Annotated in this window: 43 protein-coding genes and 2 pseudogenes (2 of these 45 cut by a window edge); 22 read left to right on the top strand and 23 right to left on the bottom strand. The window is 64.8% G+C overall.

Going from position 1 to position 57,671, the window contains the following annotated elements; genetic code table 11:
• Positions 1-4,617, bottom strand: partial view of a negative regulator of septation ring formation gene (locus tag V1280_RS14085; protein WP_334524655.1) — the 5' portion only. Its footprint begins 1,230 nt before the window's first position; the window shows 4,617 of its 5,847 coding nt (coding positions 1-4,617); its start codon is at positions 4,615-4,617; the stop codon falls past the left edge of the window.
• A 392-nt stretch (positions 4,618-5,009) separates the two neighbouring features.
• Between V1280_RS14085 and V1280_RS14080 the strand changes: the two genes are divergently transcribed.
• Together V1280_RS14080 and V1280_RS14075 are read left to right on the top strand one after the other, a co-directional pair.
• Complete coding sequence (locus tag V1280_RS14080) at positions 5,010-5,384, top strand: Hpt domain-containing protein (protein WP_334538299.1); 375 nt, start codon at positions 5,010-5,012, stop codon at positions 5,382-5,384.
• Positions 5,385-5,561: 177 nt separating this feature from the next.
• On the top strand, positions 5,562-5,882 hold the full coding sequence (locus V1280_RS14075) for a 2Fe-2S iron-sulfur cluster-binding protein (protein WP_237864982.1): 321 nt from the start codon (positions 5,562-5,564) through the stop codon (positions 5,880-5,882).
• A gap of 11 nt (positions 5,883-5,893) precedes the next feature.
• Here the strand turns inward: V1280_RS14075 and V1280_RS14070 are convergent, their stop codons facing one another.
• Positions 5,894-6,361, bottom strand: a complete 468-nt coding sequence (locus V1280_RS14070) for an acyl-CoA thioesterase (protein WP_334524650.1) — start codon at positions 6,359-6,361, stop codon at positions 5,894-5,896.
• A gap of 182 nt (positions 6,362-6,543) precedes the next feature.
• Here V1280_RS14070 and V1280_RS14065 point away from each other — a divergent pair, with 182 nt between their 5' ends.
• Together V1280_RS14065 and V1280_RS14060 are read left to right on the top strand one after the other, a co-directional pair.
• On the top strand, positions 6,544-7,572 hold the full coding sequence (locus V1280_RS14065; RefSeq protein WP_334524647.1) for an NAD(P)/FAD-dependent oxidoreductase: 1,029 nt from the start codon (positions 6,544-6,546) through the stop codon (positions 7,570-7,572).
• Positions 7,573-7,680: 108 nt separating this feature from the next.
• The gene (locus tag V1280_RS14060; RefSeq protein ID WP_334524644.1) at positions 7,681-8,298 is read left to right on the top strand and encodes a DUF2147 domain-containing protein; all 618 of its coding nucleotides are present in this window, start codon (positions 7,681-7,683) and stop codon (positions 8,296-8,298) included.
• 30 nt (positions 8,299-8,328) lie between these two features.
• Here V1280_RS14060 and V1280_RS14055 read toward each other — a convergent pair whose 3' ends face one another.
• Positions 8,329-9,471: a hypothetical protein gene (locus tag V1280_RS14055; RefSeq protein WP_334524641.1), complete on the bottom strand. Its 1,143-nt coding sequence runs from the start codon at positions 9,469-9,471 to the stop codon at positions 8,329-8,331.
• Positions 9,472-9,824: 353 nt separating this feature from the next.
• Between V1280_RS14055 and V1280_RS14050 the strand changes: the two genes are divergently transcribed.
• Positions 9,825-10,181 carry a hypothetical protein gene (locus tag V1280_RS14050; RefSeq protein ID WP_334524638.1) on the top strand — a complete coding sequence of 119 codons (357 nt, stop codon included), beginning with the start codon at positions 9,825-9,827 and terminating at the stop codon, positions 10,179-10,181.
• Between the two features lie 53 nt (positions 10,182-10,234).
• Here V1280_RS14050 and V1280_RS14045 read toward each other — a convergent pair whose 3' ends face one another.
• The 14 genes and pseudogenes from V1280_RS14045 to V1280_RS13980 form a co-directional block, all read right to left on the bottom strand.
• A complete protein-coding gene (locus V1280_RS14045; protein ID WP_334524633.1) occupies positions 10,235-10,504 on the bottom strand; it encodes a hypothetical protein in 270 nt (89 codons plus the stop codon).
• A 193-nt stretch (positions 10,505-10,697) separates the two neighbouring features.
• Positions 10,698-11,903, bottom strand: coding sequence for a mandelate racemase/muconate lactonizing enzyme family protein (locus tag V1280_RS14040; protein WP_334524630.1), 1,206 nt, complete (start codon positions 11,901-11,903; stop codon positions 10,698-10,700).
• Positions 11,904-11,932: 29 nt separating this feature from the next.
• Entirely contained in the window at positions 11,933-13,474 is a 1,542-nt protein-coding gene (gene garD, locus V1280_RS14035; protein WP_334524627.1) for a galactarate dehydratase, read from the bottom strand.
• 130 nt (positions 13,475-13,604) lie between these two features.
• Complete coding sequence (locus V1280_RS14030; protein WP_334524624.1) at positions 13,605-15,053, bottom strand: aldehyde dehydrogenase family protein; 1,449 nt, start codon at positions 15,051-15,053, stop codon at positions 13,605-13,607.
• A 19-nt stretch (positions 15,054-15,072) separates the two neighbouring features.
• Positions 15,073-16,432, bottom strand: a pseudogene (gene gudD, locus V1280_RS14025) (glucarate dehydratase).
• 26 nt (positions 16,433-16,458) lie between these two features.
• Positions 16,459-17,403: a 5-dehydro-4-deoxyglucarate dehydratase gene (gene kdgD / locus V1280_RS14020; protein WP_334524621.1), complete on the bottom strand. Its 945-nt coding sequence runs from the start codon at positions 17,401-17,403 to the stop codon at positions 16,459-16,461.
• A 125-nt stretch (positions 17,404-17,528) separates the two neighbouring features.
• Positions 17,529-18,434, bottom strand: coding sequence for a LysR substrate-binding domain-containing protein (locus V1280_RS14015; RefSeq protein WP_334524617.1), 906 nt, complete (start codon positions 18,432-18,434; stop codon positions 17,529-17,531).
• 127 nt (positions 18,435-18,561) lie between these two features.
• A complete protein-coding gene (locus V1280_RS14010) occupies positions 18,562-19,902 on the bottom strand; it encodes an MFS transporter (RefSeq protein WP_334524614.1) in 1,341 nt (446 codons plus the stop codon).
• Between the two features lie 259 nt (positions 19,903-20,161).
• A complete protein-coding gene (locus V1280_RS14005) occupies positions 20,162-21,754 on the bottom strand; it encodes an alkaline phosphatase family protein (protein WP_334524611.1) in 1,593 nt (530 codons plus the stop codon).
• A 190-nt stretch (positions 21,755-21,944) separates the two neighbouring features.
• Positions 21,945-23,138 carry a DUF1501 domain-containing protein gene (locus V1280_RS14000; protein WP_334524608.1) on the bottom strand — a complete coding sequence of 398 codons (1,194 nt, stop codon included), beginning with the start codon at positions 23,136-23,138 and terminating at the stop codon, positions 21,945-21,947.
• Positions 23,139-23,153: 15 nt separating this feature from the next.
• Positions 23,154-23,504: a DUF1800 family protein gene (locus V1280_RS13995; RefSeq protein ID WP_334524606.1), complete on the bottom strand. Its 351-nt coding sequence runs from the start codon at positions 23,502-23,504 to the stop codon at positions 23,154-23,156.
• Positions 23,505-23,565: 61 nt separating this feature from the next.
• Positions 23,566-24,516, bottom strand: a pseudogene (locus tag V1280_RS13990) (DUF1800 domain-containing protein); the annotation flags it as partial.
• Positions 24,517-24,868: 352 nt separating this feature from the next.
• A complete protein-coding gene (locus V1280_RS13985) occupies positions 24,869-26,821 on the bottom strand; it encodes a hypothetical protein (protein ID WP_334524604.1) in 1,953 nt (650 codons plus the stop codon).
• 111 nt (positions 26,822-26,932) lie between these two features.
• Complete coding sequence (locus V1280_RS13980) at positions 26,933-28,015, bottom strand: lysylphosphatidylglycerol synthase transmembrane domain-containing protein (RefSeq protein WP_334524601.1); 1,083 nt, start codon at positions 28,013-28,015, stop codon at positions 26,933-26,935.
• Between the two features lie 428 nt (positions 28,016-28,443).
• On the opposite strand from V1280_RS13980, the gene V1280_RS13975 reads away from it, so the two are divergent.
• From V1280_RS13975 to V1280_RS13965, 3 genes are all read left to right on the top strand, one after another.
• Positions 28,444-28,950, top strand: coding sequence for a YciE/YciF ferroxidase family protein (locus V1280_RS13975; RefSeq protein WP_334524598.1), 507 nt, complete (start codon positions 28,444-28,446; stop codon positions 28,948-28,950).
• 142 nt (positions 28,951-29,092) lie between these two features.
• Positions 29,093-30,508: an MFS transporter gene (locus V1280_RS13970; RefSeq protein ID WP_334524595.1), complete on the top strand. Its 1,416-nt coding sequence runs from the start codon at positions 29,093-29,095 to the stop codon at positions 30,506-30,508.
• 105 nt (positions 30,509-30,613) lie between these two features.
• On the top strand, positions 30,614-33,013 hold the full coding sequence (locus V1280_RS13965; RefSeq protein WP_334524592.1) for a bifunctional diguanylate cyclase/phosphodiesterase: 2,400 nt from the start codon (positions 30,614-30,616) through the stop codon (positions 33,011-33,013).
• A gap of 6 nt (positions 33,014-33,019) precedes the next feature.
• Here V1280_RS13965 and V1280_RS13960 read toward each other — a convergent pair whose 3' ends face one another.
• Positions 33,020-33,454, bottom strand: a complete 435-nt coding sequence (locus tag V1280_RS13960) for a hypothetical protein (protein ID WP_334524590.1) — start codon at positions 33,452-33,454, stop codon at positions 33,020-33,022.
• Positions 33,455-33,514: 60 nt separating this feature from the next.
• Here V1280_RS13960 and V1280_RS13955 point away from each other — a divergent pair, with 60 nt between their 5' ends.
• Positions 33,515-34,102 (top strand): hypothetical protein, encoded by a 588-nt coding sequence (locus V1280_RS13955; protein WP_334524587.1) that lies wholly within the window; start codon positions 33,515-33,517, stop codon positions 34,100-34,102.
• 65 nt (positions 34,103-34,167) lie between these two features.
• Positions 34,168-34,767, top strand: a complete 600-nt coding sequence (locus V1280_RS13950; RefSeq protein ID WP_334524584.1) for a YdcF family protein — start codon at positions 34,168-34,170, stop codon at positions 34,765-34,767.
• Between the two features lie 11 nt (positions 34,768-34,778).
• Here V1280_RS13950 and V1280_RS13945 read toward each other — a convergent pair whose 3' ends face one another.
• Positions 34,779-36,122: an aminotransferase-like domain-containing protein gene (locus V1280_RS13945; RefSeq protein WP_334524580.1), complete on the bottom strand. Its 1,344-nt coding sequence runs from the start codon at positions 36,120-36,122 to the stop codon at positions 34,779-34,781.
• A gap of 186 nt (positions 36,123-36,308) precedes the next feature.
• Here V1280_RS13945 and V1280_RS13940 point away from each other — a divergent pair, with 186 nt between their 5' ends.
• Positions 36,309-36,545 carry a DUF1127 domain-containing protein gene (locus tag V1280_RS13940; protein ID WP_128958298.1) on the top strand — a complete coding sequence of 79 codons (237 nt, stop codon included), beginning with the start codon at positions 36,309-36,311 and terminating at the stop codon, positions 36,543-36,545.
• 799 nt (positions 36,546-37,344) lie between these two features.
• On the opposite strand, the gene V1280_RS13935 is transcribed toward V1280_RS13940, so the two are convergent.
• The 3 genes from V1280_RS13935 to V1280_RS13925 all read right to left on the bottom strand — a co-directional run bounded on the left by V1280_RS13935 (position 37,345) and on the right by V1280_RS13925 (position 38,983).
• On the bottom strand, positions 37,345-37,806 hold the full coding sequence (locus V1280_RS13935; protein WP_334524574.1) for a hypothetical protein: 462 nt from the start codon (positions 37,804-37,806) through the stop codon (positions 37,345-37,347).
• Between the two features lie 158 nt (positions 37,807-37,964).
• Complete coding sequence (locus V1280_RS13930) at positions 37,965-38,390, bottom strand: universal stress protein (protein ID WP_148775195.1); 426 nt, start codon at positions 38,388-38,390, stop codon at positions 37,965-37,967.
• Between the two features lie 56 nt (positions 38,391-38,446).
• Positions 38,447-38,983: a SixA phosphatase family protein gene (locus tag V1280_RS13925; protein ID WP_334524569.1), complete on the bottom strand. Its 537-nt coding sequence runs from the start codon at positions 38,981-38,983 to the stop codon at positions 38,447-38,449.
• Between the two features lie 110 nt (positions 38,984-39,093).
• Between V1280_RS13925 and V1280_RS13920 the strand changes: the two genes are divergently transcribed.
• From V1280_RS13920 to V1280_RS13880, 9 genes are all read left to right on the top strand, one after another.
• Positions 39,094-40,551, top strand: coding sequence for an NAD(P)/FAD-dependent oxidoreductase (locus V1280_RS13920; protein ID WP_334524566.1), 1,458 nt, complete (start codon positions 39,094-39,096; stop codon positions 40,549-40,551).
• Positions 40,552-40,637: 86 nt separating this feature from the next.
• The gene (msrB, locus tag V1280_RS13915) at positions 40,638-41,138 is read left to right on the top strand and encodes a peptide-methionine (R)-S-oxide reductase MsrB (RefSeq protein ID WP_334524564.1); all 501 of its coding nucleotides are present in this window, start codon (positions 40,638-40,640) and stop codon (positions 41,136-41,138) included.
• 191 nt (positions 41,139-41,329) lie between these two features.
• A complete protein-coding gene (locus V1280_RS13910) occupies positions 41,330-43,594 on the top strand; it encodes a flagellar hook-basal body complex protein (protein ID WP_334524561.1) in 2,265 nt (754 codons plus the stop codon).
• Between the two features lie 35 nt (positions 43,595-43,629).
• Positions 43,630-45,510 (top strand): flagellar hook-associated protein FlgK, encoded by a 1,881-nt coding sequence (flgK, locus tag V1280_RS13905; protein ID WP_334524558.1) that lies wholly within the window; start codon positions 43,630-43,632, stop codon positions 45,508-45,510.
• Positions 45,511-45,528: 18 nt separating this feature from the next.
• Positions 45,529-47,448, top strand: a complete 1,920-nt coding sequence (locus tag V1280_RS13900) for a flagellar protein (RefSeq protein WP_334524555.1) — start codon at positions 45,529-45,531, stop codon at positions 47,446-47,448.
• Between the two features lie 72 nt (positions 47,449-47,520).
• Positions 47,521-48,303: a hypothetical protein gene (locus tag V1280_RS13895; protein ID WP_334524552.1), complete on the top strand. Its 783-nt coding sequence runs from the start codon at positions 47,521-47,523 to the stop codon at positions 48,301-48,303.
• A gap of 10 nt (positions 48,304-48,313) precedes the next feature.
• Complete coding sequence (locus tag V1280_RS13890; protein WP_334524550.1) at positions 48,314-49,918, top strand: hypothetical protein; 1,605 nt, start codon at positions 48,314-48,316, stop codon at positions 49,916-49,918.
• Between the two features lie 16 nt (positions 49,919-49,934).
• Entirely contained in the window at positions 49,935-51,170 is a 1,236-nt protein-coding gene (locus V1280_RS13885) for an ATP-grasp domain-containing protein (protein WP_148775186.1), read from the top strand.
• Complete coding sequence (locus V1280_RS13880) at positions 51,167-52,663, top strand: pyridoxal phosphate-dependent decarboxylase family protein (RefSeq protein WP_334524540.1); 1,497 nt, start codon at positions 51,167-51,169, stop codon at positions 52,661-52,663. The genes V1280_RS13885 and V1280_RS13880 overlap by 4 nt, the downstream gene beginning before the upstream one ends.
• A 90-nt stretch (positions 52,664-52,753) precedes the next feature.
• Here V1280_RS13880 and flbT read toward each other — a convergent pair whose 3' ends face one another.
• Positions 52,754-53,179: a flagellar biosynthesis repressor FlbT gene (gene flbT, locus V1280_RS13875; RefSeq protein WP_334524537.1), complete on the bottom strand. Its 426-nt coding sequence runs from the start codon at positions 53,177-53,179 to the stop codon at positions 52,754-52,756.
• Positions 53,180-53,499: 320 nt separating this feature from the next.
• On the opposite strand from flbT, the gene V1280_RS13870 reads away from it, so the two are divergent.
• Positions 53,500-55,791, top strand: a complete 2,292-nt coding sequence (locus tag V1280_RS13870; RefSeq protein WP_334524534.1) for a DUF1522 domain-containing protein — start codon at positions 53,500-53,502, stop codon at positions 55,789-55,791.
• 359 nt (positions 55,792-56,150) lie between these two features.
• Positions 56,151-57,671, top strand: the 5' portion of a protein-coding gene (locus tag V1280_RS13865; RefSeq protein WP_334524531.1) for a DUF1522 domain-containing protein. Its footprint extends 771 nt past the window's final position; 1,521 of the gene's 2,292 nt are visible here — the first part of the coding sequence; it begins with the start codon at positions 56,151-56,153; its stop codon lies beyond the right edge, outside the window.

Raw genomic sequence — 57,671 nt, 5'->3', positions numbered from 1 at the left:
TGCGGCATCGACCAGCGCCTTGCCGTGCGCGTCGAACTGCGTCGACAGCTCGCCGAGATCCTGCAGTGCCCGCGTGGTCTTCGTGTTGAAGACGTTGAGCTGGTCTTCCAGGTTCTGCGTCGCAGCGCCGTTGCGCGAGGTGACGTCGTTCATCGCCGAGACGAAGTCGGCGACGCGCGTCACCAGCGCGCGCTCGAGCGAGTTGAGGTTGTCGTGCGCACCAGTCAGCACCTCCTGGAGGAGGATGTTGCCTTCGCGCAGACGCTCGAACAGGGCGACGGTGTCGGTGCGCAGGATCTTGCTGGTCTCCTGCATCTCGGTGACGGCCGCGATCGAGACCTGGCGCGACTGGTCGATCGCCGCACGCGAGGCCGTCTCGAGGTCCTTGAGCGACCTGCCGACCGCGCTGGTCGCGATCTCGCTCGCCGAATTGATGGTGCGGGCGACTTCGTTGCCGTTGCCCATCATGGTCTGCGAGAACGCGGTGCCGCGCGTCTCGATCGACTTCAGCGCGTCGGAGGTGACGCGGTCGATATCGAGCGTGAGCTGGCTGGTCTTCGAGCCGATCGCATCCACGAGCGAGCCGCGCTTGGCGTCGATCATGTTCGAGAGGCGGTCAGCCTGCTGCTGCACATAGGTGACGATCTCGTCGGTCTTGCCGGTCATGGCCTGGCCGAAGCTGCTCGAGGCGGAGAGCACCGAGCGCTCGACGTCGGCCGAGCTCGACTTGACCCGCGAGCTCGCCTCGTTGGAGGCGTTGATCAGCGCGTTCTGGGCGTTGAGCGCACTGGTCTGGATGTCGTTGGTCGCGTTCGCCGTGGCCGTGCTCAGCGCGCGCTCGATCTCGGTCGAGATCGTGCGGATCTGGCTTGCGGCATCCGCTGAGGTCGAGGTCAGCGAGGTCTGGGCCTCGCGTGCGCTGCTGAGGATGGTCGAGGCGGTGTCGGCGCCGACCGAGGTCAGCGTGCGCTCGATATCGGTCGTCAGCGACTTGATCTGGCTCGCCGCAGCGGTCGATGCGGTGATCAGCGTGCCCTGGGCCTCGCGCACGCCGCTGGTGAGCGCCTCGATGGTGGCGCCGCCGGCGGTCGCCAGCGCGCGCTGCATCTCGGCCGCGAGCGAACGGACCTGGCCGGTTTGTTCTGCGGAGACAGCAAGAAGGGTGCTCTGGGCGTCGCGGGCGCTTGTCGTGATCGTCTCGGCAGTGGTCTGGCCGACCTGCGACAGCGAGCGATGCACTTCGGCCGCGAGCGACTTGACCTGGCTCGCCGCATCCGAGGACGCGTTGACCAGCGTGCTCTGGGCCTCGCGCGCGCCGGTCAGAATGCTCTCTGCCGTCGAAGTCCCAGCCATGGAGAGCGACCGCTGCACGTCGGCTGTAAGAGCTTTAACTTGGTTTGCTGCATCCGCAGATCCGGCGACGAGCGTGTTCTGGGCCTCGCGCGCGCCGGTCATGATGGTCTCGGCGGTCGAGGTTCCCGCCATCGAGAGCGAGCGCTGGACGTCGGAGGACAGCGCCTTGATCTGGTTGGCAGTCTCGGTCGAGGCCGCGATCAGTGTGCCCTGCGCATCGCGGGCGCCGGCGGTGATCGATTCCGCCGTGCTGGTGCCTGCCATCGACAGCGAGCGCTGCACGTCGGCGGTGAGCGTCTTGACGTGGTTGGCAGCATCCGACGAGGCGGTGACGAGCGTGGTCTGCACCTCGCGGGCGCCGGCCAGGATCGAGGCCGCGGTGGCAGAGCCGGCCGCGGACAGCGTGCGTTCGACGTCGGCCGCGAGCCCCTTGATCTGGTTGGAGGCATCGCCCGATGCCGCGACCAGGGACGACTGCGCCTCGCGGGCGCTGGTCAGGATCGAGTTCGCCGCACCGGTGCCGACCGCGGTCAGCGCGCGCTCGACCTCGGCGGAGGTCATCTTGAGCTGGGCGTTGACGTCGGAGGAGACCGTCATCAGCGACTGCTGCGCAGTGCGCGCACCGGTCTGGATCGTCTCGCTGGTGTTGACGACGAGGTTGGTGAGCGAGCGCTCGGCGTCCTCGACATGCGAGCGGATCGCGGTCGAGATCATCTCGGCGCGGGACATCATGTCCTCGCTGGCCTGGCGGCCGCTGCTCTCGATGCGGCCGGCGACGGCCTCGACACGCGAGCCGAGCAGGTCTTCGAACTGCGCCACGCGCACGTCGATGTCGTTGGCAACCGAACCGACCTTGGTCTCGATCGCCTGGTGGATGTCCTGGAAGCGCGCCGTGACGGTATCGGTCAGGTGCATGCTGCGGCCGTCGATGAGGTCGGCGACGCCGGTGATGCGGCGGTCGACCGCCTCGATCGCCTGTGCGGTGCCGTCCGTAAGCGTCGAGGTCAGCAGGGTAAGGCGGGTGTCGATCGACTGCACTGCCTGCTGGGCGCCGTTGGTCAAAGCGGTCGTCAGATAGGTGAGGCGGCTGTCGACGGACTCCAGCGCCTGCGATGCGCCGCCGTTGAACGTCGTCGTGAGATGCGTCAGCCGCGTATCGATCGCCTGGATCGTCTGCGAGGCGCCGTCGGTCAGCGTCGACGTGAGGTGGGTGAGGCGGGAGTCAATGGACTCGAGCGCCTGCGCCGCGCCACCGGTGAGTGTCGTCGTGAGGTGCGTCAAGCGCGTGTCGACCGACTGGATCGCCTGGGCGGCACCATCGGTCAGCGACATCGCGAGCGTGTTGAGACGCCCGTCGATGGTTTCGGTGACGGATTTGGCGCGGGTGTCGAACGACTCTTCGAGCGCGGCGACGCGGCCGACGAGCTGCTCGTCGAAGGTCTTGATGTGGCCTTCGATCGTGCCGTCGAGGCTTGCGATCTTGCCGTTCAGCGAGGTGTCGAGATTGGTGACGCGTTCGCCGATCGTGGTCTCGAACTGCACCAGGCGCTGGTCGAGCACGGCCGTGATCGCACCGCCGTTGGAGGTGAAGCGGGTGTCGAAATTGTCGACATAGGTCTTCAGCGACTCATGGATGTCGTGGGTGCGCTGGCCCATGCGCTCGACGATCTCGCCGCCGAACGTCTTCACGGTGCGGTCGAACTCGGAGATGTGGCGCGTGATCAGGGCACCCAGCGTGCCGGAATCGCGGGCGAACTTCTCGACCAGCTCGGAACCCTGGTTCTTCACCAGCTCGTCGAACGCGCTCATCTGCAGCGACAGCGAGTCGTGTGCGGTCTCGGTCTGGCTGACGACCTTGGCGACGAGGGTGTTGACCGTGGCGTCGAGCGCTTCGCTCGCCTTGTCGCCGGAGGTCATGATCTGGCCGGCGAGGCGGTTGCCGGCGTCGTCGATCTTGGCGGAGAGGTCGTTGGAGCGCAGCTCGAGCTCGAGCAGCAGCGAGTCCGACGAGTTCTTCAGGCTGTCATGCACCTGCTCGGTGCGCTCGGAGATGCCGTCGACGATCGCGGCGGAACGCTGCTCGAACTCGCCGGTGATGCGGTCGATGCGCTCGTTCAGCATTTCATGGACGCGGTCGGCGAGGTCGACGAACTCGTCGTGGACGTGGCCGGTCTTGAAGTTGAGGCTGGTGGTCAACCGCTCGCTGGCGTCGAGCACCGCGCGGGTGGTCTCGGCGCTAGCCTCCTCGAGGCGGTCGAGCAGGTCGCCGCCGCGCTCGCCGAGCGCCAGGATCATGTTGTCGCCGGCGTGGCTCAGCGCGCCGGTGATGTGGGCGCCGCGCTCTTCCAGCGCGCCGGTGATGGATTTCGCGACCTCGTCGACGCGCGAGGCGATCGCGTCCGAGATCAGCGCGATGTCGTGGCGGAGGTCGATCTGCACGCCGGAAATGGCGCTGCGGACCTGCTCGGCCTGACCAACCAGATTGTCGCGCTGATGCGCGATGTCCTGGAGCAGGGCGCGGATGCGGACTTCGTTGTCGGAATAGGCGCGCTCAAGTGCGGCGACCTCGTTGGCCACCAGCGTCTCGAGCTCGCCGGCGCGCGCGATGGCGCGTTCGATGCCGTCGCCCATTGCCGCGACCTCGCGGCGGATGGCCTGGCCGACGGTGACCATGGAATCGGAGGCCGAGCCTTCCGGTTCGGAGAAGCGGATCGCGACCTGCGCCATCGCCTGCGCGACCTGGCTCATCTGCTGGCCGCGCCAGACCAGGCTCGCGAGGAAGTAGAACAGCATGATCGGCGCGAAGAACATCGTGGCGAGGCCGGCGATCGCCAGCACGCCGCCGCTCTCGCCCATGGCGGCCCGGATCGAGGGCAGGAAGCCGACCGTCAGCGCGGCGCAGGCCGCAAGCCAGACGACCGTGAAGATGGTTGCGCCGGTGTAGATGTTGCGGGCAGGGCGGCCCGTCTGCAGCGACTGGAGCAACTGACCGATGGTCTCGCGGTCGTCATTGGCGGCGCGGCGCGAGGTGCGCGGTTCCTCGATCGGATCGAACACGGCGCGCTCGTTGGCGGCAGCGCGAGGCTCGAACGTCGGCTCGTCGAACACGGGAGGCATCGGCGGCGCGACCGAAGGCGCCGTTTCGTCGCGCATCGATGCGTTGCGGCTGGTATCGGCAGCCGTGTCGCTGATGTTGAGGGCTTCCTGGATCGCAGAAAGCGCATCTTCTGTGGGATCTTTGACCTTTTTGGGAGTGTTGGCCATGTTCAGTCGAGCCCTCGTTACTTGTACGCGTCCCCCCGCGAGCCCTGCGCGCTACGCAAGCCCACAGTCCGGATCATGCCGCTTGCGCGGATCTCCGAGCCGTCCACACCCGAACGGCTTGTCCGCCAATTTCCGCAACATCCTATTGGCAGAGCGTCGCGAATGAAATGGCTGCGATTAAGACAATCTTAATCATCGTTAACAGGATCGAGCCGTAACGCCTTAGCCTGACATGAAATTCTCCACCGAACTTGGCCGATTGCGGCAACTTTTCGTCAATAAACGGGCGGATTTGCGTAAAACGGCCCAAACACTTCGTTAACCATTTCCATGCTTCGGTGGGGGCGAACCGCCGGACCGGCGGACCGTCGTGCGATGCCGGGGCCTGCGCCATGATGCCTGAACTGCAACGGATGGACTGGATGCCCTCGCCCCCGCTTGCGCCCATCGACAGCCCCCTCGACCTCGACCACCTCTCGCGCATGACGCTCGGCGATGCCGAACTGGAGCAGGAAGTGCTTGCGATGTTCGCGGAGCAGGCGGTTCGGCTGATCGCGGCGATGACGGCGCTGCCGGCCGAAACCGGTGCGCTCGCGCATAAGCTTAAAGGCTCGGCGCGCGGGATCGGTGCCTTTGCGGTCGCGGATGCCGCCGGCAGCCTGGAAACCGCGATCCGGATCGGCCACAACCAGCCCCACGCCTTCGCCGCGCTGAAAGAGGCGGTCGCCGAGGTTCGCGCGGCCATTGCGGCGATTCTGAAGCACTAGGCCGGGGTCCCCAAATGCGGGTGGACTGTGCACTAGTCTTTTGTTTGTTTTGACGCGTTTTCTTCCCGCGAACCGGTATCCACTTCGCTTGAAAACGCTATGGCGCTGCCCGGACCGACCCGTTATAGGACAGCCCGGACCCTCCTTTTTCCCCAGATCGCGGCAGCACGAGCACCCATGGCCAAAATTCACTTTGTCGACCACAAGGGCGAAACCCGCACGGTGGATGTCGAGAACGGCGCGACCGTGATGGAAGCCGCCATCCGCAACAGCATTCCCGGTATCGAAGCCGAATGCGGCGGCGCCTGCGCCTGCGCAACCTGCCATGTCTATGTCGACGAAGCCTGGCGCGAGAAGGTCGGCAGCCCGACGCCGATGGAAGAGGACATGCTCGACTTCGGCTTCGACGTGCGCCCGAACTCGCGCCTGTCCTGCCAGATCAAGGTCTCCGACGAGCTCGACGGGCTCGTGGTGTCGACGCCGGAACGTCAGGCCTAAGCACGTCTCGTTTAAGCGCTCGGCGGCGCGACCTCGATGCCGCGCTTGTGCCAGGGTTTGAATTTCTCGATCACCTCTGCGGTCAGCGGTGCCGGCCGGCGTGTCGCCTCGTCGAGCAAGACGCCGACGGATGTCGCTGACGCGATGCAGGTCCCGTTCGAAAACACGACCTGCTCGAAGGTCACCGACGTGCGTCCAAGCTTGACCACGCCGAGGCCGAGCTCGATCGTGTTCGGCCAGTGCAGCTCGGCGCGGAAATAGATGTCGAGCCGCACCATGATCCAGGCGAGCCCCGGCGGTGTCAGCCCGTATTCCGGGCTCTTCATCAGCGTGACGCGGCCGGTCTCGAAATAGGTGGCGTAGACCGCGTTGTTGACGTGCTGGTTCGGGTCGAGATCGCCGAAGCGGACGTTGTCACTGAGGCGAAAAGGGAAGTCCTCCAGGCGCGGCGTCGTATCGAGGCGGCTTGGTGCGTTCACCGATTGATCTCCGTCATATCCAACCTCGTTACAGCCCAGTTATTTTGAGCCGGCAAGTGGGCGCGGCTGCGGGGCGCTCCCGCTTTTATGCCTTCCCTGATCCATCCCCGTTGGCTAGACAGGCAGGGTCACCTCTGCCCGCCGGGCGCCGTCCAACCGATAACGACCGATAAAGAGACGACATGAGCGACGTGATCAAAACCGATGTGCTGATTATTGGCGCAGGCCCTTGCGGTCTGTTCGCCGCCTTCGAGCTTGGCCTTCTCGACATGAAGGCGCATTTCGTCGACATCCTCGACAAGGTCGGCGGCCAGTGCGCCGAGCTTTATCCGGAAAAGCCGATCTACGACATTCCCGGCATTCCGCAGGTGTCGGGGCAGGGCCTCACCGAGGCGCTGATGGAGCAGATCAAGCCGTTCCATCCGACCTTCCATCTCGGCGAGATGATCGAGACCGTGGAGAAGATCGGCGATCCCCTGTTCCGTTGCACCACCGATGCCGGCAAGGTGTTCGAATGCAAGGTGGTGGTGATTGCGGCCGGCGGCGGCTCGTTCCAGCCGAAGCGCCCGCCGGTGCCGGGCATCGAAGCCTACGAAGGCACTTCGGTGCACTACGCCGTGCGCAAGATGGAAAATTTCCGCGACAAGAACGTGCTGGTCGTCGGCGGCGGCGATTCCGCGCTCGACTGGACGCTCAACCTGCATCCGATCGCCAAGCGCGTCACGCTGCTGCACCGTCGCGACGATTTTCGTGCCGCGCCCCACAGCGTCGAGCAGATGCGCGCGCTTGTGGCTAACGGCAAGATGGATCTGCGGCTCGGCCAGGTCACCGCGCTCTTAGGCGCGGATGGCCAACTGACCGGCGCCACCGTCAAGGGCAACGACAACAATGTCGGCGATATTGCCTGCGACACCATGCTGCCGTTCTTCGGCCTGACCATGAAGCTCGGTCCGGTCGCGAACTGGGGCATCGCGCTGGAGAACAATCTGGTGCCGGTCGAGACCTCCGCGTTCGAGACCAACGTGCCCGGCATCTTCGCCATCGGTGACATCAACACCTATCCCGGCAAGATCAAGCTGATCCTGTGCGGCTTCCACGAGGGCGCACTGATGTCGCAAAAAGCCCACCGTTACGTCTATCCGGAGAAGCGGCTCGTGTTCCAGTACACGACCTCGTCCTCCAGCCTGCAGAAGAAGCTGGGTGTCAACTGATCGCAACGGGAGCGGACGGGCGATGCCCCATGTTTCTGGTGCTGGAATCGTTCGCGAAATCGCCGTAGTCTGCGGCCATTGCAGTGGCGGCTCAGCAAGGTGATCATAATGCGGAATCTCTTTACCGGCTTTCGGCTGCTCCCGTTTCTCGCGCTCGCGTTGACGCTCGGCGCGGTGAGCCCGGCTGGGGCGCAAGTCTCGGCTGCGGCGCCGGCTCAGCCAACCGCCGCAGGTCTCTGGCAGAAGGTCGAGGACGGCAAGACGGTGGGCTGGTTCCTCTTCATCGACCACAACGGCATCTTCGAAGGCGTCATCGCCAAGACCTTCCCGCGTCCGGGCGACGATCCGAACGAGGCCTGCACGAAATGCGCGGACGATCGCAAGAACCAGCCGGTGCTCGGGCTCTCCTTCATCCGCGACATGAAGCGTGACGGGTTGAAGTATGAGGGTGGCAACGTCGTCAATCCGCGCGACGGCAACATCTGGAAGGCCAAGATGACGGTGAGCCCGGACGGTCAGGTCCTGACCATGCGCGGCTTCCTCGGCATTTCCCTGTTCGGCAAGGACGAGACCTGGCAGCGTTTGCCGGATGCAAGTATCGCCGAAGTCGATCCCGCCATCGTCGCCAAATATCTCCCCGCGCAGGCCGTTGCGACCAAGCAGCCGCCCGCGCCCGCGACCAAAAAAGGTGGCGCGATGATGATGGCGCCAGCAGCGAAGAAGTAGGCTGCTTTCACGCCGCCCGGGCTATGGGCGTCAATACGTCCGGGCCTTCTTGCAAGGCGCATAGAACGTGCCGTTACCGGCAACGACCCGCTCCAGGCATTGCCGGGGATCGGTGATGTCGCCGTCGACCTGAAAATAATAGGCCTGCGGTCCCAGGCTCAGGACGTAATGTCCCGGCGAAAGCTCGAGCTCTACGTCGCTGGCGTGGAGCTCGTACATTTCGGCTTTCCCCGGAATCGGCGAGATCCGGAACGGATAGGAGACGTTGCGGATCACGCCGACGTCGTCTCCGCCACTCGTCGTCTTGCCTGCAGCATCGGTCGAAAATTCTTTGACCTTCGCGACAACACGGACCTCGACGCGCTCGGGGATCACATTTGCAATGTCCCGGCGGAACACGATGAACTTGACGCGGCCGTTCGGCAGGTGCGGCCGGTCGGGCTTCTTGAATTCCGGTGAAATCGCAATGCGCATGTCCGGCGCCATCACGCCGGTCGCGTTCAACTCAGCCAGCGACTTGTCGTCGATCAAGGCATAGATGCCGTAATCGGTGGGCAGTACGCGTGCGGGCGGAGGCGGAGCAGAGGGCACCATTTCCGGCTTGGCGACCGTGATCGTCGTCTCCGGCTTGGGCGCTACTTGCGCGATCTCCGGCGTCTGCGACGACATCAGCCGGCGCAGCGCGGCGATCCGGTCTCGCTGCGAGACGATCACGATGGTTGCGCCAACGACAAGCAGGATGGCCGCCGTACGCTTGATCACAGGCCAGAGCGGACCAGAGACCGCTGGCAGCTTGCTGCGGGACTTGATCGCCGAAGGCAAAACGGTCGCATCGCTGGACACCAGAAGAGTGCCTGCGTCGGTCACCCTGGACGATGTGAGTTGCTGCGGTGGCAAGCGCTCCAGCGGTGCCTGTTCGCGCGAAAACTTCTCGACCTCATCGATCGCGATCTCGAGGGCCTGCTTCATCTGGTCGATGTTTTTTGCGTCGGCGTAGGTAAACTGCTCCTGGAGCTTGTAGCGGGCGAGATCGTAGACCATCTGCCGCTGGGCTTCGGCGTCGTCTTTCACCGCCTCGAGCATGCGCGAAATCACCAGCGCAAACTGCACCTGGTTTGCGGGCAAATCCGTCGGGTCCTGTTGACCGGGAAGCAGGTCCCTCGAGTCGCTCATTGCGTTGACGGTCCAAAACCAGTCACGCCGATACCCAATTCTTCCATTCGAAACAGTCGGTTAAGCGGTTAGCGGTCGCGTCCGCGCCAGCTTCGTACACGTCCTGACACAACAAGGAAAGCCTCCGGAGCGAGGCGCGGCGGAGCGTCGGCATATCACACATGCGGGACGTCCAGGCAGATCGAGCAAGGCTGCCGCGCCAGTAGTTCCCCGGAATGCGCGCTGGCGCTGGATTTGCATAGCTGTCGGCAAATCTGCCGGAGGAGTGAGTCGCCGCTGCCGCGCCTGTTCAAGGGCGTGAGTGACGTCGCCTGTTCCTCGCGGCGCGTGACTTCGATCGATGAGATGACGCTATGAGACTTGCAAGATTGTGTGCAGCGACGTTGGCGGGGCTGATGCTGCCACTGGCGACATCGGCGATGGCGCGTGACGACGGACGCTATGCCAACTCGCCGCTCAAACCCTGGTTCGAGAGTCTGCGCAGCGAGTACGGACAGTGCTGTTCGGATGCCGACGGCTATGTCGTCGCCGATGTCGACTGGGAGTCCGACAAGGGACACTACCGCGTGCATCTCGACGACGAATGGGTCGTCGTGCCCGACGGCGCCGTGATCAACGAGCCGAACAAGATCGGCCGCACCATGGTGTGGAAGCACTATATTGACGGCCACCCGCGCGTGCGGTGCTTCATGCCGGGCAGCATGACCTGAGAATGCTTGCAGCGCCTGCACTGAATGCGGGCGCTGCAGGTGACGCGGGACGGTTAGCGCGCTTCGCTGTCGGAGTTCGCGCTGGCAAACCGCTTCACGCGCGGTGACAGCACCGAGATCTGCGCAGGCGAGGCCGGCATACCGGCGACGATCATCGCGGGCGCAGTCGACTGCTCCTGAACGCCGGCACCGCCGAGCACCTGCACTTGCATTGCCGAGATTGGAAACGAATTCACTTCGTAAGAGGGGAGCTCGCCGGCAAATGCGCTGGCTGTGCTTGCAATCATTGCGCCGGCAACGGCAATCATCAAGAGAATACGCATTTCAAAATCTCCGTTGAAGATATCAATCGGAGGTTAGGTCGCGGCAGTGCCACAACAGGTTCGCTTGTGTGCGAACATTCGTCTCCCGTGCGCGGGCAAATATGGTTGCGCGAGACGACAGGCGCGAAACGAGGAAGAAATTTTCCGCCTCAATATTTCCGGACGGTTTCGCGAAAGCCGAGCCGATCGTGCTTTACGCGCCGAGTTTGGTCTCTCGCACCACTGCATCGGCGCGGCGGCGCAGCTCCGGATTGAGCGCGAGCCCGAGGCCCGGTGCCGTCGGTGCCGACACGATGCCGTTGTTCACGACGGGCAGCGCGGTGACGAGGTCGCGGTACCAGGTCGACAGCGTCGCGCGAACGACCTCCTGGAAGATCGCGGTCGGCGCATGCAGCGCCAGATGCAGGCCCGCCATCAGCGCGACGGGTCCGGTGCAGTCATGCGGAGCAAGCGGCTTGTTGTGGGCCTCGCTCAGCGCTGCGATCTTGCGCGCCTCGCTCAGGCCGCCGCACCAGGCGATGTCGAGCATCACGACGTCGACGGCATCGGCCGCGAGCAGATTGCGGAAGCTCGCGGCGCCCGCCAGCGTCTCGCTGCCGCAGATCGGCGTCTTCACGCGCCGCCTGAGATCGGCGAGGCCTTGTACGTCGTCCATCTTGTTGAGGGGATCCTCGACCCAGAACACGCCGTAATCTTCCAGTGCGCGGCAGATGCGCTCGGCGGTGTGCATGCCCCACAGGCTGTGCAGCTCACACATGATCTCGATGCGGTCGCCGACGGCGTCACGGATTTTGCGGAACGGCTCCAGTCCGGTCTTGAGGTCGGTGAGCGAGATCGCATGGCCGCCATTGGCGGCAAAAGGATCGAACGGCCAGATCTTCATGGCGCTGTAGCCTTCGCTCAGAAGGCTTTCGGCAAGCGTCCCGGCATCGCGCATGAAGGCGATCTGGTCGTCATAGGGGCCGAGCGCGGCATCGTCAGCGCCGATCTCGCGGCGCCTGGAGCTCTTGGTGTTGTAGGCATAGCCGGCGCAGGTGTTGTAGGCGCGGATCTCGAGCCGGCTCGCGCCGCCGAGCGCCTCGTGCACGGGAATGCCGTGACGCTGGCCCTTGAGGTCCCACAGCGCGATGTCGATCGCGCTGGCCGCGCGCACCTCGGCGCTGACGCTGTGAAAGCCGAGATAGGGCGTCAGCAACTGGCGCGAGATCGCCTCGATGCGGCGGGAGTTCTGGCCGAGCACCAGCGGCGCGGCGAGCTCGTGCACCGCGGCTTCCACAGCCTGGGCGCCGCGAAAGCTTTCGCCGAGGCCGGTCAGTCCCTCGTCGGTTTCGATCTCGACCCAGATCAGGTTCGGTCGCTCGTCGATGCGGATCGTGCGCAGGGTCGTGACGCGGGACATCGAGGTCCTCTTGGACGAGTTGCCGGCGCTCAGGTCACCGGTGCCGGATTGAACAGCGTGAGGTCGTTGTGAATGCCCCAGCGATCCGACCACGGCTTGGTGCGGCCGGAGGCGACGTCGAGGATCAGGCGGAACAGATCCCAGCCGGTTTCCTCGATCGTCTTGTCGCCGGTGGCGATGCCGCCCGCGTCGAAATCGATCAGATCCTTCCAGCGCCGCGCCAGCTCGGTGCGGGTCGCGACCTTGATCACGGGGGCCGCTGCGAGGCCGTAAGGCGTACCGCGGCCGGTGGTGAACACCTGCAAGGTCATGCCGGAGGCAAGCTGGAGCGTGCCGCAGATGAAGTCGGACGCCGGCGTCGCCGCGAACAGCATGCCCTTCTGCGTCGCCTTCTGGCCGGGCGAGAGCACGCCGGTGATGGCGCTCGAGCCGGACTTGACGATCGAGCCGAGAGATTTTTCGACGATGTTGGCGAGGCCGCCCTTCTTGTTGCCGGGCGTGGTGTTGGCGCTGCGATCGGCGCCGCCGCGGGCCAGATAAGAATCATACCAGGCCATCTCGCGCACCAGCGCGCGGCCGACGTCCTCGTTGATGGCGCGGCGGGTGAGGAGCTGGATGGCGTCGCGCACCTCGGTCACTTCCGAGAACATCACGGTGGCGCCGGCGCGCACCAGAAGGTCGGCGGCGAAGCCGAGGGCGGGGTTCGCAGTGACGCCGGAGAAGGCGTCGCTGCCGCCGCATTGCAGGCCGATGACGAGATCGGCAGCCGGGCAGGTCTCGCGGGTGCGCTTGTTGAGGATCTTCAGGCGCGCTTCGGCCTGGGTCATGATCGCGTCGACGATCGCGCCAAAGCCATCGAAGGCTTCGTCCTGCATGCGCACGATGGCATCATTGACGCCCTCGGGCACCAGCCGCTCGGGCGCAAGCTTCTCGCAGCCGAGACTGATGACCAGGATCTCGCCGCCGAAATTCGGGTTCAGCGCGAGATTTTGCAGCGTGCGGATCGGTATCACTGCGTCGGGCGCGGTGATGGCGACGCCGCAGCCATAGGCATGGGTCAGCGGCACGACGTCGTCGACGTTCGGATATTTCGGCAGCAGCTCGGTGCGAATGCGCTTCACCGCATATTCCATCGTGCCTTTGACGCATTGCACGGAGGAGGAGATGCCGAGGATGTTTTTCGTGCCGACCGAGCCGTCGGGATTGCGAAAGCCTTCGAAGGTGAAACCTTCGAGGGGCGGCAGCGGCGCAGGCACGGCGGTCGATATTTCCAGCTTGTCGAGGTCAGGGGCCTCCGGCATGCGGATGCGCGCCTCATCCACCCATTCGCCGGCCAGGATCGGCGCGAGCGCGTAACCGATCACCTCACCATAGCGGATGATCGGCTGATCTTGCGCGATGTCGACCAGCGCCGTCTTGTGCCCCTGTGGCACGAAGGCGCGCAGCGTCAACCCGCAGGCAAAGCGGGAGCCGGCTGGAAGCCCGAAATCATTGACCACGATCGCGACGTTGTCGCGCGCGTTGAGCTTGATGTAGCGGGGCCGCTCTTTCGCTGCGACGTCCTGGTCCATGCGCTTTTGCCTCAGAAGCTGAAGTCGTAGGGTGGGCAAAGGCGCAACGCGCCGTGCCCACCATGCTTCACACCGAACGTAAGCGGTGGGCACGCTTCGCTTTGCCCACCCTACGATCTCTTCCCCGTGGTTAGCCCGGATAGGTATAGGCGGTCTTCACCGTTGTGTAGAACTCGCGCGCATAGGAGCCCTGCTCGCGGGCTCCATAGCTCGAGCCCTTCCGGCCACCGAATGGCACGTGGTAGTCGACACCGGCGGTCGGCAGATTGACCATCACCATGCCGGACTCGCTGTTGCGCTTGTAGTGCGAGGCGTATTTCAGGCTGGTGGTGCAGATGCCCGAAGCGAGACCGAACTCGGTATCGTTGGAGATCGCCAGCGCTTCCTCGTAGTTCTTGGCGCGGATCACGGCTGCAACGGGGCCAAAGATTTCCTCACGCGCGATGCGCATGTTGTTGTTGGCCTCAGTGAACAGCGCCGGTTGGAGGTAATGGCCGGGCGTCTCGCGCTTGAGCAGCTCGCCGCCGAAAGCGAGTTTCGCGCCCTCGTCCTGGCCGATCTTGATGTAGCGGAGATCCTGGTCGAGCTGGCTCTGATCGACCACCGGGCCGATATGGACGCCGGCCTTGAGCGCATCGTCGACCGACAGGCCGTTCAGGCGCTCGGCCACGGCCGCGACAAAGCGGTCGTGGATGCCTTCGGTGACAATCAGGCGGGAGGACGCCGTGCAGCGCTGGCCAGTCGAGAAATAGGCGCCGTTGACGGCGACTTCGACGGCAGTCTTGAGGTCGGCGTCGTCGAGCACGACCAGCGGATTCTTGCCGCCCATCTCGAGCTGGAACTTTTTCATCGGATTCGACAGCACGCAGGCCTGCGCGATCTTGCGGCCGGTCTGCACCGAGCCGGTGAAGGAGATCGCAGCGACATCCGGGTGCTCAAGCAGCGTCTGGCCGACGACGGAACCGGAGCCGACCACGAGGTTGAACACGCCAGCCGGAATGCCGGAGCGAGCAATGATCTCGGAGAGCGCATGTCCGGAGCCCGGCACCAGTTCAGCCGGCTTGAACACGACGGTGTTGCCGTAGCAGAGCGCCGGCGCGATCTTCCAGGCCGGGATCGCGATCGGGAAGTTCCACGGCGTGATCATGCCGATGACACCGACCGGCTCGCGGGTGAGCTCGACGTCGAGGCCGGGACGGACGGACGCGCCTTTCTCGCCGATCAGGCGCAGCGCCTCGCCGGCAAAGAACGCAAAGATCTGGCCGGCGCGGGCGACCTCGCCGATGCCCTCGGGCAGCGTCTTGCCTTCCTCGCGGGCAAGCAGGCGGCCGAGCTCGTCCTTGCGGGCAATAATTTCAAGAGAAATCTTGTTGAGCGCGTCGTAGCGCACCTGCGGGGTCGACTGCGCCCAGGCGGGGAAGGCGGCTTTCGCGGCCGCGATCGCCTTCTCGGTCTGCGCCTTGTCGGCCTTGGCGTATTCGCCGACCAGATCGTTGGTGTTGGAGGGGTTGATGTTCTTGGTGACGCCGGAGCCGTCGACCCATTCACCGCCGATGAAGTTCTTCAGGATCGCAGTCATATCTCTTCCTCCGAATTTTCTAACGCACGAGGCAGGGACGCTTGTCGTCAAAGGTCCAGCCGGGGATCAGGTCCTGCATGGCTGTAGCGTCATCGCGGGCACCGAGTCCATGCTGCTTGTAGAGTTCATGCGCGGCCTCGATGGCCGCGCGGTCGATCTCGATGCCGAGGCCCGGACGATCCGGGACCGCGATCTTGCCGCCCTTGATCTGGAGCGGCTCCTTGGTGAGCGCCTGGCCATCCTGCCAGATCCAGTGCGTGTCGATCGCGGTGACCTTGCCGGGGGCGGCGGCGCCGACATGGGTGAACATGGCGAGCGAAATGTCAAAATGATTGTTGGAGTGCGAGCCCCAGGTCAGGCCGTTGTCACGACAAGTCTGGGCGACGCGCACCGAGCCTTGCATGGTCCAGAAGTGGGGATCGGCCAGCGGAATGTCCACCGCACCGAGGCGCAGAGCGTGGCTAAGCTGGCGCCAGTCGGTCGCGATCATGTTGGTTGCGGTCGGCAAGCCCGTGGCGCGGCGGAACTCGGCCATGATCTCGCGGCCGGAGAAACCGGCTTCGGCGCCGCAAGGGTCTTCGGCATAGGCGAGGATGCCGTGCATGTTCTTGCAGAGGCTGATGGCCTCTTCGAGCGACCAGGCGCCGTTCGGGTCGAGCGTGACGCGGGCGCTGGGGAATCGCTTGGCGATCGCCGTGACGGCCTCGATCTCCTGCTCGCCGCGGAGCACCCCGCCCTTGAGCTTGAAGTCGGCGAATCCGTAATGGTCCTGCGTGGCTTCCGCGAGCCGCACCACCGTCTCAGGCGTCATCGCCTCCTGATGGCGCAGGTTGAACCAGTCGGGCTTGCCGGTCTCGCCCTTGACGTAGTCGAGCTTGGATTTGCGCCGGTCGCCGACGAAGAAGAGGTAGCCGAGCGTTTCGACGCTCTTGCGCTGCTGGCCTTCGCCGAGCAACGCGGCGACGGGCAAATTGAGATGCTGGCCGAGCAGGTCGAGCAGGGCGGATTCGATTGCGGTGACAGCGTGAATCATCACGCGAAGATCGAACGTCTGCTTGCCGCGGCCACCGGCGTCGCGGTCGGCGAAGGCCGTGCGAACGTCGGCGAGGATGTTGTTCATCGCGCCGACGGTCTTGCCGATCACGAGATCGCGGGCATCCTGGAGCGTCTGCCAGATCTTTTGCCCGCCCGGCACCTCGCCGACGCCGGTGTGACCTGCATTGTCGGTGAGGATGACGATGTTGCGCGGTGAAGAACGGCGCATGCGCGCCGCTCAGATTGAGGAGCATACTGTCGCGGCCCGCGACCGGGATCACCTGCATCGTTGTGACGACCGGTGCGCCGGCGACTGGCGCGCCGGAGATATCAGCCTGGGCCATCGCACGCTCCTCCCTGTTGTCTTGCTTTATTCTGCCGCCTGTTGTGTCGATCCTGCGGCCGGCAGATTCTTCACCAGCGCGGTCAGTTCCGCAATCTCCTGCTCGGTGAGATCGGTCAGCGGCGGGCGGACCGGGCCGGAATCGCGGCCGATCACCTTCATGCCGGCCTTGATGATCGAGACCGCATAGCCCTTCTTGCGGTTGCGGATCGCGATCAGCGGCAGGATGAAATCCTTCAGGCCGGCGTGGATCGTCGCATGGTCGCGCTTGCGCACGGCGGCGTAGAAATTGGTGGCGAATTCCGGCACGAAGTTGAACACGGCCGACGAGTAGGTCGTCACGCCCATGTCGAGATAGGGCAGCGCAAACGTCTCGGCGGTCGGCAGGCCGCCGACATAGGTCAGGCGGTCGCCGAGCTTGGTGTAGACGCGGGTCATCAGTTCGATGTCGCCGATGCCGTCCTTGTAGCCGACGAGGTTCGGGCAGCGCTCGGCGAGGCGGGCGACCGTGTCGGGCTGGAGGATGGCGTTGTCGCGGTTATAGACGATGACGCCGATTTTCACGGCGGCGCAGACGGCCTCGACGTGGGCGGCAAGGCCTTCCTGCTCGGAATGGGTGAGGTAGGGCGGCAGCAGCAGCAGGCCGTCAGCGCCGGCCTTCTCGGCACCGATCGCGATCTCGCGGGCGATGGCGGTGCCATAGCCGGTGCCGGCGAGCACGGGCACGCGGCCCTTGGTCTCCTCGACGGCGACCTTGACGACTTCAGGGACTTCGGTTGGGGTCAGCGAGAAGAACTCGCCGGTGCCGCCGGCGGCGAACAGACCTGCGACATCATAGCCGCACAGCCAATCCATGTTGGCGCGGTAAGTCGCCTCGTCGAAGGAATAGTCCGCCTTGAACGGCGTGACGGGGAAGGACAGGAGGCCGGATCCGATCTTCTGGGCCATTTCCTGCGGGGTCATCTTGCTCATGGGCGCTGCTCCCTGCTCTCGTGTTGTCTGGGACGCAACGCGACGCGCGTCCATGCGCTGCTGTTTAGGAGACGGTTCGATGCGCGTCCAAGCCAAAGCCTATATCGACCGATGCGGATTGAGCATCAATCTTCCATCACCTCCGCCGAGGACAATTCGCTGGCGATTTTGACCAGTGCGGACAGCAGCGGATTCTCGTCGTCGCGGCGCCAGACCATGAAGAGTTCGACCGGAACGCGGTTGCGCAGCTTGAGGGGACGCAGCCGAACGTCGGAGATTTTCAGGCCGGCGGCCGCGGCCGGCACGATCGCGAGGCCAAGGCCGGCGCGCACCATCGCCAGGATCGAATGGATCTGGCTCAGATGCTGGACATAGCGCGGCAGGATGTCGGCGCGGGTGAACAGCGCCACCAGGAGATCGTGGAAGTAGCGGCTCTCATAGGGCGAATACATCACGAAGGGCTGGCCGTCGAAATCCTTGATGGTGATGCTGTCGGCATTGGCCAGCGGATGCTTCTTCGGGATCGCGGCGAGCAGGGGCTCGGCGACGACGCGGCGGCTGGTCAGCTCGGGCCGCGCGATCGGCGGCCGCAGCAGGCCGGCATCGATCTGGCCCGAGGTCAGCGCCTCGAACTGGTCGCCTGAGACCATCTCCTTCAGCGAGAAATCGACCTCCGGCAGCTTGGCGCGGCAGGCCGCGACCAGCTCGGGCAGGAAACCGTAGGCGGCCGCGGCCGTAAAGCCGATCTTCAGCGAGCCGGTCTTGCCGAGCGCGATGCGGCGGGCGACCTGAGAGGCGCTTTCCGCGAGCTTCAGGATGCGGCGGGCCTCGGGGAGGAAGCTGCGCCCGGCGGGCGTCAGGCGCACCGAGCGGCTGGTGCGCTCCAGCAGCGGCGCGTCGATGATGTGCTCCAGCACCTGGATCTGCCGGGACAGCGGCGGCTGGGTCATGTTGAGCCGCGCTGCGGCACGGCCGAAGTGCAGTTCTTCGGCCACCGTAACGAAACAGCGGAGCTGGTTGAGGTCGAACATCGATACATGCCTTAGATGAATAAGGCGTTTCCCCGGCACTTCTAGCATCGATCATCCCCAAAACAAAGACGGCGGCTTTTTAGGGCCGCCGTTGAGTTGCCTGTCCCGCTCCGATCACTCGGAGCGCTCAGGAGGAACGTTTGAGCACCACCCGCTCGATCTTGCCGACCACGACGAGGTAGGCGACCGCGGCCACCAGCGCGTTGATGCCGACGAACACCAGGGCGCCGTTGAAGGAGCCGGTCGCGGCCACGATGTAGCCGATCACGATGGGCGTGGTGATCGAGGAGAGGTTGCCGAAGGAGTTGAACAGGCCGCCGGAGACGCCGCCGGCCTCCTTGGGAGAGGTGTCGGAGACGACTGCCCAGCCGAGCGCGCCAATGCCCTTGCCGAAGAAGGCGAGCGCCATGAAGCCGACCACCAGCGCCTGGCCGTCGACATAGTTGCAGGCGATGATCGACATCGACAGCAGCATGCCGCCGACGATCGGGATCTTGCGCGCCATGGTCAGCGAACCGGTCTTGCGCAGGATGGCGTCGGAGATGACGCCGCCGAGCACGCCGCCGATGAAGCCGCACAGCGCGGGCAGCGTCGCGACGAAGCCGGCTTGCAGGATCGACAGGCCGCGCTCCTTGACCAGGTACACCGGGAACCAGGTCAGGAAGAAATAGGTCAGCGTGTTGATGCAGTACTGGCCGAGATAGACGCCGAGCATCATGCGGTTGGAGAGCAATTGGCGGATATGGTCCCATCTCGGGCCGGAGTCCGGCGCACGCTCGTCCCTGGGCGCGTCGAGATCGACCAGCGCGCCGCCTTCCCTAATGTAGTCGAACTCGGCCTCGTTGATCGAAGGGTGCTCCTTCGGTCCATAGACGGTCTTGATCCAGGCAAGGCCCATGATGACGCCGAGCCCGCCCATCACGAAGAACACGTAGCGCCAGCCGTAATCATGGGCGATCCAGCCCATCAGCGGCGCGAAGATCACGGTGGCGAAATACTGCCCCGAATTGAAGAAAGCCGATGCGGTGCCGCGCTCATTGCCGGGAAACCAGGCCGCGACGATGCGGGCGTTGGCGGGGAACGACGGCGCTTCCGCGACGCCGACCAGGAGGCGAAGCGCGAACAGCACGATGATCGCAGTGCCGACGCTGAAGAAGCCGACCCAGCCCTGCAGCATCGTGAACAGCGACCAGATGATGATGCTGAAGGCATAGACGAGGCGCGAGCCGTAGCGGTCGAGCAGCCAGCCGCCCGGCACCTGCGCGGCGACATAGGACCAGCCGAAGGCGGAGAAGATCCAGCCCATGGCGACGGGATCGAGATGAAGCTCCTTGGAGAGCGCGGGACCCGCGATCGAGAGCGTGGCGCGGTCGGCGTAGTTCACCGTCGTGACCAGGAACAGCATGGTCACGATGAACAGCCTGACGCGAGATCTCCTCACGTCCGTTGCGGACACGACTGCGCTCATAAGGCGCCTCCTTAGAACTCGAAATGTTTCCTCACGACGACTCCTAGAGGCGCACGCTGGAAAGTGTCCAAGTTCAAGGGGGTATCGATTGATACCGTTTTTGAATTGATGGAACGGCAGGTCGCGGGAACGTATTGTGACAGCCATCAGAAAATGCATCGCCCGCTCCAGTGCGCGATTGCGCACAAGGCGGGCGATGATCTGACGGTGGGGAGAGGGCTGTCGTCCTCTCGCACTCTGGCGAATGGGCTTTGAAAGATCAGTCCTTCAGCCGCACGGCTGGCAGCAGGCGGGTATGATCCTCGCCGCGCACCGCCTCGAGCTCGTCCGGCTCCAGGCCGAGCGCCTTCAGGATGGTCGGCGCGACCTGCCGGTTCGCAACGCGCTCGCGGACGACCGTGGGAGCGAGCTTCGGATTGGAGACGACGAGCAGGACGTGTGTATCGTCCTCGGCGAAGCCGCCATGTTCGGCGATCTTGGCCTTGCTCTTGCTATAGATCGTGCCCGCGATCGGCTGGATGATGATGTCAGGCGTGCGCCCCGCCGCCGGATCGCCGAACCGATCGACCAGCTCCTCACCGGCATAGATCTTTTCGATGTGAGCCTTGTTGCTGCCTTTGCGGTCGGCCTCGAGAATCGCGACGGCCTTCGCGGCATCCCCCTGGTTCTTGAGCCAGATCAGGGCAACGTCATCGGCAGTTTCCTGGGCCAGCGCAACGCCGCCGCCCGTCAGCAGATCGGCCGGATCGGTGACGTCGGCGCGCGCGCCGCCGCCCAGCTTCGGATTGGTGCTGCCGGTCAGCATGTGAAGCTTGTTCACGTCGATCGGCGATTGGCCGTGCTTGGCGCCGACGATGACCAGCGTATCGCGGGCAAGGTGCTGGTCCGCCAACGCATCCAGCATCTGGCCGAGCGAGGCGTCGACGAAGTCGAGCGACGCCTGAAGTTGCGCGCTCGGCGTTGCGGCGGCGTCCAGATATCCGTCGGCGGTGACTTTCTGTCCAACGCTGACGGCCTGGAAGTTCATGCCAAAGATCGCGGGAACGCCGACCTTGGTCTTGCCCGTGTGGTCAAAGCCCTTGATCCAGTTGAGCACGGCCGTGACCTTGGTCTGGTCGTAGGTGCGCGTGAAGCTTGGGTCGGTGGTCCAGTCTGCGCCGGGCTGTCCCGGTACCGAGGTCGAGTTGATCTCAGGCGTATAGAGCTCATCGAGGCCCTTGCCAGACGGACCGCTGATGATCTCGTAGGCTGGATGCTTGTCTGACCAGGCGGTGCGCCGACCCGTTTCGTGGATCACTTCCATGATAGTATTGAGCCGCAGAAACTGGTGCGGATAGACCAGCTCGCATTTGCCGTTCCTCAGTCGCATCGGCAGGTTCGCGGGGTTGATATGGTTGGAACCGGCCGGGCCGCCGCCGTCGAGTTTGGTGAGGTCGTAGTCGAGGTTCTCGGCAAAAAGCGTCTCGGTTCCGGCACTTCCCTGGCAGTTGCTGCCGGGCGCGAACAGCGTGCGGTCGTAGGAATCGTCATAGAACACGCCGTGAGTTTTCGGGGTCCCGCCGGTCATGAATGCCAGGAGGCCCGGGAAGGAGTCCGAAGGCCGCGAGGTGTGCGCATCGGCGAAGTGTACGCCATGCGCAAGCAGCCTGCCGAAGCTCGACGACGGATGGGAACCGACATAGCGCTGCAAATCGACCTCATGCATGCCGTCGACACTGATCAGCAGGACATGCTTCACGTCGCCCTTGTCCCTGTCGTCCGCGCGCGCGAACGAGGGAGCCAGTAGCGAAAGACCAAGGGTCGATGCAAAAGCGATAGCGACAGCCGCGAGCGGCCGCTTTTCGATCGTCATTGTTGAGCTCCCCAGTGATGTCTGTTGTTGATTGATGTGCAGGCGCACGACACCGCGCAGCGGAGAGCCTGCGCTCACTGCTGCGTGCGTCGATTTGAAGCACTGGGAAAAATAGGTAGTGGTAGTGAACGTTGGATGACGCCACGATTACGCAGCACTCGAAAATTTTTGTGCGCGCAGTGTCGTCAGTTCAAACTAACGCCAGATTCGTCGGGTGCACGCCCGTAAAGATGCGCTGGATGCTGTCGTTGTTGAGGCCGAAGACGTGGCCGAACAGATCGGCAAACAGCGCGCGATAATCGGTCAGCACGGGATAGTCGCGGTTCTGGAACAGATGCGGCTGCTCGACCTTGACCTGCTCGCCGAGAATGCGGCCGCCATTGATGCCGCCGCCGAGCACCCAATAGACACTGCCGTGACCGTGATCGGTGCCGCGGTCGCCGTTCTCGCGGAATGTGCGGCCGAATTCCGAGATCACGACCACCACCGTATCGCGCCATGCGGCCGGCCCGACTTCCTCGGAGAAGCCGACGAGCGCGCGCCCGAGCTCGCCGAGCCGGTCGGAGAGATAGCCGTTGGCGGCGCCCTGGTTGACATGGGTGTCCCAGCCGCCGACGTCGACGAAGCCGAGGTTGAACTGCTCGCGCATCAGCCGGCCGATGCGCCGCGCCGACAATTCGAAGCCGCGCGGCGAGACCGCGCCGCGATTGGCGGCATTCATCTCCTCGGAAACCGAACGGTAGACGTCATCGCGCACGCGAAAACCTTCCGACACCGAGGATGCCAGGTTGGACTGGGCGTACATCTGCTTGATCAGATCGGCCTGACGGTCGTCGACGCCGGGCTTGCCGACGTTGTTGATGCCGGTGTTCGGCACCTGCGATTTGCCGCGGAAGATCAGCGGGAGCTGGTCAGTGAACGCGATCGGCTTGACGCGCGTCAGCTCGGTGGCGAGCCGGCTCATGAAGCCCGAACGATAGTCGCGCGAGCCGGAGGCCGACTGGCCGAGCTCGATCGTGTCCTGGGTCTCGAAATGGCTCCGGGTCAGGTCGTCGCTGGTGCCGGCGAAGGGAATGAAGGCGATCTCGCGCTTGGCCCAGAGCGGATAGATGCTGTCGCGCAAAGCGGGATGTAGTCCCCAATCGGAATCGAGCGCAAGCGCTGCGTTGGGATTGCCAACATCGGGCTTGGCGATGGCGAGCGTCGGTCGCGATGCACGATAGAATTCGCTCGAGACCGGCACGACGACATTCGCCGCGTCATAGGCACCGCGCAAGAATACGACAAGCATGCGGGCATCGGTTGCCGGCGCGGCCCAGACGCGGCCTGCCACCGTGAGCGGAGCGAGTGCCGCAAAAGTCTTGATCAGCTCGCGACGGTTCATGGCGATCTCCGTAGCTCAGTGCATGAATTCCGGTGACGACAGGAACAGCGTGTTCCAGTCCTGCGGTGAAATCGCCCGGTCAAGCGATGCCAATGTCGCCGGGCCGAGCGTCTTGCGAAGGCCGTTGAAGTAGAGCGCGTTCTGGAGCAGCGGGAACGCAGGCTGCTCGACCGGGTTCGGCCCGTCGGGTTTGAACAGGCCGGACGAGCCCGATCCGATCTGGCGCGCGATCTCGAAGCGAACCATCATCTGTCCGGGGCCGTTCCACGACGCCGAGGTCAGCGCATAGCCGTCCGGCGTCTCGTGGTTGAACAGGCCCTCGCCGAGGCGGTTGATCCAGCCCTGGATCGGCAACCCGGTCGTCATAGGCGAGACGGACCGCCGACAGCACATATTGCACGGGATCCTTGAAGCGCGTTCCGGGTTTTAGCGCTGCTTCGAATTCCGGTGAATGGATCATCGTGGCGAGGACCGAGGCGATGTCGCCGTCGGTGGATTTGAAGGTCTGCGCCATGCGTGCGACCAGCGCGTCCGACGGATTGTCCGAGACGAAATAGGTCGCGATCTTGCGCGAGACATGGCTCGCGGTCGCAGGATGGTGGACCAGAATGTCGATGGCCTCGTCGACCTCGGCGAGCCCGCGGCCCTTGATGGTGTGGCCGAGAAAGGTCTTGTCGCTGTAGTCGTGACGGGACGGATTGAACTCGAAGGCGCCCTCGCGCACGAGCTGGGACTGCAATTCCGGCTTGAGCTTCGGGTCTTCCGGTTTGGTGTCGATGCCGACCCCGGTGAGGATCTTCGCCAGCGACTCGACGTCGGCCTGCGTGTAGCCGGAGCCGACGCCCATGGTGTGCAGCTCCATGATCTCGCGGGCGTAGTTCTCGTTCAGATGGCCGGCCGCATTGTCGGCGTTGTCGAGATAGCGCAGCATCGCGGGATGACGAACGGTCGCCGCGAGCAGGTCGCGAAACCTGCCGAGCGAGTTGGGACCAATGGCGTGATCGACGTAGTCGCCGACCAGCACGCGCAGATTCGATTTGTACTGGTGAACGTTGAAATGATTGAACCAGAACCAGACCATGCGCTCGCGCAGCTGGTCGGGCGCATAGAGCGCGCGCAGGATGGTACGGGCCGCGGCCTGTTTGGCGCGATCGTTCATCGCCTGCTGAAAGACCTGCTGCGCGGCCTTCTTCTGTTCGGGATCGGTGACCTGATTGGCGCTCTTGGATTGCTGTTCGAAGGCGACCGCAATGTCGAACGGGAAACTGTGGACGTCGGGCATTACGTCGATCTGCGCCTTTGCCGCGTCGGGCAAAACCGGATTGCCGGCCGGATGCAACTGCTCCTGCAGCCAGCGTTCGGCACCAAGGCCGTGCATGTGCGCGGCACTCGCGGTGCTCACGCCAAAGGTCAGCCGATCGAGCAGAGCGAGATCATGCGGATTGAGATCGTCGGCGCGGGTGGTGCTCGGGTGTAGGCCTGCAGCGAGCGCGACGAACGCCGCAACGCTCGACCAGTGCAGCCGACGATATCCGCTTCTGCTATCCACGATCGGTCCCGACGGGTTCGGACTGCATGAGGATTCCCACATCCCATGACGCGTCCGTCACCATGCGCCGGCCGGCTGAACCTGCCCTGAATGGAATGGACTCAATTGACGGCAGCGCGATCAATTTCCGGCGAGCGGCAACGATGCGCCGTTCCGGTTCCCGCGCCGTCTGCAATCCGCTCTATTGCTTTGCGCCCGGCAGGAGCGGAGCCAGCAGTCCGCGCGTGACGCCTGGCGGCACGGCATCCAGGCCGAGCACCGCGCTCGCGGCGGGCAGCGTGGCGTCCGCCATCGCCGCGTGGCCTTCGGCGCTCGGATGCACGGCGCCGCCATAGACGGCCGAGAGCACGCCCCAGGTCGCGTCGTGGATGTCGTTCGGCTGGCTCGCCGCCGGCAATCCTTGCGGATAGGTCATCGCCGCAAAATAGCTGTCATTGGCATCGCGGATCCAGCGCGCGCGCGGCAGGTAGGCGCGATATTCCGAGGCGCTGCGGCCGCACAGCATCGGCTGGCTCGCCGCGCTGACGATATCCGGATTGAAGCTCTGGCCGTTCTCGGCAAAGCAGGTGCGATCGAATTCGGGATCATTGCCGGAATGAGCGCAAAAACCGTGATCGGCGAATGCAGCCTGATGCGTGTCGACGAAGGTCATGCGGTCAGCCTCGGGGTCGCGGCACAGCGCGCCCTGCGTGCAGGTGGCGAGGCCCTTCAGCTGCGGCAGGAACTCGGTGTCGACGAAGGTCGAGACGCGGGCCAGGCGCTGCGGATCGGCATTGAAGGCGGGATGAATGTCGAAGCCGCCGCGGCCACCGCGGCAGGGTACGCCGCCGTCGGCGAGCGCCGGATTGGCGTAGGAGACGTAGACCACGCGCGATAGATCGCCGCCGAGCAGCGGCTTCAGCTCCTCGCGCAACTTGACGAAATTCTTCGGCAGCTCGCGCTGGAGCGCATCGCGGGACTCGTCGACGCTCGCCATCACGCCGGAGCGGCGGAACAGCGCACGTTCAGTTGCAGTGTCGACGATGACATCGGCGACGAGGCCGGAGAAGTAGACGTCGTTGGCGCCGATCGAGAGCAGGACCAGATCGAGATTGCGATCCGGCTGGCGTTTCTTGGCCGCGGTGACTGCCTCGCGCAGCTCGGCCACCTGCGCATTCACGCTGGTGTTGCAGACGCCGCTCTTGCCGGGCGGGCATTCGCGGGCGCGCTGCGAGCCGAGCAGCCCGTCGCTGATGCTGGCGCCGGTGCAGGCGAGCGGCAGATAGGTGACGGCGATATGGCTGTAGCGCACCGCGAGCGCGAGCGCCGTGCGGGCCTGGTAGCTGTAGAGCGAGCGGTGGCAGGGCGAGTTGAGCCAGAGCGCGCTGTAGCGCTGCCAGTTGGCGAGCGTATCCGGCGCCTCGCAGGCGCGACCGCCCTTGAAGCCGGCGCGGCTCGGCCGGTAATACTGTCCGCCGGCGGTGCCGAGATAGGAGCGGAAGCAAAAGCCCTCGTCCGACAGCGCCAGCGGCCGGTCCGGATTGCCTTCGCCGGAGGCGATGCTATCGCCAAGGCCGGCGATGAAGATATCGCGGACCTGGATTTCGGTCTGGATGCGTTGGCTCGGATCGGAGCCGGAGGAGACGTCGACGCTCGCGACCGTCTGCTTGCCGTAGCGAACCCTTAGATTGACCGGTTCGGCGCAGTCGAAGGTCGAGGTCTGCGGTCCGTCGCCGTCGTCGAACGACCACGCGCAGGTGGCGCCGACCGGCACCGCGCCGGTCAGGCGCACGGTGATGGGGTGGTCGATCGGGGTGATATAGTTCTCTTTGACATTGTCGCGGGTGCAGGGCTGGTTGACCCGGCCCTGAAGGTCGATGCAGAGGCGGTTGACCATGTTGCGGGCCCAGCCGCGGCCCTCGCTCTGCAGCTCCAGTGACTGCTCGGCGGCGAGGATGCTGCGGTTACGCGCATTCTCGACGTGCAGCAGGAAGTCGCGCTCCTCGCGGAACAGGCGGAAGCGGTTGCGGACCTCCCAGGTGATCTGCATCGCGCCGGCATCCTGCGCGACGGCGCGCTGAAGCGGCAAAACGGTAAGGAGCCCGGCCAGCAGCAGGGCGCCCGAGAGACAACGGCGAAGGGAAACAGGGATCATGGCCCGCGTCTTCAACGGCAAAGTTGAGGCGGAAATAAGAGAGCATAGCTCTCCGCCCTGCAACCTTGGTCTGCCGCCTCCACGGGCTGCCAGCGTGACCGCCGGCTCGCCTTATCGTTTGCTGGCCTGACGCACCAACCGTTCGCGCTCCATCGGCGTCACCTCCTTGGGCAGGTTGGCCTGCGCGCAGGCTTCCGCCAGCCGCCGCCGCTCCTGCCAGGGCCGGACCACGTTCATCCAGAGCTCGCGGGTGCCCATGATGGAGATGGCGAGGCCGAACGGGATCACGAAATAGAGGATGCGGAAGACGAGCAGGGTCGCCAGCAGCTGCTCGCGGCCGAATTCGGGCAGTGCCACCAGCATGGCGGCGTCGAACACGCCGATCGAGCCCGGCGCATGGCTGGCGAAGCCCAGCAGCGTTGCCAGGATGAACACCACGGCGAGCGACAGGAAGTCGATCGGCGGATTGGCGGGCATCAGCAGGTACATCGCAAGAGCGCAGAAGCCGAGATCGACCACCCCGATCAGGATCTGCACCAGGGTCAGCGGCGCCGACGGCAGCACGACCTTCCAGCCCTTCTGACCGAGCTCGCGGCGTTTGTCGCCCATACAGAGCCAGACCAGATAGGCGCCGATCGAGGCGAGGCCGCCGAGCGCGATCAGCCGATTGATCGACGACGGCAGCTGATCCATGTAGGAGGCCGCATCCGGGTGGATGGTCATGCCGATCGAGAGCACGAAGATGTTACCGAGCCAGAAGGTCAGGCCGGAGAGGAAACAGATCTTGGCGACGTCGATCGCATTCAGCCCGTAGTCCGAGTAGATCCGGAAACGGATCGCACCGCCCGTGAACACGGTGGCGCCGATGTTGTGGCCGATCGAATAGGACGTGAAGCTCGACAGCGCTGCGATGCGATAGGGCACGTGCTTCTTGCCGATCGTTCGCAGTGCAAAAAAATCGTAGAAGGTCAGCGTACAGAACGCGAGGAACACGCAGATCGCGGCCAGGCCGATATTGCCACGAGGGATATCGGCCAGCCCGGTGAGGATGGCGTTCCTATCGATCCCGTGGAGGGTCCGCACCAGCGTGGTGACCGCGAAGGCGATGATCATCACGCTCGCGGCAATACCGAGCCGTCGCCAGCCGATCCATCTCTTAAAGCCGCGTTTCAGCGCGGGCAGCAGTCCGTGCATTCATCCTCCCGGCGGGGGGCAAGACCGACCGGGCCAGACATTGGCCGGTCGGCTACGATCACTGCCCGAAACGGGCATCGATCGCTGGGCATGATGTAGCTCATTTAAGGCAAAAACAGCGGCTTGTGCAGCCCTTGACAACGACAGGTTCTACGCCGGACCGGCTGTTTTGTCATAAGTGGTTCACATGGCGCGCGCGTTAAGCATATGAGTCGAGGGACCGGCTTGCATCGCGCGCCCGTGTATTCAGATGGTTTCAAATCCTGCGCCCGCAAGCGTTGTTCCTGCGCAAACGATGCAGGCTTTTTTTGGAACGACGGTATCGCGCGCAGGTTAGCGCTCCATCAGCAATCGAACACGGCGAAAAAATGCGGCTTTTCGTGCGAGCCGGTGCCGCCGTGTTCCCGAAACCCAAGAGGATCGGAACGATGGGACTGTTCACAAAAGACATCAAGACCATGAACGACCTGTTCGTGCATCAGCTACAGGACATCTATTATGCCGAGCAGCAGCTCACCAAGGCACTGCCGAAAATGGCGGATAAGGCGACCGATCCGCAGCTGAAGCAGGGCTTTTTGACGCACCTTGAAGAAACCAGGCAGCACGTCACGCGGCTGGAGGAAGTGTTCAGGATGCACGGTGCGAAGGTGAAGGCGGTCGACTGTCCCGCAATCGACGGCATCATCGAGGAGGCCGACGAGACCGCGGGCGAAGTCGCCGACAAGGCGGTGCTCGATGCCGCGCTGATCAACGCAGCGCAGGCGGCGGAACATTACGAGATCGTCCGCTATGGCAGCCTGATCGCCTGGGCCAAGCAGCTCGGCCGCACCGATTGTGCAGCCGTGCTTGCCAAGACTCTCGAGGAGGAGAAGGCGACCGACAAGAAGCTGACCTCGCTTGCCGAGAGCAAGATCAACCTGCGCGCCGCGAGCTAGCGGAGGCCAAAAATGAGACGCCGCGCGGTCGACGCGCGGCGTTTCGCTATCCAGCGACGACATTCATCCTTCGGTCCTTGTCGAAGCATAGTGGTAGGCGGGGAGCCTATATGTCGCATGGGGCTGCAATCGAGGTGGCAGCATGCGAGCCAACACTATCAAATATGAAACCTTCGACGCGAACAGTGCGCCGCGCACCGCATCGCGCCTTGCAACCTCGCTCACGCTGGCCGCGATGAGTCTCGGCTACGGCGTGGTGCAGCTCGATGTCACCATCGTCAACACCGCGCTCGACGCCATGGGCAAGACGCTCGGCGGGGGCGTTGCCGAGCTGCAATGGGTGGTGAGCGCCTACACCATCGCCTTCGCCGCCTTCATTCTGACGGCCGGCGCGCTCGGCGACAGGATCGGCGCCAAACGCATCTTCATGGCGGGGTTCGCGATCTTCACCGCGGCCTCGCTGGCCTGTGCGCTATCTCCCAACGCCATCGTGCTGATCGGTGCGCGGCTGGTCCAGGGGCTGGCCGCGGCGATCCTGGTGCCGAATTCGCTGGCGCTGCTCAATCATGCCTATACGGACGACCGCGCGCGCGGCCGTGCCGTCGCAGTCTGGGCCGCGGGCGCGAGCCTGGCGCTGACCGCCGGTCCCTTCGTCGGCGGCGCGCTGATCACGCTGGTCGGCTGGCGCGCGATCTTCCTCGTCAATCTGCCGATCGGCCTGGTGGGGCTTTGGCTAAGCTGGCGCTATGCGACCGAGACCACGCGGGCGCGTTCGCGCGAGATCGACCTGCCCGGCCAGCTCGCCGCGATCGGCGCGCTGGGTGCGCTCGCGGGCGCGATCATCGAGGGCGGCGGGCTTGGCTGGCAACATCCGCTCGTGCTTTCGGCCTTCGCGGCGGCAGCGGTCCTGGCCACGTTGTTCGTCTGGCGCGAGAGCCGTACGGCGCAGCCGATGCTTCCGCTGTCCTTGTTCAGTCACCGGCTGTTTACCCTGACCACGGTCGTCGGCCTCCTCGTCAACATCGCGATCTACGGCCTGATCTTCGTGCTCAGCCTCTACTTCCAGCGGATCAACGGCCTTTCGGCGTGGTGGACCGGGCTTGCCTTCGTGCCGATGATGGGTGCGGTGTTGCCGGTCAATCTGCTGGCACCGCGCCTCGCCGAGCGTATCGGCCCGTGCCCGACCATCGTCGTCGGCGCCTGCATCTCGGCGCTTGGCTGTCTTGGTCTGGTCTCGATCGATGCGGGAACGAGCTATTGGGCAATCTTCGCGCAGATGATCGCGATCAGCGGTGGGCTCGGCTTGCTGGTCCCGCCGCTGACCTCGACCTTGCTCGGCAGCGTCGAGAAGGCGCGCTCGGGCATCGCCGCCGGCGTCCTGAACGCGACGCGGCAGACCGGCAGCGTCCTTGGTGTTGCGCTGTTCGGGGCGCTGGTGGCGTCCGACAGCGCGTTCATGACGGGCCTTCACCAGTCGCTCATCATTTCGGCGGCCGTGCTGCTGCTGGCCGCCGGTGTGATCGGCCTCGGGGCAAAGGCAGGCGGGCGAACAATGTGAGCGACCGCACACATTCTCTGTTCACCATTTCCGAAACGGGCGCATAGCCGGTTACCGACTGTCCACCTCTGCCGGCTCTAGTGCGGGATGGAATAGGGGCCGGCAATGTATCAAGTCCTTTACTGTCTCACGGATCAGCACGATTGGCGTCTGGTCGCACTCGGCGGGGCGGTTTGTCTGCTCGCCAGCGCGGCGGCAATCAGCCTGTTTCACCGGGCGCGTGCGACGCAGGGACCGGGGCGGCTGGTCTGGATCTCGCTGGATGCCGTCGTCAGCGGCTGCGGCATCTGGGCGACGCACTTCATCGCGATGCTGGCCTACGGGCCGGGCAACGGTGGTGCCTACAACATTCCGGTGACGATCCTGTCGTTGATCTTCGCGATCTCAGTCACCTTCGTCGGACTGAGCATCGCGGTATCGTCCTTGCGAACGCTGTGGGTCGTCCTCGGCGGTGCCATCGTCGGCGGCGGCGTCGCGGCGATGCATTACACCGGCATGGCGGCGCTGGAGATTCCCGCGCGCGTGAGCTGGGTCGAAGGCACGGTCATTGCATCGGTCCTGTTCGGCATTGCCTTTGCGGCGCTCGCGCTGTTCGTCGCGGCGCGACGCGACGACCGCTCCCATGCGCTGGCTGCGACCGGCCTGCTGACGCTCGCCATCGTCGCGCATCATTTCACCGCGATGGGCGCGGTTGTGCTGACGCCGGACCCGACGCTCGCGATCAGCGGGCTGTCGATCCCGCCCGCCTCGATGTCCTTCCTCACCGCCAGTGCCGCTGTCGCAATCATCGCGATCGCGCTGGTGTCGGCGCTGCTCGACCGCCGCGCCAAGGGCGAGCTGGGACGCCAGCAGGTCGTGCTGGATACCGCTCTTGAGAACATGTCTCAGGGGCTGTGCATGTTCGATGCGGACGGCAAGATCCAGCTGTTCAACGAGCGCTACGCCGCGATGCTCGGCCGCACCGACATTCCGCTTACCGGCCGACTGCTCGTCGACGTGCTGCGGGAAGAGCAGGCCAAGGGCCAGTGGCAGGGCGATGCGAACGAATTCTTCGCGCGCCTCGTCGCCGACGCGCGCGAGGGCCGCACGACCAGCCAGGTCGTGACCCGGTTCGATCGCTCGATCCGCGTCGTCAATCAGCCGATGCTGGGCGGCGGCTGGGTCGCCACCTTCGAGGACATCACCGAATGGCTGGAGGCGCAGGCCAAGATCTCGCACATGGCACGCCATGATGCGCTGACCAATCTGCCGAACCGCGTGCTGTTCCACGAGCAGCTCGAACAGGGGCTGCGCCGGGCGCGCGCGAACGACCAGCTCGCGGTGCTCTGCCTCGACCTCGACCATTTCAAGGATATCAACGACTCGCTCGGCCATCCCATTGGCGATGCGCTGCTGAAGGAAGTCGGCCGCAGGCTCAAGGCCACCGTCGGCGAGCAAGACACCGTGGCCCGCCTCGGCGGCGACGAGTTCGCCGTGGTCCAGATCGGCCGCTCCGAGGAGGCTGCCGCGCGAGCGCTCGCCGGCCGTCTCGTCGAGGTGATCTCCGCGCCTTATGAGATCGACGACCATCAGATCGTGATCGGCGTCTCGATCGGCATCTCGCTGTCGCCGCAGGACGGCAGCAATCCCGACGAGCTGCTGAAAAATGCCGACCTCGCGCTGTACCGCGCCAAGGCCGACGGCCGCGGCACCTATCGCTTCTTCGAGACCGGCATGGACGCGCGCGCGCAGGCGCGGCGCTTGCTGGAAATGGATATGCGGGCGGCGCTCCAGCGCGACGAATTCCAGCCGTATTACCAGCCTATCCGCGACGTCGCGAGCGATCGCGTGGTCGCCTTCGAGGCGCTGCTGCGCTGGAACCATCCGCTGCGCGGCCTGATCTCGCCTCTCAACTTCATTCCGCTCGCCGAGGAGACCGGCCTCATTATTCAGCTCGGTGAGCTCGTGCTGCAGAGTGCCTGTGCGGATGCTGCGACCTGGCCCGATGACATCGGCGTCGCCGTTAATTTGTCGCCGGTGCAGTTCAAGAATCCGAACCTGATCGCATCCGTGACCGAGGCGCTGGAGAAATCAGGGCTCGCGGCCCGCCGGCTCGAGCTCGAGATTACGGAATCCGTGCTGCTTCAGAACAGCGAGGCGACGCTGACCACGCTGCACGATCTGCGCGCCATGGGCGTGCGGATCTCGCTCGACGATTTCGGCACCGGCTATTCCTCGCTGAGCTACTTGCGCAGCTTTCCCTTCGACAAGATCAAGATCGACCGTTCGTTCGTGTCCGAGCTCGCCACGCGCGAGGATTCGGTGGCGATCATCCGCGCCGTGACCGGACTCGGCCGCAGCCTCGGCATCGTCACCACGGCGGAGGGTGTCGAGAACGACGCGCAGCTCGAGCTGCTCAGGCGTGAAGGCTGCACCCAGGCACAGGGCTATCTGTTCAGCATGCCCAGGCCCGCATCCGAAGTGGCTTTGATGCTGGAACGGCCGCGGCTGCGCGCTTCGGCTTAAATCAGGTTAGCCACGGCGCAGCGAGAAATGCGCGCCGCAAAACGCCATCACGGCGCCCAGGCAGAGAGCGGCAAGGGCCGCCAGCATGCCGGAGATAGTCGGGACCGCGCTTGGCGCCGAAGCCGCCTGGCCCGCGCCTGCAAGCAAGAGCACGCCGACTGCGATCAGGAATTGCCGCATACGGTGCGGGATCTGGCCGTCGACGGCGCTCTGCATCAAGCCTGCCGTGAAATAACCGCCCGAAAAGCCAACCGTGGCAATCAGCCACCAGGCGATCGCAGCACCCGTCGGCATGAACTCATGCGTGTCCGAGCGCCAGAGGCCGCCGAGGTCGAGCCCGTAGCGCGCGCCAAGCATATGCACCGCGAGCGCGAGCAGCACGCCCGAAATCATGGCGGCTCCGAGAATCAGACGGCGCGGAAAATAGGTCGTCTCAGCCATGCCCCGCTTGTAGGATGGGGCAGGGCGATCGCGCAAGCGGATCGCAGACGGGATTGACAGATGCAGGTTTCGGACGGGCCAGGCGCCCCGGTCACGGGCTATGCCTACAAGGCGTCGCTGATCGGATCGGCGCATCGCTTCGAGCTGACCGGCGAGGGATTGTCCTGGCGCATCGCCGGCCGCTCGGGCGTCTGGCGCTATGATGAGATCAGTGCAATCCGGCTGTCGTTTCGCCCGGTCTCGATGCAGCAGCACCGCTTTCGCGCCGATGTCAGCCGAACCAGTGGCGGTCGCATCGCGATCCTGTCGACGAGCTGGCAGACTGCGGCGTTGATGGCGCCGCAGGACAGAGGCTTTCGCGATTTCCTCGTCGAGCTGCACGCGCGGATGGCGAAGGCCGGCAGCCGCGCCGAGCTGACCGCCGGCCTCGGCCGCAAGACTTATGCTGCGGTGCTGGCGTTCCTCGCGGTGCTGGCCGTGGCGATGGCCGGGTTGTTGATCCGCGCGCTGATGATCGGCGAATTCGCCGGCGTCCTGTTCATCCTCGGCTTCGCCGCGCTGTTTGCCTGGCAGGTCGGCGGCTTCGTCCGGCGCAACCAGCCGCGCAGCTACAGTTTTGATCGGCTGCCGGCCGGCTTGCTGCCCTAGCGCTTGCAACCGGCCGCAATCAAAATTGACTTCGCGGCCGCGGGCCGGTCCCGCATCGTGCCGCGATGACAGCCAGGAATCGCAGCACGCGCCTGCCGACGGCGGACGAGATCGCCGAGATCAATCGCACCCATCTGATCGATACGCCGCTCCAGCCGGCGGACCTGCTGTTTCTGTTCGGCACCCGGGAGGACGTCGCGCTGCGCGTCGAGACCGCCGCGCGGCTGTGGCGTGAGGGCTTTTTCCGCTGGTCGATTGTCAGCGGCGGCGTAACGCCTGGCTCGGAGCAATCCGAGTGCATGATCATCAAGGCGGCGATGGTCGGCGCAGGCATTCCGGCGGATCGGGTCCTCGAGGAGCATCGCGCGACGAACACGGGCGAGAACGTGATCTTCTCGCTGCCGATCATCGATGCGGCGCTGGGACTGCACAGCATTCGCAGCGTGATTTGCCTCGGCAACACCTGGACCGCGCGGCGCTATCCGATGACATTGCACCGGCACTGGCCCGAGGTGACGAAGCTGCTGCTCACCGTCGATAGTTTTGCGACGCCACGCACGCTCTGGCATACCGACGCCGAATTTCGCCGTCGTGTCCTGCACGAATGGGACAAGATCGCGCCGTACAAGGCGAGAGGCTTCATCGCGGAATGGCCGGAGCGCTGACCGGCGAGGGGCTACTCCGTCGAGTCGAAATCTTCCTCCTTGGTGCCGAGCAGCGAGACGATCGTGCGCAGGCCGGAATCGAGCTGCTCGAACGAGGGCGGGGCGAGCGCCAGCCGCACCGCGTTCGGGGCATGGCCATGCGCGACCGCGAATGTCGAGGACGGCGTCAGCGCGATGCCGCGCCGGGCCGCCGCGGCAACGAATGTCTGCGAGCGCCAGTGCGGCGGCAGCGTCAGCCAGAGATGATAGGAGCGCGCATCGGCGGCGATCTGGTAACCGGCGAGCAGTCGTGCGGCGGTCTGCTGGCGTCGCGCAGCGTCGATGCGCTTGAGCCGTGTCAGCTCGGCGACGGTGCCGTCGGCCATCAATCGCTGACCGGATGCGAGCGCGTGGCCCGAGGCGATCCAGCCGCCGGTGCGGACCGCGCTCATCACGCTCTCGCGCAAATGAGGGGGCGCAACGAGGATGCCGAGCGCAAGACCCGGCGCGACTTTTTTTGAGAGGCTGTCGAGCACGATGCAGCGGTCCGGCCCGAGCGCCGCCAGCGGCGTGTCGTCGGCGAGGAAGCCGTAGACGGCATCCTCGATGATGGTGAGGTCGAGCTTCTCGGCGACGCGCATGATGTCGGCCCGCCGCGTCGCGTTCATGGTGACACCGAGCGGATTCTGGATGATCGGCTGGAGATACAGCGCCGACAGATGCGCTTCGCGATGCGCCTTCTGGATCGCGTCGGGCCGCGCGCCAAATTCATCCATCGGGATCGGCACCAGCGTGATGCCGAGCCGCGCGGCGATGCTCTTGACGTAGGGGTAGGTGAGCGCCTCGACGCCGCAGCGGCCGCCGGTCGGGACGAGCGCGGCGAGCGCGGCCGCGAGCGATTGCTTGCCGTTGGCGGTGAACAGGATCTGTTCGGCCTGAGGCGTGAAATCCTTCCGCGCGAGATAGGCGGCGGCCGCGTTGCGTGCGCTCTTGGTGCCGGTGCTGGTCGATGAGCGGAGTACGGCTTCCAGCGCATCGACGCGTTCGAGCCCGGCGAGGCTCTTCGCGATCATTGCCCATTGTTGCGGCAATAACGGATAGTTGACCTCGAAATCGATGCGCGCATCGCGCGGTTCGGTGAGGGTCTCGACTTCGCGTCTGATGTCGCCGGAGATGAAGGTGCCGCGTCCGACCTCGCCGACCACGAGCCCGCGGCGCAACAGCTCCGTATAAACCCGGCTCGCGGTCGAAACCGCTATGCCACGCTCATAGGCAAAATTGCGCTGCGGCGGCAGCCGGTCGCCGGCCCTTAACGTGCCGTTAGAGATATCTGCGGCAATGGCATCCGCAAGCTTCACGTACTCGAACTTGGACATTATTGCACCGAGAGCAATGTTTTCCTTGCTCCGAGCAATGTACTGGAGCATTTAAGTTCCATCAAGGCCCGCGATTGAGCCGAGGAGAGCGAGAGCAATCCGATGGCGAATGAGGTGCAGACGCTTCCAGCGTTTGCGCCAACGGCACCTGCTTCGTCGCGCGGGACAATCGGCCGGAGAAGAAACATGACCACGATCTCGCAAACTGCCGGGCGGAGTTTACGCCCATCCTCGTCGAGCGGATTTTTTGCCACACTCGTCAACGCCGCTTACGCCCTGTTCGACCGCCTGGAGCGCCGCTCCGCCGTCAAGACGCTGAACGAGCTCGACGACCGCGCCCTGCGCGACATCGGGATCAACCGCAGCCAGATCGAGGACGCGGTGTACGGGCAGTTCAAGGCCGAGCTGACGCGGTATCTGTGAGCTATCTCTGACGGGACGTCCCGCAAGGCTGGCGTCCCGATATGTGCAAATGTTTCCTCAGCGTCATTGCGAGCGCAGCGAAGCAATCCAGAGCCTTTCCACGGCGGTAGTCTGGATTTCTTCGCTGCGCTCGCAATGACGGAGTGTGTGGGTGGTAGCGTCCGCTCCTTCAGCCCACATCTCAATCACAGACACGGCTTCGCCCTCTCGCGGCTCATCTCGCCCGAGCTTTGCTTCGTCGCCTTGCCCTCAATTGAAAGAGGGCGCAGGGAAGACCGGGTGCCGGCTGGCACCCGCGGTCCACTGTGCGATGGTTGCGCTACGAGAAGCTGCACAGCGGCATACAGGTGAAGCCGTGACATCCGGCCTTCCCTGCGCAGTGGTTTGACGGCTTATGTCGTGCTCTCCCCGGGGAGCGATGCACTATTGCCCCCGTCGTCTCGCAGATAACTGACACGCGAACCCGGTTGAGCTACACGCATCACTGCGAGACTTGACGCACAGACCCCGGGCGTCAGGACCACACGATTTTGCCGTACGCAGATCACACCGGTCGTGTGCGCGACGCTTTTGCTCACGGTTGCCCGCCCTGCAAAACCCCTCGCGCCGATGTGACCACGTCCACCGCCGCCCGGCCCGCGTTCGTGACGATCGCGATACGCCCCTCTTCCTTGGGCCTGGGTTGCGCGAAACATACGCCAATTCCGAATTTCGGTAAAGTGGAATATTTTTAGATCTGCGGATTGACCGACGTTTTGGGTGTTTTGCCCGTCGGGCAACGCAATATGTCGTAGCACGATCACGCCAGTGCGACCTGGCCCCACACGCTCCCATAAGCGCGATCGTCCTCGGACGGGACAGGCTTGCGGCGAGGCCGCGTCGGAGCGCCGTGTTGACGCCCGTGCCGAACATCGAGGCGCGGCAAGTGCGCGACGAGGTGGCCTGCGAGCGACGCGATGCGCGCCGCCGCCTGTTTGACGACGAACAAAATCGTCGTGATGCGGCTCAGCACGCCGAGCAGGAACAGCACCGAGAAGATGTCGATATAGGCCAGGAAATCGCCGATCAGCATCAGCTCCGGCGGAATCGGGATGCTGTGATAGTAGGCGCCTATCAGGATGACGACGGGGATGAAGGCGATGACCTTCCGCACCGTCAGCCTGTCCAGCAGCGCGGCCAGTTGCACGACCAGCACCTCCCACAGCGCATCGCCGATTGCGAGCGGGACCTCGTAGGTCCATCTCCGCCAGAGTTGCTTCACGACTTTGCTCCGAGTTCAAAGCGCGATGAAATTGGGCTGCGGCTGCTTCCGCATCGTCATTGCGAGCGAAGCGAAGCAATCCAGAGTCTTTCCGCAGAGGCAGTCTGGATTGCTTCGTCGCAAGAGCTCCTCGCAATGACGGAGTTCGTGGTGAGAGCTCAGTGCCTCACCACCAGCACCGAGCACTTCGCATAGCGCACCACATGGCCGGCGTTCGAGCCGAGGAAATAGGTGCGCATTGCAGGCCTGTGCGAGGTCATGACAATCAGATCGGCCTTCATGTGCGCGGCTTCCTCCAGGATCTCGTGATAGATGCCGCCCTGGCGCACCACGCTCGAGATGTGGGAGGCCTCGATCCCGGATTCGCGCGCGACGATGGCGAGCGCCTCTTCCGAGGTCTGGCGCTGCTGTTCGTCGAAGTCGGCCGGGACGTATTCGGCGAGCATCACCGGCGTCATCGGCAGCACGTTGAGCAGCCGGACCGATCCGCTCCAGTTCTGCGACAGCGTTGTCGCGGTTGCGATCGCTGGCTTTGCCAGATCGGTGTCGGCGAGGTCGATGGGCACGAGAATGGACTTGTACATCTGCGCCTCCCTAGTGACCAAGCTGCATCAACCGGTCGAGACGGCGCCCGCGCGTCTCACCCCAGTCGAAGCAATTTGGGGCTGACGAACAGCACCAGTTTGCCGCGGCGGTAGGCCACGTCACCCCAATCCTTGACGTCAAAGTCGAGGACCGCAAGCCCCGCCGTGGGTAGATTGTCGGCAAGCGCCTTGGCGCCGGCCGGATCGCCGCCGCCCATCAGCATCAGGCCGGCCTCGTGCATGCCCGGATTGTGCCCGACCAGCAGCAATTGCCTGGGATTGGCCGGGACGGTTGCAGTGCGAATGGTTTCGAGGATATGCGCGGGATCGGCGCCGTAGAGTTCCGGCAGGATCTCGACCTGCGGCGCTGCGACGCGGTCCTTCATCGCCTGCCAGGCGATGTCCCAGGTCTGCCGGGCGCGGACAGCATGCGACACCAGCACCATCTTGGGGACGGGGGGATGGGTGGCGATCCAGTCGCCCATCTCGGCGGCATCCCTCTGACCCCGGTCGTCGAGCCGGCGGTCCTGGTCGCGGCCGCTCGGCGCGTCGGTCTCGGTCTTGGCGTGACGCAGCAGCATCAAACGGCGCATGGCATTCTCGAATCGTTCCACGTCCAGGATAATCTACAGGCGCCGGTTGAGGACAAGGTGACAAGCGCCCGATTGGTCCTTTAAGAAGATTGCACCATTGACAAAACGACATGAGCGAGACTTTCACAAGCGTGTCCCAGGAAGAAGCCGGCTTTCGTGAACGTGCGCGGTTGTCGTTCGATCTCGACGCCGACATTTGCGTGATAGGGGCGGGGCTTGCCGGCCTCTCCATTGCGCTGGAGGCGGCCCGGCTCGGCGCCAGCGTCGCGGTGCTCGAGGGCCGCCATATCGGCTGGAACGCCTCGGGCAACCAGCTCGGCGCCGTAACGCCGGGCTTCGCGCTGCCGCTCACCGAGCTGATCGAGCGCATCGGCTTCGAGGACGCCAGCGAATTGTGGACGCTCTCGAAGGAGGGCGCCGAGTTCGTCCGGGCCAACGCCACCGAGGAGAACATGCCGGGCATCGGCCTCACCGACGGTGTGCTGGAAGTCTCCAATGTCGATGCCGGCGACCGGCTGATCAGCCGGCTGCAGATGCTCAACGAGGATTTCGATACCGAGGCCGAGGGCTGGCAGGTCGATCGTGTCCGCGAGGCGCTCAAGACCGATCGCTACTTCCACGGCGTCTATTATCCCAAAGCATTCCAGGTCGACGGCCGCAAATATGTGCATGGCCTGGCCGCGCTGGCGCGACGGGCCGGTGCCCGCATCTTCGAGGATACGCCGGTCGTCAGCATCGATCATTCCGGCATCCGCAAGCGCATCGTGACGCCGTCGGCGCGGCTGCGCGCGACGCACATCGTGCTCGCCGGCAACATCCATCTCGGCGCGCCGTTGCGGCGTCTGTCGGAGACGCTGCTGCCGGTCTGGCGTTATGCTGGAATTACCGCGCCGCTCGGCGAGCGCGTGCACGAGATCATCGGCTTCAAGGGGTCGGTGATGGATTCCGATGGCGTCGATCATTTCCGCATCGTCGATGGCGACCGCCTGATGTGGGAGAGCCCGGAGACCACCTGGGCGGCGCGGCCGCAGCGCTTTGCCGGTCCCGTGAAACGGCGGATCCGCACGATCTTCCCACAGCTCGGCGATGTCGAGATCACCGAGACGTTCGGCGGCGCCACCGGCCAGACCGTGCACGGCATGCCGCAGATCGGCCAGTTGCGCAAAGGCCTGTGGGTGGCGAGCGGGTTCGGACGCCAGGGCATGAACACCTCCGCCATGGCCGGGCAGCTGATTGCGCGCAGCATTTTGCGGGGCGACGAGCGCTGGAAGCTGTTCTCGCCGTTCGAGCTGGTCTGGGCCGGCGGCACGACGGGACGGGTCGCGGGCCAATTGGTCGGCATGTGGGGCAGGGCGAGTTCCGCCGCCGCCGGGTCGTTCGCCCGCTACCGCGAGCGGGCACGGGTCAAGGACAGGGAACGCGAGGCGCGGCTGGCCGAGGCCAACCGGGCCGCCGGCACCGGTTCGCGCCGTCCGCCGCCCGGGGTTCGGCCGCGGGTGGCTCCAGCGCCGCCGCCTGCGACAGAGGAGGCGAAACTCGCCTCCCAGGAGCAGAGCGTCTCGCAATAAGTTGAGAAAATTCCCGCCTGGAAGTGTAACGTACGCCGTTAGAACCCGTATCTCAGGGCGTGGACTTCCTGCGCACGGAGAATGACATGTTTGACCGCCGCATCCTGTTGACAACCGTCGCCGGCCTGTTTGGCCTTTCGGCCTTCCGCTGGCTGAGAGCAACTCCGGCCCAGGCGGCCGAGAAGTTCGAGATCGAGAAGACCGACGCAGAATGGCGCGCCCAGCTCACGCCGCAGCAATATGAGATCCTGCGCAGGGAGGGAACCGAACGGCCGGGCACCAGCCCGCTGCTGAAGGAGCATCGCAAGGGCGTCTTCGCCTGCGCCGGTTGCGACCTGCCGGTGTTCGCCTCGGAGACCAAGTTCGAGAGCGGCACGGGGTGGCCGAGCTTCTACCAGCCGATCGAGGGCAATGTCGGCAAGACCGAGGACCGCACCTTCGGCATGGTGCGCACCGAAGTGCACTGCCGGCGCTGCGGCGGCCATCTCGGTCACGTCTTCGACGACGGTCCGAAGCCGACCGGATTGCGCTATTGCATCGACGGTTTCGGACTGGTCTTCCACCCCGCGGCGCCGTCGGCGACGTAGGGATCTATTTGACGTGTTTCCCCGGCAATTGTTGCCGGTCCGGCAATTATGCCCCGGTCATCGGATCGGGGCATCTCTATTTAACTCATTGATTTCCTGAGAATACGCGCATTGGCATAGGCCTTGCGACGTCTCCTCCGACTGCGGCCATTGGTCTGCCGGCCGCCGAGATCGGATTTGGAGACAAAGTTATGGGTATCTTCGATGCAATGAACACCTCGGTGGGTGGCCTGCAGGCGCAGTCCTACGCGCTTCAGAACATCTCGGGCAACATCGCGAACTCATCCACCACCGGTTACAAGGGCATCGGGACCAGCTTCGAGGATCTCATCCCGGATGCCTCCGTCCCCAACAAGCAGGTCGCCGGCGGCGTCACGGCGCATGCGCAGGCGACTATCACGACCCAAGGCACGATCTCGGCCTCCAGCGTCGCCACCAACATGGCGATCACCGGTGACGGCTTCTTCTCGGTGCAGAAGGCGAGCGGCGTCGTCGACAACGTGCCGGTGTTCGACGGCGTCACCTATTACAGCCGCCGCGGCGACTTCCAGGTCAATGCCAACGGCAACCTGGTCAACGGCGCCGGCTATTACCTGATGGGTGTCACGGTCGACCCGAAGACGGGCAATCCGACCGGCAGCGTGCCGACGGTGCTGCAATTCCAGAACAACTTCGTGCCGGCGCAGGCGACCACCTCAATCCAGTACGCGGCGAACCTGCCCTCCCAGCCGAACACGGTGGCGAGCTCGACGGCGGTGAGCGGCACGCTGCTCGCGGCCGGCGGCCTCAACCCGTCCGATTTCCAAGCCAACCCGCTGGCCGTGGGCACACCGCCGCCGCCCTTTGTAAGTGTAGGGGTCTCTGGCACGGCGGCCACGGGCAATCTGCGCTCGGCCTATACGGCCACAACCGCAACCGGTTCGGTGGCGCTGACGGACAGCTCTTCAGCTGTGGCCAGTAGCGGTACCTCGCTCGACTCTGGCGTGACCCCGCATCTTAACAACACGCTGCTGACCAGCCTGGCCGGCACGCAGATGGTGGTCGGCACCCAGACGATCAAGTTCGACGCCACCGTTTCCGGTGCCTCGACAGTCGGCAGCACGACCACGATCGGTCTGCTCTCGCCTACCGGAGCAAAGATGTCTGACATCCTGAATGCGATCGTGGCGGGGGCCGGCGGCGTGCCCGCTGCTGCGTCGGTGACATCGAGCGGCAACATCCAGATCACAACCAACACCACCAGCGATATCACGGTTTCCGGCGCTGCGGCCGGCCTGCTCGGCATCGGCAGTGTGACGCGCGGCGGCAACGTGCTGTCAACGCCTGCGATCACCGGCGCAACGGTGTTGGGCGGCGCTGCGACGGCGGGCGGTTCGGAAGTCCTTTCGTCGGGCTTCGCCATCAACGATACCATTACGGTGAACGGCAACGTGCTGACTTTCGTCGCCGCGCCCACCGCCAACCCGAACCAGATCAGCGTCACCGACGACATCACGACGCTGCTCAACAAGATCGACGTACTCAGCGGCGCCGGGGCAGGCTCCTCCTCGATTTCCAACGGCGTGATCACGCTGCAAACCGGTACCGCCAACCCCAGCCTGACGGTGACCAGCTCCAACAGCGGCGCCTTCGGCGCGCTCGGCCTTACGTCGACCGTCACCAAGAACCGCGGTGGCGGTGGCACCTCCGGTACGGGCGGCGTGACCGGCAACGACATTGCCACCTTCACCAAGGAATCGATCAGCGGCGGCGCGGTGACTGCCTACAATGCGGCCGGCACACCGGTGAACCTGCAGCTGCGCTGGGCCAAGACCGACAGTGCCTCGCTGTCTGGTGGGGGGCACGCCGACACCTGGAATTTGTTCTACCAGACCGACCCGAATGCGGCCGGCACGGCGGTCGGCTGGGTGAACGCGGGGCAGTCCTTCACCTTTGCTGCTGACGGCTCGCTCACCTCGCCGAGCGGCTCGGGCATCACCCTCAACAACGTCAAGGTCAGCGGCCAATCGCTCGGCTCGGTCGCTCTCAACATCTCCTCGGGCGGGCTGACGCAATATGCGAGCACCAGCGGCGCGGTGACCATCAACACCATCACGCAGAACGGCTACGCCGCCGGTCAGCTTCGCTCGGTCGCCGTCAACAACAACGGTCTCGTGGTCGGCACCTTCTCCAACGGCCAGAACCTCGACCTCGCGCAGGTGACGCTGTCGCACTTCAACGGCACCAACTACCTCAAGGCGATGGATGGCGGGGCCTATGCCGTAACCGATCAGTCGGGTCCGGCGATCGCGGGTGCCTCGGGCACGATCAGCGGTTCGTCGCTGGAGGGATCCAACACCGACATCGCTGACGAGTTCACCAAGCTGATCGTGACCCAGCAGGCCTATTCGGCCAACACCAAGGTGATCACGACGGCGAACTCGATGGTCCAGGACCTTCTGAACGTGTTGCGCTGATTGGCGCGTAACGTAACCAAAGGCGGCTAGTCACCATGGGTTTGAGTTCAGCCCTTGCCAGTGCGATGAGCGGTCTGCGTGCCAATCAGGCCGCGCTGTCGATTGTCTCGTCGAACGTCGCAAACTCGCAGACGCCGGGTTACGTCGCCCAGACGCCGAACCAGATCGAAGTCACCACCGGTGATTTCGGCTCGACGGCGAAGACGACCGGCGTCAGCCGCGACATCGACAGCTATGTGCTGAACCAGCTCCGCACGGAGACCGGCGGCAGCGGCTACGCCGACCAGACGGCCAACATTCTGAAGCAGCTTCAGAATGTCTATGGCAACCCCGGCGGCAGCGGCACGCTCGAAACCGCGCTGAACAATTTCACCAGCTCACTCCAGGCGCTCTCGACGAGCGCGGGCTCGTCGTCGGCGCAGACGGTCGCGGTCGGTGCGGCACAGGCGCTGGCGACGCAGCTCAACGTCACCACCAAGGGCATCCAGTCGCTGCGCTCCAATGTCGAGCAGGATCTCGGCACCTCGTCGCAGCAGGCGAACGCGGCGATGAACCAAATTGCCGACATCAACACCAAGCTCCAGGGCCTCGCCCCGACCGATCCGTCGGCGGCAACCCTGATGGACCAGCGTGACCAAGCCATCAACTCGCTGTCGAAATATGTCGACGTCCGCGTCACCACCGACGGTTCGAACCAGGCCAACATCTACACCACTACCGGCATCCAGCTGGTCGGTGCGGGGCTCGCCTCGCAATTCTCCTTTGCGTCTGCCGGCGCGCTGGGGGCGACCTCGCTCTACAATATTGATCCCGCCAAGTCCGGCGTCGGCGCGCTTACCCTCAAGTTGCCGAACGGCTCGTCGATCGACGTTGCCGGCAACAACGTGGTGTCCTCCGGCCAGATCGCGGCCGACCTGAAGCTGCGCGACCAGACGCTGGTGCAGGCGCAGCAACAAGTCGACCAGCTCGCCGCGACGATGTCGAGCGCACTGTCGGACAAGACCACGGCCGGCAGCACCGTCTCCGGTCCACCCGCCGGGTTCGACATCGATCTCGCCGGCGCGCAGCCGGGCAACACCTTCAACATCACCTATACCGATTCCACCAACACGCAGCGCCAGATCACGCTGGTGAACGTGACCGATCCGGCCGCCCTGCCGCTTCAGAACGCCACCAACGCCAATCCGATGCAGATCGGGGTCAATTTTTCCAGCGGCATGGGCGCGATCGCCTCGGCGCTCAACACTGCGCTGCCCGGCTCGCACCTGACGTTTTCTGCTGCTCCGTCGCCGGCCACAGCGACGACGCTGCGCGTCACGGATGACAATTCCGGTCTCGCCAAGGTCAATTCGGCCTCGAGCACCAAGACGGTGTCGTCGCTGACCTCGGGCGGTCCGCAGTTGCCATTGTTCACCGACGGCGGTCAGGCGCTCTACACCGGCGCGATCACGGCGTCGGGCTCGCAGATGACCGGCCTTGCCGGCCGCATCGCCGTGAACACACAGCTCACCACCGATCCGACCCGGCTGTCGGTCTACAGCACCTCGCCGGTGACGCCCACCGGCGACACCACGCGCTCGGACTATCTCTACTCGCAACTCACCAATACGGTGTTTTCCTATTCACCGCAGACCGGTCTCGGCTCGGCGAGCCAGCCGTTCAGCGGCAGCGTCTCGAATTATCTGCAGCAGTTCCTGAGCGTGCAGGCCAACGCATCAACCCAGGCGACCGCGCTCCAGCAGGGCCAGAGTGTCGTGGTCTCGACGCTGCAGGCCAAGTTCAACTCGACCTCCAGCGTCAATCTGGACTCGGAGATGTCGAACCTGATCCAGCTTCAGAATGCCTATGCCGCCAACGCCCACGTGATGTCGGTGGTGCAGAGCATGATGAACACGTTGATCCAGGCTCAAGGGTAATCAGTAGGGCTCTGAAACATGTCGATCAGCAGCATCAATTACGGTTCGTCGGTCCTCGGCGCGCAGGTCCGCAATATCAATCAGCAGCTCACCGATTTGTCGACGCAGCTGTCGACCGGCAAGCTGTCGCAGAATTATTCCGGCATGGGGACCAACGAAGGTTTTGCGATCGCCTCGCGCGCGCAGCTTTCGAACATCGCCGCCTATACCGACACGATCACCAACGTCAACGTCAACATCAACCTCGAAAACACCGCGCTGCAGTCGCTGGCCACGATCCGCAACACGGTGCAGACGGGCTCGGCCACCTCGTCGCAGGATCTCAACGTCAACGGCCAGACAGTCGCGCAGAACACCGCCGCCGCCCAGTTCGGCTCGATGGTCGGCGTCCTCAACACACAGTCAGGCAACCGCTATCTGTTCTCCGGGACGGCCTACAACACGCAGTCGGTCGCCAATGCCGGCGACATCATCAACGGCACCACCACGCAGGCGGGGCTGAAGACCGTCATGGCCGAACGTCAGGCCGCCGACCTCGGCGCCAACGGCATGGGCCGGCTGGTGCTGGCGACGCCACAGCCGACGCCGAGCTCGGTGAAGGTGTCCGAGGACGTCGCGGGATCGCCGTTCGGCCTGAAGATTGCCGCAGTGTCCTCGACACTGACCGGCGCGACAGTGACCGGCCCGAGCGGATCGCCGGTGTCGTTCTCGGTCGATCTCAACGGCGTCAACCCGAAGGATGGCGACAAGCTCAGCGTTCAGTTCACGCTGCCTGATGGTTCGACCGAGCAGGTCGACCTGACGGCGTCGAGCGCGACGCCGACGCCGGTCGGCAGCTTTGCGATCGACCCCGGTAATCCCAATGTCGTACCAGCGGTTGCTCCGAACCCGAACATCACGGCGACGAACCTCAACACCGCGTTGAACACCGCGATCACGAAGCTCGCCAACACCTCGCTGGTGGCGGCATCCGCCGTCACCGCCGGCGACAATTTCTTCAACACCGATAGCTCGGCGATCGGCGCGGCCAAGACCAACCAGGCGACACCTGCCGCACCGATCAGCGGGACCACCGCGCTATCGGGCACGGCGCCTTCGGACTCGATTGCACCGGGCTTCTCCGCCGGCGACAGCATCACCGTCAACGGCACCACGCTGAGCTTCGTCGCCTCCGGCGCGACCGGCAATCAGCTCAACGTCGGCGACAGCATCCAGACCCTGATGAGCAAGATCGACGCCATCACGGGCACTTCGCGGCCGTCGACTATCCATGGCGGCTCGATCACGATCAATACCGACGATGCCGCGAGCCTGAGCATCTCGGGCTCGACTCCGGGCGCGACCGCCGCGCTCGGCGCGCTCGGCTTCAGCTCAGCGCCGATCACCGCCACGCAGCCGCCGCTGCGGGTCGGCTCGTCGCCGGCAAGCTCGGCGACGACGCTTGTGAACGGCTCGGCCACGACAGTGAAATGGTACACCGGCAATGACGGGCCTGGCTCGGCGCGCTCGACCGCGGTGGCGCGGGTCGACGATTCCGTCACAGTGCAATATGGCGCGCAGGCCGATGAGGACGCGATCCGCAAGCAGTTGCAGGCGGTTGCCGTGTACGGCACGTTCTCGACCTCGCCGACCGGGCAATATTCGGGCGCGCAAGTCGCAGCGCTGAGCCTGCGCACGACGCAGGCGCTGACCCCGCAGCCGGGGCAGCAGAAGATCGAGGACATCCAGACCGACATCGCGATGGCCCAGAACACGATGAAGGACGCGAGCACGCGCCAGACCCAGGCCAAGGCGCAGCTTCAGAACATCGTCGACCAGGCGGAGTCGGCTTCTCCCGACCAGGTCGCCAGCGAAATTCTGTCGCTCCAGAACGCGCTGCAGGCGTCCTACCAGACTACCGCCAACCTCGCGCAGCTCTCGCTGGTCAAGTACCTTTAAGGGCGCATTAAGGCGCCGTTAACCATGCCTGTTTACCTCTTGGTGAGGATTTGAGCGGGGGCGGAGCCGTCGATGTCGGACAAGATGCAACTGGTGGTGGCCACGCCGTGCTTTGGCGGGCAGGTGTCGAGTATTTACGCGAGCTCGATCTTCGCGCTCCAGCGCGCCGTGCACGGCATGTCCAATCTCGGGCTCAAGGTGCACTTGCGGGACGGCGACGCGCTGATCACGCGTGCACGGGCGAATCTGGTTGCGATGTTCCTGGACGATCCGGACGCGACGCATTTCCTTTTCATTGATGCCGATATCGGCTTCAAGCCGGAGCAGGTGTTCCGGCTGATCGAATCCGGCGCCGACGTCGTCGCCGGGTGCTATCCGATCAAGCGGGTCAACTGGGACAAGGCGACGCGCGCGATCAAGGCGGGACGGACCGACGTCACGGCGGCCTCGCTCGACTACGTGCTCGAGATCGAGGATCCCGACCGCATCGTGGTGGTCAACGGTTTTACCCGCGTGCGCTACGCGGGCACGGGTTTCCTGATGATTCGCCGCCAGGCGCTGGAGGCGATGTGCCGCCATCCGGACTACGCTCATCTGCAATTCTTCCGCGAGCATTCGCATGACTCTCTGGTCGCGAGCCAGAACCGGTTTGCGCTGTTCGAATGCATGATCGATCCGGCGACCGGCACTTATCTCTCGGAAGACTTCGCCTTCTGCAAGCGCTGGACCGATATCGGCGGCGAGATCTGGGCCGACATCCAGAGCTCGCTCGACCACGTCGGTCCCTCGGTGTTCCACGGCGATATCGCCTCGCAATTCGCGCCGGCCCCTGCGGCTGCGGCCGACGCGGCGTGAGCCGGTCGGGATGAGCATCGGCGCATCCCGCCTGTCAGAGATCGAGCGAGCGTCCGAGGGCGGCTCGCGCTATCGCCTGCGCGATCTCTTCACGCCGCTGGATACGTTGCTCGTCTCCGGCGGCGATCAGCGGCTGGCGCTCGATCCCAGAGATCGCGTCAACGCCTATGGGTGCGGACCGTCCCCGGAACCCGAGATCTGGAATTTCGCCTCGTCGACCGCATCGACGATCTCGCAGGCGGCATATGACCGCGCAGCGCTGGCGCGCGAAGAGCTGGTCCACAAATCACTGTTCGACGAGGTCGAGATCGCCTTCGACCGGCGCTGCGAGGATATGCGCGACGAACTGCGCGGGCACTTCCAGCTCCCGCCGCACGTCGATGTCGTGTTCTCGCCGTCGGGCACCGATTCCCAGCTTCACGCTCTGTTCCTGGCGCGCGCGGTGCTCGGCGCGCCGCCGGTGTCGATCGTGGTCGGGGCTGATCAGACCGGCAGCGGAACGGCGCACACCGCGCGCGGGCACCATTTCAGCACGATGACGGCGAGCGGCGTTGCGGTGCGCAAGGACGCTGCGATCGCGGGCCTCGTCGGCGACAGCGTCGCCATACCGCTGCTCGACGCCACGTCGGGCCTTGCGATGCGCACCGACGCGGATGCCGAGATCATGCGAGCAATCGAGGACAGCCTCGCGCAAGGCCGGCGCGTTTTGTTGCACATTATGGATTCGTCAAAGCTCGGCTGGCGTGCGCCGAGTGCCGCCTGTCTCGATGAGATCGCGCGGCGCTGGCCACGCAAGGTTCAGGTCGTCGTCGATGCCTGTCAGGCACGGCTCGGCCGCCGCCGGCTGCGCTCCTATCTCGATCGCGGTTACATGGTGCTGATGACCGGCTCGAAGTTCTTTGGCGGGCCTGCCTTCAGCGGCGCGCTGCTGGTGCCGAAGGGGCTGTCGCGGTCACTCGACCGGATCGACGGGATCGCGCCAGGCCTGTTCGACTATGTCGGCCGCTGCGACTGGCCGATGACGTGGACGGCGCTGCGCTCGCGCTTCGAACGCCGTCCGAATTTCGGCCAATGGTTGCGCTGGGAAGCCGCACTTGCCGAGATCGGCAATTACTACGCCGTGCCCGGGGCGTTCCGCGCCAAGGCGCTGGCCGAGCTCGCGGCCGGGATCGACAGCATGATCGCGTTGTCGCCGTCGCTGCGCGCCGTACCGGCAGCCTTCGACAAGGCGGATGCGGGTAACGAGGAATTCGCGCAGCGTACGATCTTTCCATTCACGCTGCTTCGGAACGGGAAGCCGGTGTCCATCGCCGCTACCAGTGCGGTCCATCGCGCGCTGGCGCGCGACATGAACGACCACGTCGTCGGCCGCGCGGCGGACCGGCAGATTGCCGCACAACGCTGTCTCGTCGGCCAGCCCGTGCGGCTGGAGCAACCGGACGGCGTGCCGCAGGCTGCGCTGCGGTTGTGCGTCGGCGCGCGACTCGTCACCGACGCATGGTCGCCCGACAGCGTGCAAGCGCAACGCAATGTGCAGCATATCCTCGATCGCATCGCCCACGTACTGGTGAAGACAGAGCTGCTGCTTGACCATACCGCCGCTGTGCCGGCGTAGCCCCTATAGGTGTGAGATGTTGCATCCGCTTGCCGCGCCGAACTTTGCCGACCGTATCGGCTTCGCGCATTTGACCCGCCAGGCCTTCGAGGGCATCGATCTGCATCCGTTGCGTGAGCGGCTGCTGGCGCGGATCGCGGAGGGGACGGCGCAGGCCGGTGAGGGGCTGGACCTGTCCCTGATCGCCCAGCTGATGGGCGAGAAGGAAGCAGGCCTCGTGATCCAGTCCGAGGTGCTCTCCTTCCACCAATTGTTTCGCACGCCCGCCGCAGTGCCGAAGCCGGGCTTGCGCGTGCTTGCGCTTGCGGCCGACATCGACATGGGCGGCAACACGCCGATCGAATTTTTGCTCGAAGGCTCCGATATCGAGCTTCTGACGCTCTACGTGACCAAGGACAAGGGCCTGCCGGAAACGCTGCCTGATCACGACGTTGCCATCGTGGTCGCATCCGACTCCGAGGAATGCCGCGAAGCCTTGGCGATGATCGAGAAAGCCGCGCCGCGCTGGCCGCGGCCGCTGCTCAATCGCCCCGAGCTGATCGGCAATCTCGACCGCGACAAGCTCTATCGGCTGCTGGCTGATATCCCCGGTCTCGATATTCCCGTGACCGCCAACGCGACCCGTGCGCAATTGACGGCTCTCTCGGAGGAGCGGATCGCCTGCGCGGAGATCTCGGGCGAATTGCACTTTCCGATGATCGTACGGCCGCGCGGCACGCATGCCGGCGTTGGGCTTGCGAAGATCGACGATGCGGCGGCGCTCGCGGCCTATCTTGCCGAGCGGCAGGAGCAGGACTTCTTCGTTGCGCGTTTCGTCAACTATGCGAACCCCGACGGGCTCTATCGTAAAATTCGGCTCACCATGGTCGACGGCAAGCCTTATGCCTGCCATATGGCGATCGCCGATCGCTGGGACATCTGGTATCTCAACGCCTACATGGCGTTCAGCGAGGAGAAGCGCGCTGAAGAGGCCATCTTCATGCAAGACTTCGATCGCGCTTTCGCAGCACGTCACAAGAATGCGCTCGACGAAATGAGCCGGCGCGTCGGCCTCGATTATTTCATCGTCGATTGCGCCGAGAACCAGAACGGCGAGCTTCTGGTGTTCGAGGCCGACAACACCGCCGTCGTGCACAACATGGATTCGCCGGTGGTGTTTCCGTACAAGCCGCCGCAGATGCGCAAGATATTTGCCGCGTTCACCGCGATGCTGTTGCGGCATGCAAAAACGGCCGTGGGGAGTGCAGCATGAACGAGATCATCCGCAACACGCAGGCATCTGTCACGAACGGATCGCTCGATCCGCAGGACTGGAGCGAGTTTCGTGCACTCGCCCATCGCATGCTGGACGAGGCGATCGACGGCATTGCGAATGTCCGCGCGCGTCCGGTCTGGCAGCCGATCCCCGACGAGGTTCGCGCGGCAGTCCGGACCGACGTGCCGCGCGAAGCGACGTCTCTTGCGGACGTCTATCGCGAATTCTCCGAGCACGTCGCGCCCTACGCGACCGGCAATGTTCATCCCGGCTTCATGGGCTGGGTGCATGGCGGCGGCACCGCCGTCGGCATGGTCGCGGAGATGCTCGCGGCCGGCCTCAATGCCAATCTCGGCGGGCGCGATCACATGCCGATCGAGGTCGAGCGCCAGATCGTCGAGTGGATGCGCGGCCTGTTCGGCTTTCCGCAAGGCGCAAGCGGCATTTTCGTCACCGGCACGTCGATGGCCAATCTGATGGCGGTGCTGGTGGCGCGCACGAACGCGCTCGGCACGCTGGCGCGGCAACACGGCATCGGCAATGACGGCGCGCTGCTCACGGCCTATGCCTCGAAGGCAGCGCACGGCTGCATCTCCCGCGCGTTGGACATCGCAGGCTTCGGCACCGAAGCGCTGCGCAAGATCGATGTCGATGCCGATCATCGCATCGACGTCGCGGCGCTGCGCACGCAGATCGCGGTCGATCGTGAGGTCGGCTTCAAGCCGTTCCTGGTCACGGCATCGGCCGGCACCGTCGACATCGGCGCGATCGACGATCTCAGGACGATCGCGGCTTTGTGCCGCGAAGAAGGCATCTGGTTTCACGTCGATGGCGCCTTCGGTGCGCTCGCGATCCTCTCGCCCGAGCTCGCACCGCTGCTCGAGGGCATCGAGCTCGCGGATTCGATCGCGCTCGACTTCCACAAATGGGGACAGGTGCCTTATGATGCCGGCTTCCTGCTGGTGCGTGACGGCGAACGGCATCGGCAGGCCTTTGCGCAGCCGGCGGCCTATCTGAGCCGAGAGGCGAGGGGGCTTGCGGCCGGTGCTGTCTGGCCGTGCGATCTCGGACCGGACCTGTCGCGCGGTTTCCGCGCGCTGAAGACGTGGTTCACGCTGAAGACATTCGGCACCGACCGGCTGGGTACGGTGATCGCGCGCAGCTGCGCGCTCGCAAGGTATCTCGAGACGCGTGTGCTCGCCGAGCCGCGGCTCGAACTGCTCGCGCCGGTCAATCTCAACATCGTCTGCTTCCGCTATCGCGCCGACGATGCGATCAATCGCGAGATCGTCGCCGATGTCCAGGAGTCCGGCATTGCCGCACCGTCAAGCACGACGCTGGACGGCAAATTCGCGATCCGCGCGGCGATCGTCAATCATCGCACCGCGGAGACGGATATCGACGCATTGGTATCGGCCGTGATCAAGTTCGGTGCGCAGCGGACCGGTGGGTTGATCGAAGTCGATGCGCCGCCGCTCGCGGCGCAGTAAAAGCAACCCGCAGAAGCGACAACGGCCCCGGAGATGATCCGGGGCCGTTGTCATTTGCGCAGATCTCTGCTGAGATCTTAAGATCTTGGATCAAGCGGCCGTGCTGACGTCGCTTTCGGGATGCGCTGCGTTGTACTGGTCGCGCAGCTTCTCTTCATAGGCGATCAGCTTGCGGGCATCCTTCAGCGCCCGGTAGAGGTCGCCGTTCAGGATGTTGTTGTTGATGCCTTCGATGATCGGCCAGGAGCTCGGCACGGCGGTGACGATGTCGCGCACCAGGTTGAAATAGGTGCCGTGCTGGGTCTGCGGGTCCGGCGAGATATACATGAGCTGGACCGCCAGGTAGACGAGCTTGGCGGGCGTATCCGCGGTCTCGGGCGTGAGAATATCGCGCTCGCGCAGGATCGGCACGTTGTCGCCATCGATCAGAAGGCGAGCCCGCTGGTCGGTGTTGGTGATGACGCAGTTACCGACAATGATGCGTTCGTGCGGCCTGAGCTCGACCTTGAGGGCCATTGCCTGTTCTCCATCAACGCTTTCGTAACCGAGCGCGTGTTGCGGCGGGTCAGGGCGCAATAGTCCATCAAGACTAGTTAACGAGTTGTAAATCTCCGGCATCTGCGCGGAAAAGCCCAATTATTTCAACAACGAAGCGGGGCGGCGGCGCAGCGGCGTGCAAGGCGAGCTTGCCCGAATCACGCTGCGACTCAGCGAAAGCGCCATTTTCATTTCATGCTTCGTTAGATTCTCGGAGCCACGGTCCGGCGGTCGCTGGGTCAATCAAGATCCCAGTAGACGCGTAACAGTAGCGTCGTTTACCAGAAAGGTAACACCCAATGTCCGGTATCGTTCTCTCCGCATCGGTTCGTCAGAACCTGCTCTCCCTCCAGTCCACCGCCGATCTTCTCGCCACCACCCAGAACCGTCTGGCCACCGGCAAGAGCGTCAACTCGGCCCTGGACAATCCGACCAACTTCTTCACGGCACAGTCGCTCGACAATCGCGCCAGCGACATCAACAACCTGCTTGATGGCATCGCCAACGGCGTGCAGGTGCTGCAGGCCGCCAACACCGGCATCACCTCGTTGCAGAAGCTGATCGACAGCGCGAAGTCGATCGCCAACCAGGCGCTCCAGACCACCGTCGGTTACTCCACCAAGTCCAACGTCTCCACCACGATCTCGGGTGCGACGGCGGCGGACCTGCGTGGCACCACCTCCTATGCGAGCACGGTTGCGAGCAGCAACGTCCTGTTCGACGGCACGGCTGGCGGCACCCACGCTGCGAGCGGCACCACGACGCTTGGCGCTACCCAGGGGGCTCTCACCGGTGCGGCGGCGACGGCCGGCGACGGTTCGACGGCCATTACGGCGGCGATCACGCTGCTCGGCACTGGTGCGGCGACAGCGACCGGCCTGGTCGGCAACGCCCAGCCCTCCGATGGCGACACGCTGACCGTCAACGGTCACACGATCACCTTCCGCTCCGGCGTTGCGCCGACTTCCAGCACGGTCGCGAGCGGCCTTGGTGCCAGCGGCAACATCACCACCGACGGCGCAGGCAACTCGACCATCTATCTGGGCGATACTACGACGCCGAAGGGGACGGTCGGTGATCTCACCACTGCGATCGACCTTGCCAGCGGCGTGAAGGTTGCGTCGATCACCGCCGGTGCGGCGACGATCTCCCAGAGCGCCAACGCGACCGCCGTTTCGGACGTCGGTGTCACGACGGCCAGCAAGCTCACGCTGCACAGCTCGAGCGGTGCCGATCTGAGCATCACCGGCAAGGCCGACCTGCTGAAGGCCCTCGGCCTGTCCACCGCCACCGGCGGCGGCAACGCGACGGTGAACGTGAACCGCACCACCAGCTCCGGCTCACTGGGTCAGCAGATCCAGGACGGCTCGACACTGAATGTCGACGGTCATGTCATCACCTTCAAGAACGGCGCCGTTCCGGGCTCCACGGGTGCTCCGGCGATCCCGAGCGGCTCCGGCGTCAGCGGCAACGTCCTCACCGACGGTGCCGGCAACTCGACGGTCTATCTGTCGTCCGGCACGATCTCCGACGTGCTGAACGCGATCGACCTTGCCTCCGGCGTGCAGACCGCGACCATCGCGGCCAACGGCACGGCGACGCTGAAGACCGCGACCGGCCAGACCAACTCGTCGATCAACGCCTCGGGCCAGCTCAAGGTCTCGACCGGCGTGAATGCCGACCTGTCGATCACCGGTACGGGCAATGCGCTGAACGTGCTCGGCTTCGCCGGCAACACCGGCACCGGGACCGCCTTCACCGCGGCCCGCACCTCGGGCATCGGCGGCATCACCGGCAAGACCTTGACCTTCTCCTCCTTCAACAGCGGGACGGCGGTCAACGTCACCTTCGGCGACGGTACCAACGGCACGGTCAAGACGCTCGATCAGCTCAACTCGCAGCTCCAGGCCAACAACCTGACCGCGACGATCGACGCCAACGGCCTGCTGACGGTCTCGACGACCAACGACTACGCGTCCTCGACCATCGGTTCGAGCGCTGCGGGCGGCGTCATCGGTGGTACGCTCACCACTGCGCTGACCTTCTCGACGGCTTCCAGCCCCGTCCAGGATACCGTTGCACAGACGGCCCGTGCCAACCTGGTCAGCCAGTACAACAACATCCTGAACCAGATCGACACGACCTCGCAGGATTCCTCGTTCAACGGCATCAACCTGCTGAACGGCGATCAGCTCAAGCTGGTGTTCGACGAGACCGGCAAGTCGAACCTCAACATCACCGGCGTGACCTACAACTCCAAGGGTCTGGGCCTTGCCTCTTTGACCAGCGGTGTCGACTTCATCGACAACTCGGCCACCAACAAGGTGCTGTCGAACCTCAACGCTGCGTCGAGCACGCTGCGTTCGGAAGCGTCGAGCCTCGGTTCGAACCTCTCGGTGGTGCAGGTTCGTCAGGACTTCAACAAGAGCCTGATCAACGTGCTGCAGACCGGTTCGTCGAACCTGACGCTGGCCGACACCAACGTCGAAGCGGCCAACAGCCAGGCGCTGTCGACGCGCCAGTCGATCGCGGTCTCCGCGCTGTCGCTGGCCAACCAGTCGCAGCAGAGCGTGCTCCAGTTGCTCCGCTAATAGCGGACAACATCGCAAGCAAGATCAGGCGGCGGGGCTTCGGCCCCGCCGTTTTCTTTTGTGCCGGCGTTAGAAGATGTCGCGTGTCGAGGCGAAAGACGATGCATTCGAATGCAGCCAATTGCTCACTCTGAGTTATGGTTGACAAGTCGCAAACAGTGCACCGGTGCCCGAAAAAGTATCATCCTATCATGACGATACGCGTGAGCTCGATTTTGCTTCGATCGCGCATATGGTGAATCCACGCAGGGCGTGGCGCGACACGCTTCATGCTTTGTTAGCCACCTACGTTCACCGTCCCGGCATCGATTAATCCTAATCGAAGTTTGTTGCGTTGCGTACCAGAAGGGTAACACTCAATGTCCGGTATTGTTCTCTCCTCATCGGTTCGTCAGAACCTGCTCTCCCTCCAGTCCACCGCTGATCTTCTCGCCACCACGCAGAGCCGTCTGTCGACCGGCAAGAGCGTCAACTCGGCCTTGGACAATCCCACCAACTTCTTCACGGCACAGTCGCTCGACAACCGTGCCAGCGACATCAACAACCTGCTCGATGGCATCGCCAACGGCGTGCAGGTGCTGCAGGCCGCCAACACCGGCATCACCTCGCTGCAAAAGCTGATCGACAGCGCGAAGTCGATCGCCAACCAGGCGCTCCAGACCACGGTCGGCTACTCCACCAAGTCCAACGTCTCCACCACGATCTCGGGTGCGACGGCGGCGGACCTGCGTGGCACCACCTCCTATGCGAGCACGGTTGCGAGCAGCAACGTCCTGTTCGACGGCACGGCCGGCGGCACCCACGCTGCGAGCGGCACCACGACGCTTGGCGCTACCCAGGGGGCTCTCACCGGTGCGGCGGCGACGGCCGGCGACGGTTCGACGGCCATTACGGCGGCGATCACGCTGCTCGGCACTGGTGCGGCGACAGCGACCGGCCTGGTCGGCAACGCCCAGCCCTCCGATGGCGACACGCTGACCGTCAACGGTCACACGATCACCTTCCGCTCCGGCGTTGCGCCGACTTCCAGCACGGTCGCGAGCGGCCTTGGTGCCAGCGGCAACATCACCACCGACGGCGCGGGCAACTCGACCATCTATCTGGGCGATACTACGACGCCGAAGGGGACGGTCGGTGATCTCACCACTGCGATCGACCTTGCCAGCGGCGTGAAGGTTGCGTCGATCACCGCCGGTGCGGCGACGATCTCCCAGAGCGCCAACGCGACCGCCGTTTCGGACGTCGGTGTCACGACGGCCAGCAAGCTCACGCTGCACAGCTCGAGCGGTGCCGATCTGAGCATCACCGGCAAGGCCGACCTGCTGAAGGCCCTCGGCCTGTCCACCGCCACCGGCGGCGGCAACGCGACGGTGAACGTGAACCGCACCACCAGCTCCGGCTCACTGGGTCAGCAGATCCAGGACGGCTCGACACTGAATGTCGACGGTCATGTCATCACCTTCAAGAACGGCGCCGTTCCGGGCTCCACGGGTGCTCCGGCGATCCCGAGCGGCTCCGGCGTCAGCGGCAACGTCCTCACCGACGGTGCCGGCAACTCGACGGTCTATCTGTCGTCCGGCACGATCTCCGACGTGCTGAACGCGATCGACCTTGCCTCCGGCGTGCAGACCGCGACGATCGCGGCCAACGGCACGGCGACGCTGAAGACCGCGACCGGTCAGACCAACTCGTCGATCAACGCCTCGGGCCAGCTCAAGGTCTCGACCGGCGTGAATGCCGACCTGTCGATCACCGGTACGGGCAATGCGCTGAACGTGCTCGGCTTCGCCGGCAACACCGGCACCGGGACCGCCTTCACCGCGGCCCGCACCTCGGGCATCGGCGGCATCACCGGCAAGACCTTGACCTTCTCCTCCTTC

This window comes from Bradyrhizobium sp. AZCC 2230, from assembly GCF_036924495.1.
Lineage (GTDB): Bacteria > Pseudomonadota > Alphaproteobacteria > Rhizobiales > Xanthobacteraceae > Bradyrhizobium > Bradyrhizobium rifense.
This window is presented reverse-complemented; position numbering and strand designations above follow the sequence as displayed.

Coding starts and splice junctions, on each gene's coding strand:
- V1280_RS14080 (WP_334538299.1), top strand. CDS start 5,010: ATGATGCCTGAACTGCAACGGATGGACTGGATGCCCTCGCCCCCGCTT.
- V1280_RS14075 (WP_237864982.1), top strand. CDS start 5,562: ATGGCCAAAATTCACTTTGTCGACCACAAGGGCGAAACCCGCACGGTG.
- V1280_RS14065 (WP_334524647.1), top strand. CDS start 6,544: ATGAGCGACGTGATCAAAACCGATGTGCTGATTATTGGCGCAGGCCCT.
- V1280_RS14060 (WP_334524644.1), top strand. CDS start 7,681: ATGCGGAATCTCTTTACCGGCTTTCGGCTGCTCCCGTTTCTCGCGCTC.
- V1280_RS14055 (WP_334524641.1), bottom strand. CDS start 9,471: ATGAGCGACTCGAGGGACCTGCTTCCCGGTCAACAGGACCCGACGGAT.
- V1280_RS14050 (WP_334524638.1), top strand. CDS start 9,825: ATGAGACTTGCAAGATTGTGTGCAGCGACGTTGGCGGGGCTGATGCTG.
- V1280_RS14045 (WP_334524633.1), bottom strand. CDS start 10,504: ATGCGTATTCTCTTGATGATTGCCGTTGCCGGCGCAATGATTGCAAGC.
- V1280_RS14040 (WP_334524630.1), bottom strand. CDS start 11,903: ATGTCCCGCGTCACGACCCTGCGCACGATCCGCATCGACGAGCGACCG.
- garD (WP_334524627.1), bottom strand. CDS start 13,474: ATGGACCAGGACGTCGCAGCGAAAGAGCGGCCCCGCTACATCAAGCTC.
- V1280_RS14030 (WP_334524624.1), bottom strand. CDS start 15,053: ATGACTGCGATCCTGAAGAACTTCATCGGCGGTGAATGGGTCGACGGC.
- kdgD (WP_334524621.1), bottom strand. CDS start 17,403: ATGAGCAAGATGACCCCGCAGGAAATGGCCCAGAAGATCGGATCCGGC.
- V1280_RS14015 (WP_334524617.1), bottom strand. CDS start 18,434: ATGTTCGACCTCAACCAGCTCCGCTGTTTCGTTACGGTGGCCGAAGAA.
- V1280_RS14010 (WP_334524614.1), bottom strand. CDS start 19,902: ATGAGCGCAGTCGTGTCCGCAACGGACGTGAGGAGATCTCGCGTCAGG.
- V1280_RS14005 (WP_334524611.1), bottom strand. CDS start 21,754: ATGACGATCGAAAAGCGGCCGCTCGCGGCTGTCGCTATCGCTTTTGCA.
- V1280_RS14000 (WP_334524608.1), bottom strand. CDS start 23,138: ATGAACCGTCGCGAGCTGATCAAGACTTTTGCGGCACTCGCTCCGCTC.
- V1280_RS13995 (WP_334524606.1), bottom strand. CDS start 23,504: ATGACGACCGGGTTGCCGATCCAGGGCTGGATCAACCGCCTCGGCGAG.
- V1280_RS13985 (WP_334524604.1), bottom strand. CDS start 26,821: ATGATCCCTGTTTCCCTTCGCCGTTGTCTCTCGGGCGCCCTGCTGCTG.
- V1280_RS13980 (WP_334524601.1), bottom strand. CDS start 28,015: ATGCACGGACTGCTGCCCGCGCTGAAACGCGGCTTTAAGAGATGGATC.
- V1280_RS13975 (WP_334524598.1), top strand. CDS start 28,444: ATGGGACTGTTCACAAAAGACATCAAGACCATGAACGACCTGTTCGTG.
- V1280_RS13970 (WP_334524595.1), top strand. CDS start 29,093: ATGCGAGCCAACACTATCAAATATGAAACCTTCGACGCGAACAGTGCG.
- V1280_RS13965 (WP_334524592.1), top strand. CDS start 30,614: ATGTATCAAGTCCTTTACTGTCTCACGGATCAGCACGATTGGCGTCTG.
- V1280_RS13960 (WP_334524590.1), bottom strand. CDS start 33,454: ATGGCTGAGACGACCTATTTTCCGCGCCGTCTGATTCTCGGAGCCGCC.
- V1280_RS13955 (WP_334524587.1), top strand. CDS start 33,515: ATGCAGGTTTCGGACGGGCCAGGCGCCCCGGTCACGGGCTATGCCTAC.
- V1280_RS13950 (WP_334524584.1), top strand. CDS start 34,168: ATGACAGCCAGGAATCGCAGCACGCGCCTGCCGACGGCGGACGAGATC.
- V1280_RS13945 (WP_334524580.1), bottom strand. CDS start 36,122: ATGTCCAAGTTCGAGTACGTGAAGCTTGCGGATGCCATTGCCGCAGAT.
- V1280_RS13940 (WP_128958298.1), top strand. CDS start 36,309: ATGACCACGATCTCGCAAACTGCCGGGCGGAGTTTACGCCCATCCTCG.
- V1280_RS13930 (WP_148775195.1), bottom strand. CDS start 38,390: ATGTACAAGTCCATTCTCGTGCCCATCGACCTCGCCGACACCGATCTG.
- V1280_RS13925 (WP_334524569.1), bottom strand. CDS start 38,983: ATGCGCCGTTTGATGCTGCTGCGTCACGCCAAGACCGAGACCGACGCG.
- V1280_RS13920 (WP_334524566.1), top strand. CDS start 39,094: ATGAGCGAGACTTTCACAAGCGTGTCCCAGGAAGAAGCCGGCTTTCGT.
- msrB (WP_334524564.1), top strand. CDS start 40,638: ATGTTTGACCGCCGCATCCTGTTGACAACCGTCGCCGGCCTGTTTGGC.
- V1280_RS13910 (WP_334524561.1), top strand. CDS start 41,330: ATGGGTATCTTCGATGCAATGAACACCTCGGTGGGTGGCCTGCAGGCG.
- flgK (WP_334524558.1), top strand. CDS start 43,630: ATGGGTTTGAGTTCAGCCCTTGCCAGTGCGATGAGCGGTCTGCGTGCC.
- V1280_RS13900 (WP_334524555.1), top strand. CDS start 45,529: ATGTCGATCAGCAGCATCAATTACGGTTCGTCGGTCCTCGGCGCGCAG.
- V1280_RS13895 (WP_334524552.1), top strand. CDS start 47,521: ATGTCGGACAAGATGCAACTGGTGGTGGCCACGCCGTGCTTTGGCGGG.
- V1280_RS13890 (WP_334524550.1), top strand. CDS start 48,314: ATGAGCATCGGCGCATCCCGCCTGTCAGAGATCGAGCGAGCGTCCGAG.
- V1280_RS13885 (WP_148775186.1), top strand. CDS start 49,935: ATGTTGCATCCGCTTGCCGCGCCGAACTTTGCCGACCGTATCGGCTTC.
- V1280_RS13880 (WP_334524540.1), top strand. CDS start 51,167: ATGAACGAGATCATCCGCAACACGCAGGCATCTGTCACGAACGGATCG.
- flbT (WP_334524537.1), bottom strand. CDS start 53,179: ATGGCCCTCAAGGTCGAGCTCAGGCCGCACGAACGCATCATTGTCGGT.
- V1280_RS13870 (WP_334524534.1), top strand. CDS start 53,500: ATGTCCGGTATCGTTCTCTCCGCATCGGTTCGTCAGAACCTGCTCTCC.